The 57,671-nt window shown below is 45.4% G+C and carries 48 protein-coding genes (1 of these 48 running past the window's edge); 28 read left to right on the top strand and 20 right to left on the bottom strand.

What is annotated here, in order from left to right; all coding sequences use genetic code 11:
- Nucleotides 1-1,003: the 5' end (the start) of a tetratricopeptide repeat protein gene (locus QUA77_RS01875; RefSeq protein WP_333038199.1), read on the bottom strand. Its footprint begins 1,316 nt before the window's first position; only the first 1,003 of its 2,319 coding nucleotides appear in the window; the start codon lies at nucleotides 1,001-1,003; the stop codon falls past the left edge of the window.
- Nucleotides 1,004-1,163: 160 nt separating this feature from the next.
- Here QUA77_RS01875 and QUA77_RS01870 point away from each other — a divergent pair, with 160 nt between their 5' ends.
- From QUA77_RS01870 to QUA77_RS01860, 3 genes are all read left to right on the top strand, one after another.
- Entirely contained in the window at nucleotides 1,164-3,710 is a 2,547-nt protein-coding gene (locus QUA77_RS01870) for a glycosyltransferase (protein ID WP_333449082.1), read from the top strand.
- A 136-nt stretch (nucleotides 3,711-3,846) separates the two neighbouring features.
- Nucleotides 3,847-7,350 carry a glycosyltransferase gene (locus QUA77_RS01865; RefSeq protein WP_333449081.1) on the top strand — a complete coding sequence of 1,168 codons (3,504 nt, stop codon included), beginning with the start codon at nucleotides 3,847-3,849 and terminating at the stop codon, nucleotides 7,348-7,350.
- Between the two features lie 71 nt (nucleotides 7,351-7,421).
- Entirely contained in the window at nucleotides 7,422-8,750 is a 1,329-nt protein-coding gene (locus QUA77_RS01860) for a GH39 family glycosyl hydrolase (protein WP_333449080.1), read from the top strand.
- Nucleotides 8,751-8,823: 73 nt separating this feature from the next.
- On the opposite strand, the gene QUA77_RS01855 is transcribed toward QUA77_RS01860, so the two are convergent.
- Both QUA77_RS01855 and QUA77_RS01850 read right to left on the bottom strand, forming a co-directional pair.
- Nucleotides 8,824-9,123, bottom strand: a complete 300-nt coding sequence (locus QUA77_RS01855; RefSeq protein WP_333038192.1) for a contact-dependent growth inhibition system immunity protein — start codon at nucleotides 9,121-9,123, stop codon at nucleotides 8,824-8,826.
- Nucleotides 9,120-9,659, bottom strand: coding sequence for an RNase A-like domain-containing protein (locus QUA77_RS01850; protein ID WP_333038188.1), 540 nt, complete (start codon nucleotides 9,657-9,659; stop codon nucleotides 9,120-9,122). Before QUA77_RS01850 ends, QUA77_RS01855 begins: the two co-directional genes overlap by 4 nt.
- A 318-nt stretch (nucleotides 9,660-9,977) precedes the next feature.
- Here QUA77_RS01850 and rfbF point away from each other — a divergent pair, with 318 nt between their 5' ends.
- From rfbF to QUA77_RS01825, 5 genes are all read left to right on the top strand, one after another.
- Nucleotides 9,978-10,754: a glucose-1-phosphate cytidylyltransferase gene (gene rfbF / locus QUA77_RS01845; protein WP_333038185.1), complete on the top strand. Its 777-nt coding sequence runs from the start codon at nucleotides 9,978-9,980 to the stop codon at nucleotides 10,752-10,754.
- A 214-nt stretch (nucleotides 10,755-10,968) separates the two neighbouring features.
- Nucleotides 10,969-12,033 (top strand): acyl-CoA dehydrogenase family protein, encoded by a 1,065-nt coding sequence (locus QUA77_RS01840; RefSeq protein ID WP_333449079.1) that lies wholly within the window; start codon nucleotides 10,969-10,971, stop codon nucleotides 12,031-12,033.
- 77 nt (nucleotides 12,034-12,110) lie between these two features.
- A complete protein-coding gene (locus tag QUA77_RS01835) occupies nucleotides 12,111-12,842 on the top strand; it encodes a cyclase family protein (RefSeq protein ID WP_333449078.1) in 732 nt (243 codons plus the stop codon).
- 176 nt (nucleotides 12,843-13,018) lie between these two features.
- Nucleotides 13,019-13,765, top strand: coding sequence for a DUF1995 family protein (locus QUA77_RS01830; protein ID WP_333449077.1), 747 nt, complete (start codon nucleotides 13,019-13,021; stop codon nucleotides 13,763-13,765).
- 374 nt (nucleotides 13,766-14,139) lie between these two features.
- Entirely contained in the window at nucleotides 14,140-14,910 is a 771-nt protein-coding gene (locus tag QUA77_RS01825; RefSeq protein WP_333449076.1) for a metallophosphoesterase family protein, read from the top strand.
- Nucleotides 14,911-15,089: 179 nt separating this feature from the next.
- Here QUA77_RS01825 and QUA77_RS01820 read toward each other — a convergent pair whose 3' ends face one another.
- The gene (locus QUA77_RS01820) at nucleotides 15,090-15,941 is read right to left on the bottom strand and encodes a M48 family metallopeptidase (RefSeq protein WP_333449075.1); all 852 of its coding nucleotides are present in this window, start codon (nucleotides 15,939-15,941) and stop codon (nucleotides 15,090-15,092) included.
- A gap of 370 nt (nucleotides 15,942-16,311) precedes the next feature.
- On the opposite strand from QUA77_RS01820, the gene QUA77_RS01815 reads away from it, so the two are divergent.
- The gene (locus QUA77_RS01815; RefSeq protein WP_333042459.1) at nucleotides 16,312-16,836 is read left to right on the top strand and encodes a DUF4330 domain-containing protein; all 525 of its coding nucleotides are present in this window, start codon (nucleotides 16,312-16,314) and stop codon (nucleotides 16,834-16,836) included.
- Nucleotides 16,837-17,175: 339 nt separating this feature from the next.
- Here QUA77_RS01815 and QUA77_RS01810 read toward each other — a convergent pair whose 3' ends face one another.
- Complete coding sequence (locus QUA77_RS01810; RefSeq protein ID WP_333135907.1) at nucleotides 17,176-18,081, bottom strand: alpha/beta hydrolase; 906 nt, start codon at nucleotides 18,079-18,081, stop codon at nucleotides 17,176-17,178.
- Between the two features lie 529 nt (nucleotides 18,082-18,610).
- On the opposite strand from QUA77_RS01810, the gene QUA77_RS01805 reads away from it, so the two are divergent.
- Nucleotides 18,611-19,225 (top strand): hypothetical protein, encoded by a 615-nt coding sequence (locus QUA77_RS01805; RefSeq protein WP_333042455.1) that lies wholly within the window; start codon nucleotides 18,611-18,613, stop codon nucleotides 19,223-19,225.
- On the opposite strand, the gene QUA77_RS01800 is transcribed toward QUA77_RS01805, so the two are convergent.
- Nucleotides 19,193-20,128, bottom strand: coding sequence for a hypothetical protein (locus QUA77_RS01800; RefSeq protein ID WP_333449074.1), 936 nt, complete (start codon nucleotides 20,126-20,128; stop codon nucleotides 19,193-19,195). The genes QUA77_RS01805 and QUA77_RS01800 overlap by 33 nt on opposite strands.
- Nucleotides 20,129-20,429: 301 nt before the next feature.
- Between QUA77_RS01800 and QUA77_RS01795 the strand changes: the two genes are divergently transcribed.
- The 4 genes from QUA77_RS01795 to QUA77_RS01780 all read left to right on the top strand — a co-directional run bounded on the left by QUA77_RS01795 (nucleotide 20,430) and on the right by QUA77_RS01780 (nucleotide 24,469).
- On the top strand, nucleotides 20,430-20,645 hold the full coding sequence (locus tag QUA77_RS01795; RefSeq protein ID WP_333042452.1) for a hypothetical protein: 216 nt from the start codon (nucleotides 20,430-20,432) through the stop codon (nucleotides 20,643-20,645).
- Nucleotides 20,646-21,036: 391 nt separating this feature from the next.
- Nucleotides 21,037-21,939 carry an MBL fold metallo-hydrolase gene (locus tag QUA77_RS01790; protein WP_333042449.1) on the top strand — a complete coding sequence of 301 codons (903 nt, stop codon included), beginning with the start codon at nucleotides 21,037-21,039 and terminating at the stop codon, nucleotides 21,937-21,939.
- A gap of 240 nt (nucleotides 21,940-22,179) precedes the next feature.
- Nucleotides 22,180-23,397, top strand: a complete 1,218-nt coding sequence (locus QUA77_RS01785; RefSeq protein ID WP_333449073.1) for a bifunctional riboflavin kinase/FAD synthetase — start codon at nucleotides 22,180-22,182, stop codon at nucleotides 23,395-23,397.
- A 163-nt stretch (nucleotides 23,398-23,560) separates the two neighbouring features.
- Entirely contained in the window at nucleotides 23,561-24,469 is a 909-nt protein-coding gene (locus tag QUA77_RS01780) for a MoxR family ATPase (RefSeq protein ID WP_333449072.1), read from the top strand.
- A gap of 253 nt (nucleotides 24,470-24,722) precedes the next feature.
- On the opposite strand, the gene QUA77_RS01775 is transcribed toward QUA77_RS01780, so the two are convergent.
- Together QUA77_RS01775 and QUA77_RS01770 are read right to left on the bottom strand one after the other, a co-directional pair.
- On the bottom strand, nucleotides 24,723-25,931 hold the full coding sequence (locus QUA77_RS01775; RefSeq protein WP_333449071.1) for a glycosyltransferase: 1,209 nt from the start codon (nucleotides 25,929-25,931) through the stop codon (nucleotides 24,723-24,725).
- A gap of 384 nt (nucleotides 25,932-26,315) precedes the next feature.
- On the bottom strand, nucleotides 26,316-26,522 hold the full coding sequence (locus QUA77_RS01770) for a hypothetical protein (RefSeq protein ID WP_333449070.1): 207 nt from the start codon (nucleotides 26,520-26,522) through the stop codon (nucleotides 26,316-26,318).
- A 114-nt stretch (nucleotides 26,523-26,636) separates the two neighbouring features.
- On the opposite strand from QUA77_RS01770, the gene QUA77_RS01765 reads away from it, so the two are divergent.
- Nucleotides 26,637-26,963 (top strand): MgPME-cyclase complex family protein, encoded by a 327-nt coding sequence (locus tag QUA77_RS01765; protein WP_333449069.1) that lies wholly within the window; start codon nucleotides 26,637-26,639, stop codon nucleotides 26,961-26,963.
- Entirely contained in the window at nucleotides 26,960-27,700 is a 741-nt protein-coding gene (locus tag QUA77_RS01760; RefSeq protein ID WP_333449068.1) for a hypothetical protein, read from the top strand. The genes QUA77_RS01765 and QUA77_RS01760 overlap by 4 nt, the downstream gene beginning before the upstream one ends.
- Before the next feature lie 80 nt (nucleotides 27,701-27,780).
- Here the strand turns inward: QUA77_RS01760 and QUA77_RS01755 are convergent, their stop codons facing one another.
- Nucleotides 27,781-29,874 carry a tetratricopeptide repeat protein gene (locus QUA77_RS01755; RefSeq protein WP_333449067.1) on the bottom strand — a complete coding sequence of 698 codons (2,094 nt, stop codon included), beginning with the start codon at nucleotides 29,872-29,874 and terminating at the stop codon, nucleotides 27,781-27,783.
- A 462-nt stretch (nucleotides 29,875-30,336) separates the two neighbouring features.
- Complete coding sequence (locus tag QUA77_RS01750; RefSeq protein ID WP_333449066.1) at nucleotides 30,337-31,278, bottom strand: NAD-dependent epimerase/dehydratase family protein; 942 nt, start codon at nucleotides 31,276-31,278, stop codon at nucleotides 30,337-30,339.
- Between the two features lie 261 nt (nucleotides 31,279-31,539).
- Between QUA77_RS01750 and dnaG the strand changes: the two genes are divergently transcribed.
- On the top strand, nucleotides 31,540-33,558 hold the full coding sequence (dnaG, locus tag QUA77_RS01745) for a DNA primase (protein ID WP_333449065.1): 2,019 nt from the start codon (nucleotides 31,540-31,542) through the stop codon (nucleotides 33,556-33,558).
- Between the two features lie 157 nt (nucleotides 33,559-33,715).
- Here dnaG and QUA77_RS01740 read toward each other — a convergent pair whose 3' ends face one another.
- Nucleotides 33,716-34,240: a pentapeptide repeat-containing protein gene (locus tag QUA77_RS01740; RefSeq protein ID WP_333449064.1), complete on the bottom strand. Its 525-nt coding sequence runs from the start codon at nucleotides 34,238-34,240 to the stop codon at nucleotides 33,716-33,718.
- A gap of 14 nt (nucleotides 34,241-34,254) precedes the next feature.
- Here QUA77_RS01740 and QUA77_RS01735 point away from each other — a divergent pair, with 14 nt between their 5' ends.
- Nucleotides 34,255-34,860, top strand: a complete 606-nt coding sequence (locus tag QUA77_RS01735; RefSeq protein ID WP_333449063.1) for a YraN family protein — start codon at nucleotides 34,255-34,257, stop codon at nucleotides 34,858-34,860.
- A gap of 199 nt (nucleotides 34,861-35,059) precedes the next feature.
- Here QUA77_RS01735 and QUA77_RS01730 read toward each other — a convergent pair whose 3' ends face one another.
- Complete coding sequence (locus QUA77_RS01730) at nucleotides 35,060-35,449, bottom strand: hypothetical protein (RefSeq protein ID WP_006632408.1); 390 nt, start codon at nucleotides 35,447-35,449, stop codon at nucleotides 35,060-35,062.
- A 148-nt stretch (nucleotides 35,450-35,597) separates the two neighbouring features.
- Here QUA77_RS01730 and queA point away from each other — a divergent pair, with 148 nt between their 5' ends.
- Nucleotides 35,598-36,737, top strand: a complete 1,140-nt coding sequence (gene queA / locus QUA77_RS01725) for a tRNA preQ1(34) S-adenosylmethionine ribosyltransferase-isomerase QueA (RefSeq protein ID WP_333449062.1) — start codon at nucleotides 35,598-35,600, stop codon at nucleotides 36,735-36,737.
- Between the two features lie 42 nt (nucleotides 36,738-36,779).
- Here the strand turns inward: queA and rpmF are convergent, their stop codons facing one another.
- The 3 genes from rpmF to QUA77_RS01710 all read right to left on the bottom strand — a co-directional run bounded on the left by rpmF (nucleotide 36,780) and on the right by QUA77_RS01710 (nucleotide 37,999).
- Nucleotides 36,780-36,953: a 50S ribosomal protein L32 gene (gene rpmF / locus QUA77_RS01720; protein WP_006632406.1), complete on the bottom strand. Its 174-nt coding sequence runs from the start codon at nucleotides 36,951-36,953 to the stop codon at nucleotides 36,780-36,782.
- 176 nt (nucleotides 36,954-37,129) lie between these two features.
- Entirely contained in the window at nucleotides 37,130-37,606 is a 477-nt protein-coding gene (locus QUA77_RS01715) for a TM2 domain-containing protein (RefSeq protein ID WP_333042421.1), read from the bottom strand.
- A 249-nt stretch (nucleotides 37,607-37,855) separates the two neighbouring features.
- Entirely contained in the window at nucleotides 37,856-37,999 is a 144-nt protein-coding gene (locus tag QUA77_RS01710; protein WP_333042419.1) for a hypothetical protein, read from the bottom strand.
- Here QUA77_RS01710 and acsF point away from each other — a divergent pair, their 5' ends adjacent.
- The 3 genes from acsF (at nucleotide 38,000) to QUA77_RS01695 (ending at nucleotide 41,514) form a co-directional block, all read left to right on the top strand.
- Nucleotides 38,000-39,076, top strand: a complete 1,077-nt coding sequence (gene acsF / locus QUA77_RS01705) for a magnesium-protoporphyrin IX monomethyl ester (oxidative) cyclase (protein ID WP_333182559.1) — start codon at nucleotides 38,000-38,002, stop codon at nucleotides 39,074-39,076.
- A gap of 162 nt (nucleotides 39,077-39,238) precedes the next feature.
- The gene (locus QUA77_RS01700; RefSeq protein WP_333290837.1) at nucleotides 39,239-40,120 is read left to right on the top strand and encodes a hypothetical protein; all 882 of its coding nucleotides are present in this window, start codon (nucleotides 39,239-39,241) and stop codon (nucleotides 40,118-40,120) included.
- A gap of 14 nt (nucleotides 40,121-40,134) precedes the next feature.
- Nucleotides 40,135-41,514: a site-specific DNA-methyltransferase gene (locus QUA77_RS01695; protein WP_333449061.1), complete on the top strand. Its 1,380-nt coding sequence runs from the start codon at nucleotides 40,135-40,137 to the stop codon at nucleotides 41,512-41,514.
- 121 nt (nucleotides 41,515-41,635) lie between these two features.
- Here the strand turns inward: QUA77_RS01695 and QUA77_RS01690 are convergent, their stop codons facing one another.
- Nucleotides 41,636-44,827 carry a tetratricopeptide repeat protein gene (locus QUA77_RS01690; RefSeq protein ID WP_333449060.1) on the bottom strand — a complete coding sequence of 1,064 codons (3,192 nt, stop codon included), beginning with the start codon at nucleotides 44,825-44,827 and terminating at the stop codon, nucleotides 41,636-41,638.
- A 276-nt stretch (nucleotides 44,828-45,103) separates the two neighbouring features.
- Between QUA77_RS01690 and QUA77_RS01685 the strand changes: the two genes are divergently transcribed.
- Nucleotides 45,104-45,259: a hypothetical protein gene (locus QUA77_RS01685; RefSeq protein ID WP_333449059.1), complete on the top strand. Its 156-nt coding sequence runs from the start codon at nucleotides 45,104-45,106 to the stop codon at nucleotides 45,257-45,259.
- A gap of 98 nt (nucleotides 45,260-45,357) precedes the next feature.
- Here QUA77_RS01685 and QUA77_RS01680 read toward each other — a convergent pair whose 3' ends face one another.
- On the bottom strand, nucleotides 45,358-48,720 hold the full coding sequence (locus QUA77_RS01680; protein ID WP_333449058.1) for a CHAT domain-containing protein: 3,363 nt from the start codon (nucleotides 48,718-48,720) through the stop codon (nucleotides 45,358-45,360).
- Nucleotides 48,721-49,028: 308 nt separating this feature from the next.
- On the opposite strand from QUA77_RS01680, the gene QUA77_RS01675 reads away from it, so the two are divergent.
- Nucleotides 49,029-50,543: a phospholipid carrier-dependent glycosyltransferase gene (locus tag QUA77_RS01675; protein WP_333449057.1), complete on the top strand. Its 1,515-nt coding sequence runs from the start codon at nucleotides 49,029-49,031 to the stop codon at nucleotides 50,541-50,543.
- 148 nt (nucleotides 50,544-50,691) lie between these two features.
- On the opposite strand, the gene trmB is transcribed toward QUA77_RS01675, so the two are convergent.
- The 3 genes from trmB to csaB all read right to left on the bottom strand — a co-directional run bounded on the left by trmB (nucleotide 50,692) and on the right by csaB (nucleotide 53,275).
- On the bottom strand, nucleotides 50,692-51,324 hold the full coding sequence (trmB, locus tag QUA77_RS01670) for a tRNA (guanosine(46)-N7)-methyltransferase TrmB (protein WP_333037211.1): 633 nt from the start codon (nucleotides 51,322-51,324) through the stop codon (nucleotides 50,692-50,694).
- Between the two features lie 159 nt (nucleotides 51,325-51,483).
- Complete coding sequence (locus tag QUA77_RS01665; RefSeq protein WP_333449056.1) at nucleotides 51,484-52,215, bottom strand: Uma2 family endonuclease; 732 nt, start codon at nucleotides 52,213-52,215, stop codon at nucleotides 51,484-51,486.
- Nucleotides 52,216-52,237: 22 nt separating this feature from the next.
- A complete protein-coding gene (csaB, locus tag QUA77_RS01660) occupies nucleotides 52,238-53,275 on the bottom strand; it encodes a polysaccharide pyruvyl transferase CsaB (RefSeq protein WP_333449055.1) in 1,038 nt (345 codons plus the stop codon).
- A 278-nt stretch (nucleotides 53,276-53,553) separates the two neighbouring features.
- Between csaB and QUA77_RS01655 the strand changes: the two genes are divergently transcribed.
- The 4 genes from QUA77_RS01655 to QUA77_RS01640 all read left to right on the top strand — a co-directional run bounded on the left by QUA77_RS01655 (nucleotide 53,554) and on the right by QUA77_RS01640 (nucleotide 57,662).
- Nucleotides 53,554-53,865, top strand: coding sequence for a DUF2499 domain-containing protein (locus QUA77_RS01655; protein ID WP_333044371.1), 312 nt, complete (start codon nucleotides 53,554-53,556; stop codon nucleotides 53,863-53,865).
- Between the two features lie 16 nt (nucleotides 53,866-53,881).
- Nucleotides 53,882-54,301 (top strand): lysozyme inhibitor LprI family protein, encoded by a 420-nt coding sequence (locus QUA77_RS01650; protein WP_333449054.1) that lies wholly within the window; start codon nucleotides 53,882-53,884, stop codon nucleotides 54,299-54,301.
- A gap of 189 nt (nucleotides 54,302-54,490) precedes the next feature.
- Complete coding sequence (locus tag QUA77_RS01645) at nucleotides 54,491-57,151, top strand: DNA polymerase III subunit alpha (RefSeq protein ID WP_333449053.1); 2,661 nt, start codon at nucleotides 54,491-54,493, stop codon at nucleotides 57,149-57,151.
- A gap of 1 nt (nucleotide 57,152) precedes the next feature.
- The gene (locus QUA77_RS01640; RefSeq protein WP_333449052.1) at nucleotides 57,153-57,662 is read left to right on the top strand and encodes an LAGLIDADG family homing endonuclease; all 510 of its coding nucleotides are present in this window, start codon (nucleotides 57,153-57,155) and stop codon (nucleotides 57,660-57,662) included.
- Nucleotides 57,663-57,671: the final 9 nt, after the last annotated feature.

Genomic DNA, 57,671 nt, shown 5'->3' with positions numbered 1-57,671 from the left:
CCTCAGCTTCTGACCATTTTTCTAGTTTAAAAAGAGCATCTCCCAACTTGTGAAAAGCTGCGAAAAAATTCTGGTCTACTTCAGTCGCGCGCTGGTAAGCTGCAGCGGATTCAGACCATTCTTCTAATCGATCGCAAGCTGCACCGATGCTGTAGTAAGACCAAGAATAATCCGGGTTGATTTCAACAGCCGTGCGGTAGGCGATCGCAGCTTCTTGCCATTTTTCTAAATTGAGCAGCACGCTGCCTAAGTTGTAGTAGGACAAAAAAGAATTGGGATTTAAATCAATACTTTTTCGGTAGGCCGCCTCCGCTTCGCGCCAGAGTTCCTTAGCTTGCAAAACATTGCCTAATTTGTAATGAAACTCCGAAATATCCGGCTGGAGTTGAATAGCTTTGCGGTAGTGAACAATAGCTTCGTCCCACTGTTTCAGCTCGCTAGCAGCTTCGGATATTTTGCAATAAGCTTCGCAACAACTCGGGTTTAAAAAAATGGTGCGATGGTAACAAACTAGCGCTTTTTCGGGTTTATTTTGGGTCAGCAAAGTATTACCTAAGTCGAGATATTCTTCTGCTATTTCTATCGGTTCCACTATCAGTGCTTGATACCAACAGTCTGCTGCTTCCTCAGCTTGGCCGACTTGGGTAAATATCCGGCTCAAATTTCGGTAAAATCCTGCAAAGTTTGGTTGCAGGGAGATGGCTTTTTGGTAACAGGCGATCGCCTCTTGCCACTGTTCCAATGTAGCGCAGAGAGTGCCGAGGTTAGCAAAAGCTTCGGCAAAATCGGGTTGCAGGGCGATCGCAACTTTATACCAATACCTTGCGTCTTCTAGTTTACCCTGAGCTTGCAGCGCCTTTCCTAGGGTTTTGCAAGTCTCTGCAGAGTTGGGTTCCGATGCCAAAACTTGTTGGCAAAGTGCGATCGCCCGATCGAAGTTGCCTGTAGCTAAATAAAGTTCTGCCTGTTGCTGAAAATTCACCTGCGCTGTTTCTGAATTCATTTTTTCTTTTCCTTTTGAGTTATCATTCCATGTAAAATTATATGCTACACTTTGCCAAAGTTCAAGTTTTTGTAAGTAGAGCAACCGAACACACAATAATGATGAATGTCCGGCACATTAATATAAACTATATAATCATAGGTTAACAGCGAGCTAAATAATGTCAACAGCTACTCAGACACCGCAATTAAGCGTAATTATACCTGTATATAATGGCGATCGCTACATCGTACAAGCGGTGGAGAGCGCCCTAGGTCAAACTTTTACTAATTTGGAGATTATAGTTGTAGATGACGGTTCGACCGATCGCACGCAGCAAGTATTGCAGCCTTATTTTGACAGAATTCGCTACATATATCAGGAAAATCAAGGAGTAGCAGCCGCCAGAAATCTTGCTTGCCAACTAGCGCAAGGCGAGTTTTTAGCCTTTCTAGATGCCGATGACTATTTCCTACCATCCAAGCTAGAGAAACAACTAGCTTGCTTTGACGCTGACCCCACCTTAGATATGGTGCAAACAGGTTGGCTGATCGTCGATGAAACCGGGCGAGAGATTTCTGCTGTCAAGCCTTGGCAGCAAGCGTCTAAATTAGATTTAGAAAGCTTTATTCTCTATAAATGCGTGCGACCGAGTGCGATGATGCTGCGCCGAAAGTGGTGGGAAAAATTGGACGGTTTCGATTCTCAGTTTCCACTAGCAGAAGATTTAGACTTTGCCTTACGTTTAGCTTTAAAGGGGTGCAAAGCAGTTTGGTTAGAAGAAACACTTACCTGTTATCGCCAGCACAATTCTAACCTCATGTCAATCGGTTTTCGCGTAATGAAGAATATAGAAATTGTAATGAAGAAATTCTTCGCTAGACCCGATTTGCCTCAGCCAATCCGGCAGTTAAAAAACCCGGAACGCTATCAATGCTTAAAGTGGCTGGCATGGCGGATGTATCGCGACGGTCATCTAGCAGAGATGGCACAGTGTTTAGAAGAGTCATTGCAATATACGCCTTTTTCGCCCACAAAAACAGTTTTGAATTGGCTAGAAAGTTTTCAGATGGCTTCGGAAGAATATGGTGAAAATTTTGACGCTTATTCGCTGAGTAAGTTAGCGGAATGGCAAGAGATTATTATGATGGTGATGACTAATCCACCCCAATCTCAACAAAGTTCTATTCCCATACATTCAAAAGCGCAAGCGCACATTTTACTCTACAACACGGACGATCCGGGCGTAGGAGGATTAGCGCAGTACAATCATGCCATTCTTTGTCAGTTAGCCATGTTGGGCTATCGAGTCACGTGCGTGCAAACCAAACATTCTAGCCCCTTGCTTGAGCGAGAACGAGAGTTAGGTATAGAACACTTGTGGCTGGATTTTAGCGGGCATAAAGATTTACAGCGGGTGTTAAGAAATACTCAGGATGCACGAGAGCTTTTTGCTAGCAATCAACCGGATATGATTATTTTTAGCGATGGTTGGCCATTTTCCAATTTTGCCGCTAAACAGGTAGTTATTGAAATGGGAATACCATACATGATGGTGATTGGGTTAGTTATGCCAGAACACGCAACTTTTGCCTGCGGGGATGTAGTGCCTTATGTAGAAGGAGTGCTCTACCACTGCCTGCAAGCTAGAGCCTTGATTGTTGGCGCTTACGAACATTTGAATTTATTATGCCAAGATTTCAAGTTGCCAAAAGAGCGAGGACAAGTGATTTACTTGGGGCGTTCTCCCAAATATTTTGCACCTCCTAATGCTGCGGCTCGTCAACGCCTGCGACAAGAAATAGACATTCCTGAAGATGCGATTGTTTGTTTCACATCGGCTCGATTGGCATCGATTAAAGGGCATCGATATCAAATCGAAGCAATCAAGCAGTTGCAGCAGTCTCCTGTGTGGTATAAACTGTATTTTGTGTGGGCAGGAACTGGTGAGGGAAGCGCTGACAATGTAGAAATAGAATTGAGGGAAACTATTAAAGAGTTAGGGGTGAGCGATCGCGTGAAGTTGATCGGACAGCGCTGGGATATCCTAGATTGGCTCGATGCTAGCGACATATTCATTTTGACTTCTGTGGCAGATGCAGCGCCTTCCCTTGCAGTCATGGAAGCGATGGCTAAGGGATTGCCCGTAGTTGCAACGGCTGTGGGCGGCATTCCTGAAGGGCTTGGTGATACTGGGAAATTGTTGCCAGATCCGAATACCGATCCAGAGGGAACCGCGAGGGAATTGGCGGAAACTGTAGAAGCTTGGGCAATGAATTCAGAATTGCGACATCAAATCGGTCAAGCTTGCAAGCAGCGGGCCGAGAAAGTGTTTAAAGAGGAACGGATGTTGGCAGAGTCGATGGAGGCGATCGAAAAAGCTTTAGTTTGCGATGATAACCAAACAGATCAATTTGTTACTCAAAAAGAGGTTCAGAGGTCAATAACGAAGATAGAAAGCCGGGTGCATTACAGCTCTTTAGTGTGGAATGCTTGGCAGGCTTACTGTCAAGAAGATCTAAGCAGAATGCAGAAGTCGCTTCAAGAATCTTTGAAGTACACACCTTTTTTGACTACAGAAACGCTATTAAACTGGGTCGAATATTTTGGCAATTTCTCGTCAGCTAAAGGGCATAATTTAGATACATATTCTCTAATTAATTCAGCAGAATGGCAACAATTAGTCGAGGAAGTACAGGGAATTGAATCTGTTTTTTATGCACGCTAAAACACCAGATTTACATTGAAAATTCGGATTGTTGTCAGCAGTAAAATTGCATCTGCCTTCTGCCTGACATCCTTTACATCCGTTATATCCCTTACAGAACCCGTTGCCGAACCCTTCCTTATCACCGATAAAACTCATGTCAATGCCTAATTCGACACCGCGAGTAAGTGTAATTATTCCAGCATATAATGGCGATCGCTACATCGCGCAAGCGGTAGAAAGCGTCATCAGCCAAACCTATAAAAACTGGGAAATTATCATCGTAGACGACGGCTCAACCGACGACACCCGCCAAGCGTTGCAGCCTTATGTTGAAAAAATTCGCTATGTTTATCAGGAAAACCAAGGAGTAGCTGCCGCCCGCAACCGAGGAATTCAGGAATCCCGAGGCGAATTAATTGCTTTTTTAGATCAAGATGACTTTTTATTGTCCGATAAGTTAGCTGGACAAGTTGCGTTATTTGACGCTCAGCCATCATTAGGAATTGTTAATAGTGGCTGGCGAATGGTTAAAGAGCAAGGCGAAAGTATTTTCGATGTCAAACCCTGGGAATACTTGCCTCAGCTAGACTTAAAAACCTGGATTGTTTATCTGCCACTACTTCCCAGTGCGATGATGTTTTCGCGGCAGTGGCTGGAACGAGTCGGTGGCTTTGATTCTCAGTATGATTCAGTAGATGATGCCGACTTAATCTTGCGTTTAGCACTATCTGGTTGTGAAGCTGCTTGGTTGCATCAAGTGACAGTATGCTACCGCCAGCACGGGCAAAATGTGTCCATCCAGAGAGCGCTAAAACAGGCCAACCTTTGTATTAAATTAAAGCAAAGTTTCTTCAGTCGAGCCGACTTGCCAGAGGACATCCGCCAATTAGAAAAGCAGGCGTTGTATGAAGCTCTGACATGGATGGCGTGGCAACTTTACTACAGCGGCTATCCGGCAGAAATGACTGACTATTTGCAAAAATCTTTGGATTATACCCCGTACTCCCTGACAGCAACTATAGCAGATTGGGTAAAGCGCATCACTGAAATTGCTAAGACCTACGGTTGCAATATTGATGCCATTTCTCTCAGACAATTACCCGAATGGAAACAGTTAATGGCTAGTATTATTACTCCCAAAAAAGTGCGCGTCAGTGTCATCATCCCGGCTTACAACTGCGAGCGCTACATTGTCAGAGCCGTAAAGAGTGTTCTGGGCCAGACTTATCAAAACTGGGAAATTATCGTCGTAGACGACGGCTCAACTGACAACACTCGCCAAGTTTTATCACCTTACCTCGATTTAATTCAATACATCTATCAAGATAACCAAGGAGCAGCAATTGCTCGAAATCGTGCTTGCAAGTTAGCACAAGGGGAATTTTTAGCTTTTCTAGATGCTGACGACTTCTTCTTACCTGAAAAACTCGAAAAACAAGTAGCTTGTTTTGACGCTGACCCCACATTAGATATGGTGCAAACAGGTTGGGTTATCGTTGGCAAAAACGACGAAGGCATCTATGGAGTCAAGCCTTGGGAAGAAGAACCAAAATTAGATTTAGAAGCCTTTGTTTTTTACAAATCAGTGCGTCCCAGCGCCATGATGCTCCGGCGAGAGTGGTGGGAACGATTGGGCGGTTTCGATCATCGCTTGCCGCCAACCGAAGATTTAGATTTTGTGCTACGTTTAGCTTTAAAAGGCTGCAAGTCAGTTTGGTTAAAAGAGATATTAACCTGCTATCGTCAGCACGACAGCAATATCATGTCTAACGGCTCCAAATTAATGAAAAATACGGAAATTTTGATGGAGCAATTTTTTGCTCGGCCAGATTTACCTCAGCACATCCGCGACTTGAAACGCGCGGAACGTTACAAGTGTTTCGTATGGATAGCATGGCGGATGTATCGCGACGGATATTTGGCAGAAATGGTCGAATGTCTGGAAAAATCTCTGTATTACACTCATTTGACAGGCACTGAAACTGTTTTTAATTGGCTGGAAACTTTTAAGGGGGTTTCGGAACAGTACGGCTACCACTTTGATGCCTATGCTTTAACCAATTTACAGGAATGGCAAGACATAGTGGCGATCGCAGCGAACAATCCTTATCAGTTTCAATCGGCTCCCAGTTTGACTTCTCGGCAGCCAACAAAGCACGTACTCCTGTACACAGAAGACTCAGGAGTCGGCGGTTTGGCTCAGTTTAACCACTCGCTGATGTGTAAATTAGCTGCCGATGGCTACCGAGTTACCAGCGTTCAAAGTCAAGCTTCTAATCCTTTAATTACCGAACAAAAACAGCTAGGTATCGAACATCTTTGGCTAGAGTTCGACACGATGAAAGAGTTTTTGCGAATAGCTTACAATTTGGATGATGCTAAAAAGATTTACGCCCAGGCTCAACCGGATTTAATTATATTTAGTGACGGCTGGCCGATGGCTAACTTTGCAGCTAAACAAGTTGCGATCGAGCAAAATATACCGTACATAATCAGTCTGGGTTATATCAATCGCAATTATGAAACCTTCGATCGCGGCGATCAAATTCCCTATTTCGATGCAGTTGCCTACCAGTACATGGTAGCCAAAGCAGCAGTAGCAGTTTCCCACGAGAATTTAAACTTGTTCCAAAGTCTATTTAAAGCGCGTCTAGAACAGGGAAAAGTAATCTATTATGGCAGACCAAATAGTTATTTTGAACCCCCGAATCTTTCCACTCGCCAACGCCTGCGTCAAGAACAACGAATCCCCGAAAATGCTGTTGTTTGTTTTACGGCGGCGAGATTGACTCCCATTAAAGGATATCAGTATCAATTGCAGGCGATCGCCCAATTGAAAAATCGTCCAATTTGGTCCCAAATTTACTTTGTTTGGGCCGGGCCTGGGTCTACTACTCACGACAATATGGAACCTGAATTAAGAGCAACTGTGAGCCAATTGGGAGTAGAAGAACAGGTTAAATTCTTAGGACAGCGCTGGGATATTGCCGATTGGCTAGACGCCAGCGACATCTTTATTTTATCTTCCCAAGCAGAAGGAATGCCACTAGCAATTATGGAAGCAATGGCGAAAGGATTGCCCATAATTGCCACAGCAGTCAGCGGGATTCCTGAAGAATTGGGAGACACGGGAAAGTTACTGCCCGATCCTACAATCGATCCAGCAGGAACAGTAAAAGAGTTGGTAGAAACGGTCGAAATATGGGCAGAAAATCCCGAAGCGCGCAGGCTTGCAGGACAAGCTTGCAAAGCGCGAGCTCAAGAACTATTCAAAGAAGAACGAATGCTTCGGGAATATGGAGAAATAATTGAACAGGCATTTGTAAGTGATGAGAGCGACAGTTTCTCTATAAGTCCGAAACTCCAAAAGCAGGTACAGCAAGTGGATAGCCTGCTGAAATACTATTATTTAGTGTGGAAAGCTTGGGAGGCTTACGAGCGGGGAGATATGTCCGAGATGGTGAATAATTTGCAATCTGCTTGGGCTTGCACACCTTATTTTACCACAGAAACTATCTTTGATTGGGTGAAAAATTTTGGTATTTTAGCTGCGGAAAAAGGAGTTCCATTCGATACCAACGAGCTGATTAACTCCCGCTCCTGGCAACAAGTGATAGAATCAATACAGGGTTTTGAAGTGTTGTCATCTGTTCGTTAAAACTGAGTTTTAGCAGCATTCTCAGGAACGGGCAAGATGCCCATTCCACCAAACACCAACCAAAGAAAAATATGCAACTTAAATTCAAGTTCCCACGTATTCATAGACTGCTGCCAATTGGTTTAGCTATTGTCACTGTTCTGTTAATAGCCTATTTGGGACAGCCAAGAGCGATCGCCCAACTGCGATCGAACGTGACAGTAGATTTTGGACAGCCAGCCACCGGTACAATTTCCATGAGTGGCATCCTGCACGGAATCGACACTGCCAAACCCCCGGATAGCTCGATCAAACCATTGCAGCCCAAACTTTGGCGGGCAGGGAGACTCGATATTTACGATCGAGTAATCGCCAGCGGAGCCGAGTTTCAGTTAGTAGTTAGCGACTTGTGGGGCTACGGTAGCAATCCCAATGGCTGGCCATATCAAAATTACCCCGCGTGGGAAGCATTCATCAGACAGTTAGCCCAGCAAAATAAAGGCAAAAAAATTATTTGGGATGTATGGAATGAACCAGATTGGAAAGATCCATTTTGGAAGGGAAGCAGAGAACAATTCTTTGAAACTTACAAAAGAGCTTACAAAATCTTGCGGGAAGAGTTGGGGCCGTCAGCAATGATTGGCGGGCCAAGCCTCGGCCGCTACAGCAAAGAATATCTCGCCGCTTTTTTGGATTACTGCAAGGCTAACAAACTTGAAGTAAACTTCCTCTCATGGCACGAACTTAACGACGCGATGATTTTATTTGTTGACGATCACGTAATTGAGGCTAAACGCAATTTTCAGCAAAGTCCTTCTTACAAGGAACTGAAATTGCAAAAAATTTACGTCAACGAAATTGTCGGGAACTTAGCGCAGTACCAGCCGGGGGAAATCTTAGGTTATTTGTATAACTTAGAGTATGCAAAAGCTGACGGTGCTTGCAGAGCTTGTTGGGAGAGCAAAGGGCCAAATAAAGTTAGCAATTGCTTCAACAATACGCTGAGTGGGATGGTCACGCCTAATACTTTTGAGCCGAGAGCAGCTTGGTGGACATACAAAGCTTATGCTGAGGGAGTTAATTCGCGGGTGCGGAGCTGGTCAAATAACAATCGCCTTGTCGCTTTAGCCAGCAAATCAAATTCTGAAGGTAAAGCACAGATACTTTTAGGTTATTTCGATCCCAATTTTTCCTCAGCAACAACGGTAACATTAACCCTCGGCAATTTGGAGCAGCTAGGTATTCAAAGGGGTCAGAAAATCAATCTAAAATTAGAAAAAATTCCCAACAATCAAGAAGGAGCCGTGCCACAGCTTGTCACAGTTAAAGAAGAAAATCTTTTGGTGGGTAGCGGCAGCTTGGCTTATGTTATCCCTAATTTCAACGTCCACGAAGGCTACTTATTGACGGTTAGCAAGTGAGCTACCTATCCTATTAAATTGTGAACAATTTGTAAGGACACGGCAGTGCCGTGTCCCTACAAATATATAGATTTTATCTAGGATAATTCAAAGATTTTTGCACCGATTCCAACCACTCTCGGACTGTTTGATTTTCGGATTGTGGGTCGTAGTAACACCCTAATTCATCGAGGATGAATGCTTGTAAATCGGCTGGGGCGATCGGCATTTCTAACAGTTTGCTGAGTTCTTGCGATGCAGCTTCAACACTTGCGGGCGGTTCGCTGCTGCGGTAGTTGTTCACTACCTCGCTGGGAGTGTCAGCTTCTAATGGCCAGTCTTGGTGAAAGTAGGAACTGAAAAATTGGGTTAAATGAGGAAATTGATTGATCATTGGGGATAAGCTGTGAGAATAAAGTATCCGGGAGGTAATTTGGCGCTGCGCTGGAGGACGATTCTCAGGCGAGATGTCGAAGTGGCTTTGGATGCGCGGCGACGCAGAGTAATGCCAATTATTCTGTTGGCGTTGTAGTCGATCGTATAACGATTGCCTCGACTTTTCAGCCAGGAGTCGATCGCACTTTGATTTCTGTTCATTGCTTCTCCAATAGCCGCTTCAGCGACGGAACGGTCAGTAAAAGAAGATGCTGCAGAAATTCTCGTTTCGCTTGCGAGTCGCTGTGCTAGTTCTGCTTCTGTTTTGCCAACGTGTCTCTCTAAAGTGTGTCCTCCTGCTGATTCGTGAAAGTCTAATCCGCCGCCCGGTATGTTGGGCACAAAAGCTAGGGTGGTTTGTGGTATAGTTGATCCTTCCGGTGCAACAACCGTGGCGTAAACACCAGGTATAGCCGATTGGAATAATATAATTATTGAGGCGATCGCACAGAGGATACCTAAAAACTTTTTTAGGCGATCGAGTTGATTTTTCATTGCTGTTGAATCTATTTTTTATATTTAGTATAGGTACTTGTTGTTTTTTTGTCTATTTTTTAATCGACTCTTAGTAAGTTAGAAAATGCGCTGTATTCAAATATACGGTTCGCAGTACCCACCCTACTGCTAGTTAGAAATTGCGCGCAGCATTCAAATACACGCTGCGGTTGCGCGCACCCTAAAATTATTTATAATAGTTCGTGATTTCTGCGGTTTACAAAGCTTCACTCACTATGAGAAAATGTTAATAATTCTTTGAAAAAAATCCTGATGATTGATGATAAGTTACTTTATTATCTTTAAAAATGTGAAAAAATGCAAGTAGTTATCCTAGCAGGTGGCCTCGGTACTCGTCTCAGAGAAGAAACAGAATTTCGTCCCAAACCCTTAGTTGAGGTGGGGGGGCATCCAATTATTTGGCACATCATGAAAATCTATGCACACTACGGTTTCCAAAACTTTATTGTGTGCTTGGGCTATCGCGGCAACATGATTAAAGAGTATTTCCTTAATTATGAAGCCATGAACAATGACTTTACTATCTGTCTGGGACGCCAAAATATCATCACTTATCATGAGGAACATCTCGAACAAGATTTTAAGGTGACTCTGGCTGAAACTGGCGCGGCAAGCATGACGGGAGGGCGGGTAAAACGGATCGAAAAATATATCGATCGCGAGAATTTCATGGTGACATACGGCGATGGAGTAGCTGATGTCGATATTGAAGCCTTGATGGATTTTCACAAATCTCACGGGAAGCTGGCAACTGTCACTACATTTCGCCCGATTTCTCGCTTTGGAATTTTGGAGGTAGACAGCGATAGCCGCGTAGTTCAATTTACTGAAAAACCTCAAATCGACGGCTGGATCAGTGTTGGATATATGATATTTAACCGCCGGGTATTTGAGTATTTGGGGGGAGATGATTGTATTTTAGAACAAGAGCCGATGCAGCGTTTGGCGGCAGACGGACAGTTGATGGCTTACCGTCATGAGGGCTTCTTCTTTGCGATGGATACTTTTCGAGAGTACAAGTATTTAAACGAACTTTGGGATGAAGGGAAGGCTCCTTGGAAAGTGTGGAAATAAATTAGTTTGGGGGCGAAATTTAATTTCCGCCCCACACAAGTTTGAATAAAAATTACTATAAAATCACCTCATAAATCCGGTTGCTTCGTAGATATTTCGTGAGTTGTCGCAAAAGTCGCAAAAATCGTAGTAACTGGGTTTTTAGAGATCCCTATCCGTGGGAAGTGAAACTTTTCCAAATAAGGTAAAACTCACTATAAAATAATTATAAAAAATGGATTCGCAAGAAATTCTCAACAGCACAGAAACTTACCTACAAAAGTGCGTTGCACCCCACGCGGAAATTATCGACAGCGACTCGGAAGCGATAAAAACAGCAGTTGTGGGATTGGAAGATCGATCGCTCTTAGCCTTGCGAGTTCCCCAAAAATGGGGCGGTGTAGAAATTACACCGGAGATTTTTTACCAATATCAGGAATTGACGGCTCGATATTCCGGCGCTTTGTCTTTCCTGCAAACTCAGCACCACAGCGCAACTGCGATGATTGCCAACAGCGACAATGAAATGCTAAAAAGCAGATACTTGCCCGCGATCACCCAAAAAGAGTTACGCTTGGGTATTGGGTTTTCGCATTTGAGGCGATCGGGCAATCCTACCGTCACCGCAACTCCCACAAGAGCGGGTTATTTACTGTCAGGAAAAGTTCCTTGGGTAACAGGTTTTGGATTGTTTCAAAAGTTTATTGTAGCGGCGGTACTTCCTGACAAACGCGCTGTTTTCGGTTTAGTGCCTTTTGCCAATATTGAAGGCGAATCGGGTAAAATAGCTTGTAGCGAAATCATGCAGTTAATCGCCATGAACTCGACTAATACTGTGACAGCCACTCTCGATAATTGGTTGCTGCATGAATCGGAAATAATTTCGGTTAAACCTGTCGGCTGGATTTCGGAAAACGACAGCAAAAATATACTGAATTTTGTCCCCGGTACTTTTGGCTGTATTCGAGCGGGATTGGATGTAATTGCAGCAGCGGCGGCTGCTAAGAATTCACCTTTTATAACGACAGCTTACCAAAAACTAGAGCAAAAGCTCGATCGGCTAAAACAGAATTTCCAACAATCTCAACATAGCTCGAAAGCAGAACAATTAGCGCTGCGAGCTCAAGCCATTGATTTAGCGGTGCGTTGCGGGCACGCTGCGGTTGCAGTTTCTAGCGGTGCTGCTAACGGTGCGGTACACCCAGCCGGGAGAGTTTATCGAGAAGCTTTGGTGTATACTGTTTCCGGGCAAACAAATGATGTGATGGAAGCAACGCTCGATCGACTAATCGAATTTTAGATTTTATATTTTATATTGAGATCGCCGAAGGTCAAAAACTTAACTGTGTTTAATAAATAATAGATATATTTAACCTGATGACAAACAACTTCAACTCAAACAACTTAAAAACTATCGCCTACAGCCAAATTATAGACTTAACCCATGCAATTCATCCCAACATTCCCATCTGGCCCGGAGATCCAGCGACAGAAATTGCTACAGTATCTCAAATAGAAACAGACGGGTATTTCCTGCGAAAATTCTCAATGGGAGAACACAGCGGCACTCACATCAACGCACCCAACAGCTTTTATGCAGGAGGCGCCAGCATTGATAATTATTCCCCGCAGTCGCTCGTTGTGCCGGCAATTGCGATCGACATCCGAGAGCAAAGTCTTGCCAATCCCGACTACACTTTAACAATTGATGATATATTGACTTGGGAACGGCAGCACAAACTTATAGAACCGGGAAATCTAGTTTTATTGTATACTGGCTGGCAAGAAAAATGGGATAATCAGGGAGCATTTTTTAACCGAGACGAGCGCGGAATTTGCCACTTTCCCGGATTTGGCAAAGCAGCAACTCAATTTTTGCTAGAAGAACGCTCTATCGCGGGCATTGGAACCGACACCCACGGAGTCGATACTGGGCGAGATGAAAGTTTTGTGGTGAATAAATTGGTATTGGAAAAGCAGCGAATAGTGCTGGAAAATCTAGCAAATCTCGACTTGTTACCTGCGGCTGACATCACTTTAGTTATCGGAATATTGCGTCTTTTGGAAGGTTCCGGCTCGCCTGTGTCGGTGTTAGCTTTTGTCGCTTAGTGCGGTAAAACTTACATCTTGTACTATTCTCAAGAACAGGCATCTTGCCTGTTCCACAAAGAGTGAATTTTCTTGTGGAACAGGCAAGATGCCTGTTCCTAAATAGGTAATTGAGAATGGTGCAATATCTCAGGTAAAATTAGATTGAGAGAAGTCGAGTAAAAACAATAAGATTAATGACAGAACTGCCCAAGGATCTCAACGAGGCGATCGCCCAATCCCGCATTGCCACCGCCGCCGCCCTCTCGGACGGCAAAAATCTAGTGCAAGTCGAATTAGTATTTCCAGAAATCGCCCTGCAAGCACAGTCTATCACCCTACAATTTCTCCCAGAATTTGAGGAAATCTACCCCGGAGTAAAAGTCTTTTTTCCCGACACTGGTGCGGCAGCCCTCGCGCGCCGCGACTGGGGAGAAACACCGTTTAAAGTCACTGATTTGGGTAGCAGTCGCACCCCTGTTGAAGATAAAATATCACCGGAAGATCAACTTTTCATTTTGATCAATCCAGCAGCCGTAGAAGTGGCCCAAGTTGAAAAAATTTATATCGCTGCGGCCGGTCGCCCAGTAATTCTACTCAACCCGCGCCTGGAAGATGTTGCCACCATAGGTATAGGCTATGCGGGCCGACAATTGCGCGATCGATTCCTCAGCAAAATTGAATCCTGCTACTACATCAGACCCCTAGATACTGCTGCTTTATTCCGCTGCTACCCCCAATCGTGGCAAGTGTGGCTGGAAACAAACGACGAATACGAACTAATTTCTGAAACCGCCCAAAAACCTGTCGGAGACGATTTAGAGCGGATTTTAGCCGCTTCTCTCCCAAGCGCCGATCCTGACTCCACCACACCTGCCAAACCTGTAAAAAAGAAAGGTTTTTTGGCAGAACTCCAGACATTCCTCAAAGCTTTGACTCAGTGACCGCAGTTTTCAATTCTCTGAAATACGCCCAGGACACGGCCAGGCGCCGTGCCCCTACCGGATATTTCTACTTCGCTCAAATTAAAACTGCCATAATATCGTTTCCGGTTGCATCGGTATTGTTCAAATGTCTAAACAGTCAACAGTCAACAGTCAACACTCATATCGAGGAGTGCAACCGGAATTGATATAACTTGCCTGTGTTTCTATCAGTAGGTACGCAAACAGCTACTGGTGAGCTTTACAGAATCTTTATAAAAAGCAGTATAATGGGTGACACCCCTCCACCGTAAAAGAGTGGAGGCAAATAACAGCAAAATCAGATGCTATAAGCTAGAGATGGGGCTTTTGAGTCAGGGAAGCGGATAAACACAATGGAGCACCGGCGCATTGTTATCGGGGACGTACACGGGCATTATGACGGGTTAATGACCCTGCTAGAGGCACTTGCCCCCGGCTTGGACGATCGCGTCTATTTTTTGGGAGACTTAATTGATCGTGGCCCCAAAAGCGCTCAGGTATTAGATTTTGTGCAGCAAAGCCCCTACCAAACTCTGTTGGGCAACCATGAACAACTGATGCTGGAGGCTTTGTCGGGGACGCCGATGGATATGCGAGCGTGGCAATCTTGGCTCTACAGTGGCGGCGATGCGACAGTAGCGAGCTACAGAGATACAGGGATGATGCCGTACAAACACTTAGAGTGGCTGCGCTCGCTCCCCACGCACCTGGACTTAGGGGACATCTGGCTGGTTCACGCCGGCGTTGACCCCCATCTGTCCCTCGATGAACAGTCGATAGAACAACTGTGTTGGATTCGCAGGGAATTTCACACCATGTCGAAACCCTATTTTCCTAATAAATTAATTATCACCGGTCACACGATCACCTTTACCTTTCATGGGGTCAGACCGGGCGAATTAGTCAGGGGCGAAGGGTGGTTGGATATTGACACGGGTGCTTATCATCCCAAAAGCGGATGGCTGACAGGATTTGACCTCAGTTACCGCAGAGTTTATCAAGTAAATGTATTTAACCATCAAGTCCGAATTTTGCCGTTTGACGAAGTTGTCAGGCAATTGAAGCCGCAGCCGATTGCACCGCCGGAACCTGCGATGGATTCTGTTGTTCAACAGCAGTGTTAAATCAAGTTTTAGTTGTAGGGTGCGTCAGTTTAAGTTTGATCAATTAAATCCAAATTGACCCGATCGCTGACGCACTCTAAGAACTAGATTGATTTTGTAACGAACCGCTTTCGATGCGAACATCGCGAAGTAAGAAAAGAGAAGATAAAACAAGAGAGCGCCTGACAGATTTAGAATTGCTACGAACCTAAAAGTCTGCGGATTTCTAGCTTGTAATCCTCATTATTCAAACCTTCACCGCTAGCAAGATCCGGATCTATAGCCTGTGAAATAGCAGCAATACGATCGCCAGTTGCCGGGTGAGTGCTCAAAATGCTAGGAGGAGAAGGCTTGTTGAGCAACTTTTTCATAAAATCAACCATCCCAGATTGAGCGTAGCCCGCTCGCCCCATAGTTTGCAATCCCAACTGATCGGCTTCATACTCAGCTTGGCGGCTGTGGGGACGGCGCAAAGCCAATTCCACCCCAATCTGAACCGCCTGAGATCGATCGAGTCCTGTCGCCGAAGCTACGCCTGAAGCTATGGCCATTTGACGCATTTGTTTAAGCGCGTGGCGAGCATTAATGTGAGCGATTTCGTGGGCGATCACACTTGCCAATTCTGCCTCATTGTCCGCCGCTGCCATCAAACCTTTATTCACATAAACAAAACCGCCCATTGTCGCAAAAGCATTAATATTGTCGTCGTCAATCACTTGAAAAGTATAAGGAATATCGGGGCGAGTGCTTTCTTGAGCGAGCCGCTGACCTATGCGGTTGATATATTCTGTAGTATCCCGATCGCGGTCAATCTTAAACTCGCTGTTCGTTAACTGCTGATTAATTTGTTGGCCAATAGCCACCTCTTGTCGATCGGACATATTGGACAATTGAATAACTTGAATGCCCCGAAAAATCAGTTCAGGCAAAGAAAATGCTTGAGTCGGTTCCGGGGAAACCATCCCAATACCCGCAGCCACAATCAGGGACATAAACAGATAAATCCCCCGGCCACAAGTACGCCGGCAAGTCAACCAAAAACTTTTTAACATGAGTGATAGGTGCCAGAAGTTAGATAAAATTGTAGGAAAAACTCGAAAAGTCACTAAATAGGCAGACGTAATTTGAGGCTGCTTAGTTGCTATTCTAGCTTTTTGTCAATTTTTAACGTTGCCACCAGCTTCTGGGCGATCGAGCCAAGGCTAACCAACCCCCGTCAACTGCCTTCTGGGTTAAGTGCCCCAATCATGCGGATTTTGGGCGATCGTTGTGGTAATATCTTTTAGCTTCAGGACTTACGCATCAATAAAGTATGTCATTGCCAGCGGTAGCTCAGCAATAGCAGCATCTGTTTTTCATCGATGTCTGTGTAAGTCCTGAGCTGTAAACATACTCCTGTCGCTATCAGTATAATAGGCGATTATGAAAATTTTGGATTCTCAAGGCCGACTGTTCGGCAAACTCAGCATTCTAGACGTAGCTGCCGCTCTGATCGTACTGCTAGTTGCAGTCGGAATCTTTTTCTTTCCCGGCACTTCTGGCGGTTCCGTCGCCCAAGTCGGCACCAGTGTCAAACCTGTAGAGATTGATGCAATTGCGATCGGTCTCAAAGGAACAAACGTTCAAGATTTGTTCAAACCAGGTGATAAAATCAATGTGGTGATCCGCAATCAACCCTCCGGTCAGATTACCATCAAATCTGTCAAAACCCTCACCAGAACCCTAGCAGTTCCTCAGCCCAACGGCACTCTGAAAGCTCTTCCAGATCCCAGAGAAGAAGAAGCCTTTAGCAAAAATATGATGTTTACCCTAGAGGGAAAAGGTCAACTTACTGAAAATGGCCCGGTTTTAGGTAATACGAAAGTCAAAATTGGCACTACGCTAGAGCTTGAAGGCAACAAGTACATTTTCAACGCCAGCGTTATCGACGTGCGAGTAAAAGAATAATTAGTAGTCAGTTGTCAGTTCATAGTTGACAGTTGACAGTTGTCAGTGGTCATTGGTGTCAAATTCAGACTAAAATTCATGATAAATCTCGCTTCTAGCAGAGTCTAGATCCCCCCTAGCCCCCCTTAAGAAAGGGGGGGACAAGATTGTCAAATTTCCCCTTATTAAGGGGGATTTAGGGGGCTCTAGACTTGCATATAAACGAGAGATACAGCGGTCTTTAGGATTAAGTTGACATCTATGGGTAGTGGGGAATTAATTTTGTTTCTTCCCTCGAACCTGGAACCTCTATCCGTGACATCCGTTTGCATCCGTTAAAAAATCCGTTGCCGAACTTCTTCACCCTTCCGAAAGCAATTTTAAGTATTGCCTAATTAAGCCAATCGTGACAGCGGGAATTTCTAACTGCGGAGTCAAACCTACGTTTTCCAGAGGTTGAAAAACTTTGATTGCTTCGGGGTTGAGATTTGCCAACCGCTGGCCGATATCGGGCCCGGTAAACTGCGATTTTTCTCCCCAAATAATCGCTGTCGGCGTTGTTAGCTGAGTGATGTACAGCGACAAATCAAAGCACAAATCTCCCCGCACAAAAGAGAGGGCGGCATATTCTGCATTTGGTTCCAAAGCAGATGCGAGGTAAGCATCAACAATTTCTTGATAAACGCGGCGGGAATCGGCAAATTGGCGTTGTTCTAGGAAACTACGGATGCCGCCGTCTGTGGCGATGCCGGTACTGTAGAGTAATTTGTCTAAAATCGGCGTGTTGACTAGCTTAGCGAAGAAACTGCTGCCGTAATCTTGTCCGAAGTCCGACAAACCGCTGGGTATGGTCAAAATTAGGGATTTGAAGAGATCCGGCCGTGCGATCGCAGCTCGAATCGCGATCGCCCCTGTCAGCGAAGAAGCAATCACCTCTGTCGGACTGCCGCAAGTTTTTTCTAGAAATTCGATCAACGTTGTGATATAATCTTCAACCTGATAATTTCTTGCCGGATGTTCCGATCGCCCCCAACCGATTAAATCAGGTGCTAAAATTCGATATTCTGCCGCAAAAGCCGGATAAACTTTCGACCATTCGTAGGCACTCGACCCGCCGCCAAAACCGTGAAAAAATACTAAGTTCGGCTTATTTTCCGAAGTTGAGGTCGGCAACCCCATCCAAGGCATTTTTTCAGCAGTGTAGTAGACCATTCTGCCGAGAGAAGTAACTATTGATCGCTGACCGAAGCCGAGGGGTACAAGCATAAACTAACCTCAATCGCTGTTATATTTTAGATTCTTTTCCGTCGCCCCGTCTCTGTTTAAAAAACTTGCAAAGCTGGTGGCGTTTTTGTAAAGATTGAGTAATGATTTAAATCTATTTTAGTACAGGTGAAGCGTGAAACTACAGACAGCAAGTAAGTTTTGCGATTTGGGCAATTCGGCTGTGTAGTTATCCTTACCCTTGCAAACTACCCCCGATCGGAGATAATAGCAAAATGATGGGTAAGACCCCTCAACAAAATAGAGTCTGTTCGCCAACCCCGAAAGCAGGCGCTCGGAAAGGAGGACTATTAGAACTCGCTTTCAGGCAGGCGGCAGGTTTGCCGACGCTCGCCAATCACAAATCATTAATCACGATATTTTGCGGAGCAGTGGCTTTTGAGGTCGAAAGTCTTTGTTGGAGGGCGGGCGATGGGGTTTCGATTCCTAATTGCAGGTTTGGCAATCACGGGCCTCGCCGTTATCAATTCCAAAACAGAAGAAACAACTAATCTCAGGGAGGTCTACTAAAATGCAACTGCTCAGAAAAAGGGATCGCGAGGGTTTTATGGTTGATGCGAAAAGTCTTCAATCTGACGGGTTAGCAGAATTTGACACAGCCTGTCGAAGCATGGATTTAAACGGCAAAAAGTCTGTTGTCGCCACTCCAGAACGCTCAGGCGCAGGGTCAGAGGTGCGATCGCGCGCCACGGTACCTGCAATCGTCCGCGTAGCTTTAGAAGACTTGAAATGCTTTGAAGTAGTAGAACACCAGTTTGCACATTGGGGGGTGACTTTTAGCAATGCCGTCGCCATCCAACCTTCAAACCCAGCCTTTTTCACGGGTTCTGGAGCAACAGTGTTAATGGGGGCCCCCAAAAGCGGACTGATAGAAGTAACTTTTAAGTATCCAGTTCGGTGGGTGTCAGGACTTGTCACCAGTTCGCGACGAACTGTTTTATCTGCTTGTGACATTGACGGCAACCCAATTGTTCAGGATGAAATGCCGGCGCCCAATCTGGTGGGGTCTAATTCTCCGATCGCCCCTAGGGCTCCCCTGCGCGTAAAAGCTCCGAATATTCATAAAATTACTTTTTACGCTTTTGACGGTCAGCTAATAGTCGATGACTTGATTTTTGGATTTTAAAGCCATGCCATAAGTAGCGTCCCAAGTCTGCAAACCTTCGAGAAGGGCATTGCGGACTAAAGCTTCTGGTTCCCGACTCAGCATCAGGCGAAAGCACTCGGCAGCGCGGGAACGGGCGATCGAACTTTTGACTGAACTCACAGGACCAAACCCACCCTGATTCACCAAATCGGTCATTTGTCGCACTGCAATCAAACGCTTCACGGGGTCAGCATCAGTCAAATCCGCCAAGATGCGATCGAGCGCCACTTCATCTTTTGCGGCCCCCAGACTCAACCCTTGCCGCAGCAACAGTCCTGCAATCGCGAGCGTGCCCAAATTCTGCAAAATTAGGCTCAAAGCCATCCAGGGGCTCTCGGAGTCCGCCCAAATTGCCAAACTCATGTAAGCGCCCAAGGTAGCAATGCCGCCGGTGCCGACGGCTAAAACAAATCGGCGGTTCGGGCCCTCCCAAAATTGCTCGCCTTTTGCTCGCAGCAATTGCCAGTCCCACGACTGCCCTCGGTAAACCAGCATCATCGCTGCTATCCCCAGGCCGGTGGAAAACAGTAACTCACTGTTCCACAACCCCCAAACTCCTGCCAGCGTGACAACTGCCAGCCAACCTTTCGATCGAGTCAAATGCTCTAGCAGCCACTTGAGAAGAGCAGTAGAAACCACAGGCGATCGGGCCCAGGAGGTCTTACCATCTGCCCTCCTACGCCTTGTTTCGGCAGTCCGGCCTGTGGCTGTTGGGGTTCCCGGCGGGCGATGAGCGTCCGAACTAAATTCCCTCAAAGCTTGACCATCAGTTATTTCTAAAGACAGGTCGCTCAAGGGGAGATTGCCGAGTTCTAAAGTGCGATCGGACACTTTTACAGGCGATCTATTCAGCTTGGTTGTAGTTTTTTTAACTTGATTCATACTGACTTTTTTGAAAAATAACTTAAAGTTATCCAGGCTTTTTTAGCACTGATTTAGATTCTTGGCAAATAAGACTCTAAGCTTCTATGATACCGGAAATTCAACCCCGTGGCGAGTACCGCAAATGCGCTGAATTCCTAGAAATCCTTACCAAAAATAGAGCAATTGAAGATGGTTGAGAAAATCACGATAGGTTAACAGCGAATATTTCTGCATCACTCTTGAGACAGAATGGCGATCGGAGTTGGCATGATGGCCAAAAATCGAAATTTTTTAATTTCCAAAAATAGGGGAATTTTGAGTGATTCAATTCGTCCGCCAAGAAATGCACGACGAAAATTTAGCCTTTTGCCCGCAGGCCCGGACTCTCGCTGCTATCCCGGTGTCAGATGAGGCTGGGATTAGCTTGACCAGCGGGACGAACCGCAGCCTCCGGGCGGGCCGAGAATCCAGACACAGACAGTATTGTTGGATAATTAGCAGGAGCATTCCTAAACTGCTAAGATTTTTGAATTAATGGGAGTTGAGGAAGCCCATCATCCGGGTTCAAACCGGTAAAGCAGCAAGGCAAACAACCGATAGATCGTGTTCGGCAATTGCGGAGGCTGGAAAAACAGCGGCTTTTGACCAAACTCAGACAGAACTGCGGCCCCAAAGTGTGTCTGCGGAGGTTAGGCTAGTGAAGAGAGGAAAAGAATAGTTACGATCGAGACTTGATTAGTCTACCTTGTAACTTATTGCTCAGTTGTCAAGCCCAACAGTTTTGCATTCTCTGGCAAGCGAGACTCTTGGCACTTCCAACAAGTGGGGAACTCGACCGTCAAAGAACTTGGGTTTGATGGTAAAGCCCTTAGTAATATGTAAACACCTTACCGATAACTCGCCGGAACAATCTTGCAAGAAAACCCATGTCTAGTATGCAAAACCAATTCACGGTTCACTTCTGGGGCGTTAGAGGTAGCATAGCGTCTCCCGGGGCAGAAACAGTACGTTACGGGGGCAACACGCCCTGTGTAGAAATGCGAGTGGGTGACAGCCGCCTAATTTTCGATGGCGGTACTGGATTGCGGGTTTTGGGACAAACTCTCCTGTCCCAGATGCCCGTAAAAGCTCATATGTTTTTTACTCACTCTCACTGGGATCACATTCAAGGATTCCCATTTTTTGTCCCAGCTTTTATTCCTGGGAACTGCTTTCACATCTATGGGGCTATTGCTCCTAATAAGGCTACTATCCAGCAGCGCCTCCACGACCAGATGCTGCACCCCAATTTTCCGGTGCCCCTGCAAATTATGGGGGCAGACCTGAAATTTAACGATATAGAAGTGGGCAAACCGCTGGAACTCGGAGAGATTAAGGTAGAAACTGCTTTGTTGAACCATCCAGGGGAAGCTATAGGCTACCGCGTCAACTGGCGGGGGTATGCGGCTGCTTACGTGACTGATACCGAACATTTTCCCGATCGTTTAGACGAAAATGTGCTGTATTTGGCTCAGGATGCTGAGGTGCTGATCTACGACGCTACTTATACCGATGAGGAGTATTATGCCGAGAAGAGCAGCAAGGTCGGCTGGGGACATTCGACTTGGCAGGAAGCGGTGAAGGTGGCAAAGGCTGCTAATGTCAAAAAGTTGGTGATTTTTCACCACGACCCCCTGCACAATGATGAGTTTTTAGACAGGGTGGGAGAACAAGTTGCTCAAAGGTTCCCGAATAGTTTGATGGCGCGGGAAGGTTTGTCGTTACAATTGCTGCCTCCTGATAACGATTTGTCTGAAGCGTCGGTGCAAGCGCCTCAAGTGTCTGTCTGAGGGATTTGAGCTTGTCAAATGCTTCTGAAATCTCGATCGGTGAAATCTGAAATTTAAGCGAGGGCTGACCTCACTCAAAGACGGATACCGTGCCACGTACTCCTGTCGTGGAAAACCAAAAAGTTTAGACCAAAGTTCAAACTTCCAGATTTATCTGTGGAGTCAATTCTAAAATCTAAAATCTAAAATCTAAAATCGACTGGCGATCGCAATCTGGCTAAGTATGTCAAAATTTTAAGCGTGTGGGTAACTTCTTCTTGTACCGCTGCTCTGACTCCAACTTCTGTTGCCTTGGGAAACTTTGATGGTTTGCACCTAGGGCATCAACAAGTCGTGCAGCCAATTTTAAATAAATCGCCGGGACCAAATTCTGCGACGGTTTTTGCGTCGGCAGAAAACTTGCGTTCAAACGCTGGCACAGCTCAAAATTGGGAAAGCGAACCTCCGGCGACCTGCTACAAAGACTCAGCAGCACCACCCGATGGAGCCGACAGCGGCCGTAATTATGATGGTTTGATAGGCCAGACGAAGGCAGAGGGGAACAGCCTCTCTGGTCGCGATTCTGATGGAGTCGATCGGCTTTACGGCACTGTGGTGACATTCGATCCGCACCCGCAAGAATTTTTTACGGGTCAACCGAAAAAACTGCTGACGCCTCTGGCAGAAAAGGTAGAATTGCTCGCAGCAATGGGCGTCGAGCAACTTGTGCTGCTGCCGTTCGATCGAGAATTGGCGGCTTTGACTGCTTGTGAGTTTGTCGAGGAAATTTTGGTGCGACAACTAAAAGCGAGTCGAATTAGTGTGGGGGTTGATTTTCGGTTTGGGCGGGGACGCGCTGGGACGGCTGTGGATTTGCAGTCGATCGCCTCGGGTTACGGTATTGATGTTGCTCTTGTACCCCTCCACAATTGCGGTGAGGGCGATCGGATCAGCAGTTCTGCAATCCGCGAAGGTCTGGCATCCGGCGACCTCCCAAGAGCGAATCAGTTGCTGGGGCGACCCTACAGTTTAGTTGGGACTGTGGTTGGCGGACAGCGGCTGGGCAGGACGATCGGATTTCCCACTGCTAATATCGAACTGCCGCCGGAAAAATTTTTGCCACGTTTTGGCGTGTATGCGGTGCGAGTTTCGGTGAAGCATGGATGGGAAAAGATGAAAGAGGAAAGTTCTTCCTATCAGCGGGAAAATCCAAAATCTCTAATTCCCGGCGCTGCATCAAATTTATCTTTTGTCAATGGGGTGATGAATGTTGGCTGCCGCCCGACAGTAGACGGGCTGCAACCCACTGTGGAAGTTCACCTGTTAGATTGGTCGGGGGATTTGTACGGTCAAACCTTGAGCGCGAGTTTGGTAGAGTTTTTGCGACCAGAACAAAAATTCGCTTCTCTGGATGATCTCAAAACTCAAATTCAGGCAGATTGCGATATTGCTAGAAGCCTCTTAACTGCTAAAGTCTAATAATTATGTGATCTAGAACGGGCGATCGGTTTTAAAAATGGTGCAAGATGAGTCAGACTAAATTCTAGTTGTACAAATTCGCAGTCCGCAAGGCAAAGACTCAAGATTTTGGCAATTTGATGTTTGATCCACAATTAGCAATTAGCAATTAGCAATCAGGGATATGAGACAACATATTGAGCGGCTCAAACAAAATCTAAGCAAAACTATGGTCGGCAAAGCGGATGCTATTCGCTTGGTGCTGGTAGCCGTGTTTTCGGGTGGGCACGCGCTGCTGGAAGACGTGCCCGGTGTGGGAAAAACGCTGCTGGCGAAGTCTTTGGCGCGATCGATCGATGGGAAATTTCAGCGGATTCAGTGCACTCCCGATTTGTTACCGACGGATATCACCGGTACTAATATTTGGAATCCGCGCAGCGGAGAGTTTGAGTTTTTGCCAGGGCCAGTTTTTGCTAATGTTTTGCTTGCCGATGAAATTAATCGGGCGACACCGCGAACTCAGTCAGCTTTGCTGGAAGTGATGGAAGAAAAGCAGGTGACAGTAGATGGAGTTTCTCGGAATGTTCCGGCGCCGTTTTTTGTGATTGCGACTCAGAACCCGATCGAATATCAAGGCACTTTTCCGCTACCGGAAGCGCAGATGGATCGGTTTACTTTGTCTTTGACTTTGGGCTATCCCGCTGCGGTGGAAGAGTTGCAAATGTTGGAACGGCTTTCTGATAGTTTTGCAGTGGAAGATTTGCAGCCTTGTATTTCTTTGGAACAGGTGCAGGAATTGCGGCGTTTGTGCGCTGCTGTGAAGGTGGAAGGCTCTTTGAAACAGTATATGGTAGATTTGGTGCGATCGACGCGGGAAGATGAGGAGATTACTCTGGGGGTGAGTCCCCGGGGTGCGGTGGCTTTGCACCGGGCGTCCCAGGCTTTGGCATTTATTGAGGGCCGGGATTTTGCTACTGATGATGATGTTAAGTATGTGGCGCCGCACGTACTATCTCACCGTTTAATTCCGGCGGGGGGAAGGAGGGCTAAGGCAATTGTTGATCGATTGTTGCGCTCTGTTCCTATTCCTTAAAAAGTTTGTAAGTAGGTCGTTCTAATTAAATAAACAGGCAAAATGCCTGTTCCACAAAGAATGATTTTTATTATGGGATAGGCATGATGCTCGCCCTTGTTATATCAAATCCGGTGGCATCGGAATTAATATTACCCACCGTCAGGAAACGGCACTGCCGTTTCCCTACCATTAATAGGGCGAGAGTTAGATCCGAGGGGGGCTAATGATTATTTTGGGGTAGGGAAACAGCATTGCCTTACTACTTTTTTAATCACGGCTTAATAGCACTATCAAACAGCGCGACTAATTTTTTGGCCTCTAAATCAACATTGTGTTGTTGAGCAACTCTCTCGGCTCCTGTTTTCCCCATTTGTTCTAGCTTTTCTAAAGGTGCTTCCAATACCGCGCGCATTGCTACGGCTAATGCTTCTGCGGAACCGGGAGGAACTAACCAACCGCAAACACCGGGTTCTACGAGCTCCGGGATGCCAGCAACATAGGTGCTAATTACGGGCCGATTGAGAGCGAGGGCTTCCATAATTACGACGGGCAAACCTTCCGCAAAACTCGGCAATACCATTGCCCGTGAAGCTAAAATCTCTTGTTGAACTCGATCGCCACTGGCCCAGCCGGTAATTTCTATATGATTTTGCAGGCCGAGTTGCAGAATCTGCTTTTCAATATCCGATCGCAGCGGCCCGTCTCCTACCAGTACCAACTTAAACTCTAAGCCTTGAACAGCTAGCAAGTTAGCAGCTTCTAGCAATAATAAATGACCTTTTTGTTCGCTGAGACGCCCAACGCAAGCTAAGCGGGGTGCTGCGGGTATGGGAACGTAGGGTGCAGCTAAAAATGCGGCATCTACGCCGCAGTGTATGACGTGAATTTTTGACCAAAAAGTGCGATCGCACCACCTAAAAAGCTGACTTTTACCGAAGGAACTAACCGCCGCTACAAAGGTCGATCGCTTAATTTTTTCGTCTAAGGAAAGAAGAGTCGCTTTATCAAATTCTTCAGGGCCGTGAACCGTGAAACTGTAAGGGGGGCCGCCAAGCACGCGGCACAGCATTGCGACTGTTGTGGAATTTGTCCCGAAGTGAGCGTGAACGTGTGCTGTACCGGATTCTGCAAACCAATTTAAAAGAATGCAAGCTTCTGCTAAATAAGCTAGATGCAGCAAAATCCCCCGTTCCGAGTGCCAGCCAACTTTGAACATTAACCGCACAGCTTCGATGAATCGAATTGGTCTAGTTGCGGCAACGCGAAGCAAACCCCACGCTAACCCCTTTACACCAACTCCTAAGATTACTTTAGTCAATTCTTGCTCTAGTTTGTCGGCCCCATCAACGAGTTCTGACTCGCACGATCGGATGGAAAAACGTGCGACTTTCATGCCGCAATTTTCAACGGCTAGCACTTCTCTGCGGACAAAGCTGTGGCTGACTTTGGGATATTGGTTGACTAAATAAGCGATGTTCATGAACGGGGAGAAAATTTTATGGTAAAGCTTAGATTAGTTTAGCCTTTGGTTGCAGTACGTGGGCAACAAATTTAGCGGATTTGTTGAGCTTATTTGAGCAGCGGCGAAGGGCGATCGCTTTTGGTGGGGTGGGGGAAGTGACAGCGGGGCGATGGCTATTCCGGCGAGAGGAAATCAATCCACACATTTTACATTTTTAATACAATAATTAGGACTGTTTTTAGGTAGTAATCACAAACCCTTGATTTTCCCGCGAGCACATCGATCACCATCAAAGCCTTTTTTTATGGTTCCCAATCAAAAACTGTCTGAAGTATTTTCATATGCAAACCACTCCCAATCAGGTTTAACAGCGGCCAGATTGCCTCAATAATTGGTAATTATTCAATGTGCAATTCCATCTAATTTCCTATTGTCACCTAAATTTCCCCGAAAATCACCAGCCCGAAAAATAATCGCCCAAATCCCCAAAAAACCAGCAACTCTCGCAACTCTCACAACTCCCCCGACTCTCACCACCAAAGATTTTTCTGAGGCGACTTGCTCTGCATCTACCCAAGATGACAGCAAATAAGGTAAAGTAAACGGCACAAGAGTCTAGGACTCTCCAACAACCGCAACTCGGCAAACCAGCCCCTGGCCAGCAAAACTGGCAGATACAGGCGGCATTAACCGCTAACCGTCAACCCCTAACAACCCAGAAAAATGCAAACCTACTACTACGTTTTAGCCAGCCAACGCTTTTTGCTAGAAGAAGAAGCCCTAGATGAAGTGTTTAAAGAAAGAACTCGCAACTACAACGAACAAGAAAAACAAATAGACTTCTGGTTGATTAAACAGCCGGCTTTCCTAGAAGCGCCGACAATGGCAGAAGTTAAAGCAAAATGCCCTCAGCCAGCCGCCGCTATTATTTCTACCGATCCCGTCTTCATCACCTGGTTGAAACTGCGATTAGAATATGTACTGACAGGTGAATTTCAAGCACCATCAGCAACTATTCCCGATGCCCTTGCATCCCTACAGACAGCATGAACAAAATAGCAAAATATCAGACAAAACAACTAACAATAATTAGGGGTAAATTGTACAAATTTATTTTGTCTCTCCCCCTATTTTCTGCTACTTCGATCGCCCTTTTGGTATTGACAAGTTTATCGAGTTCTGTTAAAGCTCAGTCGAGTTGCGAACCGCCGCAGTCCGACGAATATCTACTGTTAATTGTCACCCCAACACCCGAACAGCAAGAAAGAGCAAAACGCTCTTTCCCTGGAAATACTAACAACACAGTTTGTCGGTACATCAATGACACGGTGACGCGAGTTGGTGGCTTTCGCGACTCGCAAATCGCCAGCGATTGGGTTAAATACATCGAAGATGTTGTCGGATTGCAAGCTTACGTAGTACGATCATCGCCCGCAGCCGCGCTACCCCAAAATTTGCCAGTCTACAACCCTCAGCCAGCACCAGGTTCTGAACCAATCACCAATCCTTCAACCGGCAATCTTGCCTTCAATCCCCAACCCCTCGGCCCTGGTTATGCAGTGTTAGTAGATTACTTCAACCAACCGGAATTAGCCGCCCAAGTCAGGGAAGCATTAGGCACGCAAGTAGGTTTAGCTTCCTACGGCCAGCGTCCCTTTTTATTCGTCGCTTATACAGCGGATCAAAACGCCGCTACTGCTGCGGTAAAAGCATTGAGCGATCGAGGTTTTTGGCCGATGTTAGTAGACAGCCGCCGAGTTACCGTAATTGCTCCCGCTGTTCGCTAAAAGATAACCTACCCCACGATTATTGGGATCGTGAAATTACTACTACACCCAAAGTCCTAGCAGAGGGGGACTAATAACAATTATTGTTGTTGGGATTCTAGCGGGCTGCTTCCTAGCTGACTTTCGGCCCGCTTTTTTGCTTCCATTGCGGCTCGGTAATCGGGGTTGTAGCGAATTGCTTTGTCATAAGAGGCGATCGCATCTTCGTATCTTTTTACCGCTACCAGTGCATTGCCGCGGCTGTACCAGGCTTCGGAGTAGTCTTGCTTGACATAAACGGCTTCGTTGTAAGACACTAGCGCATCTTCGTACCGATTCAAATTGTACTGAGCATTTCCTCTATTGTACCACGCCTGATATTCTTTCGGATTTAAATCTAAGGCTCTGTTATAACACTCAATTGCTTGTTCATACTTGCGTAATTCGTGGTACGACCAACCTAAATTGTACCACGCTTGATAATAATCCGGTTTTAATTTAACAGCTTTTTCGTAAGCTTCTACCGCTTCTTCATGTCGGCGCATTTTTAGCAAAGCGATGCCTTTACTGTACCAGGCTTGATAAAAATTCGGCTGAAACCGCACGGCTTTTTCGTAGGCTTCAAAAGCTTCTTTATTTTTGTTTAATTCTAGGAAAAGATTGCCTAAGTTATACCAAGCTTCAAAATTATCGAATTTAATTTCAACTGCTTTTTGATAGGATTCTACGGCTCGATCGTACTGTTTTAATTTTTGGTAAGCTTGTCCCCGATTGTACCAAGCACCGTACAAATTTGGCTGAAACTGTACCGCTTTTTCGTAGGAAGCGATCGCTTCTTCGTACCGCTGCGAATCTAACAGAGTATCGCCTCTGCCTTCCCAGGCGGTGGCATAGTCGGGCTGGATTTTCAAAGCGTTATCAAAAGATGCGATCGCCTCTTGAGACTGTTGCAACTTCTCCAAAGCATAACCGCGTCCCGTCCAAGCTTCCAGGTATTCCGGCTTTAATTCTATGGCTTTATCATAAGCTGACTGCGATTCTCGATATTTTTTCAATTCATATAAAGTTTTGGCTTTTTCCTGCCAAACTTCCGCGTAGTCCGGCCTGAGAGTTATTGCTCGCTCGTAAGCTGCCAGAGCTTCTTCAAATCGGCTTAAATTGTAAAGAGTATTGCCTCGGTTGTACAGGTCCGTTGCATTGGCAGAATTAAAAGTATTTACACCATAAATTGATGCTAAGATAGTGACGCCTATTAAACTAGCGATCGACAATATTTTTAAATAGAGTTTTTTTCGGGATTTTACAGGCTTATTCGCAGCAGCAACCGGAGGCAATACAGGGATTGTACCGCTGAAAGAATTTTTCAATTCTTTAATAGCTTGCAGCGTTTCACCGGCACTAGAATAACGTTGCCGAAAATCGTACTTTACCATCTTATCTAAAATCTTCGCAAATTCAGGACTGACTGATGTTTTGTCCTGCCAAATAATTTCCTCTGTATCGGCGTTTCTGGGCATTTGGTGAGGATTGATGCCCGTGAGGAACTGAATTGCGATCGCACCGACGGCATAGATATCGCTGCTGAGTTTCGGGTTGCCGTGAGCTTGTTCGCTGGGCATATAACCGGGAGTACCGATGCTGACACTCAAGCTATTCTTGGGCTGAGAATTGGTGATTTGAGTAGTAATTTCTTTGACGGCGCCGAAGTCAATTAAAACTAATTTTCCGTCTCGCTCTCTGCGGAGGATATTGCGGGGATTGACATCGCGGTGAATCACATTTTGTTGGTGTACAAAGTCTAAAATTTCGAGCAGTTCCTCCAATATACAAAGGACTTGATCTTCCTGCATGACTCCCGCATTTCCTGGAGAAGCGGGCGTAATTTCTTGGCTTAAATCGTGACCTTCTATAAATTCTTGAACTAAATAAAACTCTTGATTCTCTTCAAAAAAAGCAAAAAGTCGGGGAATGCGATCGTGATTTCCCAACTTGTACAAAACTTGTGCTTCGGTATCGAATAAACGTCTTGCTACCTTTAAAGTTTCCGGATCGGTTGCGTGAGGTTTAAGCTGCTTGACGACGCAGAGATGATTGCCTGGTAGCTGCTTATCTTCAGCTAAATAAGTTTGAGCAAATCCGCCGCCTCCCAAGTGACGGATAATACTGTAGCGATTGCCGAGTGTTATTCCAAGCATGAAATTCACCTAATATTTCCTAGTCGTTTGGAGAATTAGCTTCCAACCAAGCTGTCACATCTTCCGCATTTGAAAATTCTAACATGGCCTCTCTAAATTTTTTAATTTGTCGCACCGCAACTGGGGAGTTTGAATTTTAATAAAATCAATTTTAGGGTGAAATCCCTTGTGCAGTTATTCAATCAGTAATTTAGTTCCATCAGTTTTTGCTGTATTGTACAAAGCTAGCTGGTCTAATGCCTGCCGATTTAGAAGTTAAATTTTAATAATTACAACAGAGGTGTCATTGTTGAGTTTTGCTATCACCCCTAAGTAGCTATCTTTGGTTTTGATGTAAGGTGCGCGGTGCGAACTTTACTGTGACAGTATGTTGGCTTTCTTTCTTGTTCCCTCCCCTTAGTAAGGGGAGGGTTAGGGTGGGGTTCTAGATTGTGGCTGGCATTGGGATGCTCCCACTCTAACTTAACTTTGAACCGATTTCAAAATTTCATCATCGACTGAAAAATCTATCTCAGCTTTGTCCCGCCCCGAAACTACATAATCATGCTGAAAAGAATCTTTCAATCCAGAAACTAAGTCAAATTCTGGCTGCCAGTTAAGATCGGTGACAGCTTTATTAACTGAAGCAAAAAAGTGCTGCAATCGCATCGGAAAAGCTTTCTTTTTGCCGAAGTCAAATTGTTTCGGATCGTAGTGTACAATCTTAATAGCATCAGGAGATTTGCCTGCGGCTTGAATGCAGGCGCGTGCTAAACCGTCAAAGGTGACAAATCGATCGCCCGAAACGTTGTAAATTTGCCCGATCGCCCTTTCGTTGCCCAAAACCGCCGCCATTGCTTTAGCTAAATCCTGACAGTGCCCCAACTGCGTGAAGTGCATTCCGTTACCGGGAATCGGAATCGGTCGATCGCGCGCAATGCGATCGAAAAACCAAGCCTCTAAATCGTTATAATTTTGGGGGCCGTAAATGTAAGTCGGGCGAATCGAAGTCCAAGGCAAACCCGATGCGGCCAAGTAATTTTCGGTATCGCATTTACCCAAGTGCCGGCTTTTAGGATCGGTAGCGTCCCCTTCAATATGAGGCATTTGATCCGATTTCAAATAAACCCCCGCAGAGCTCATGTAAACAAAGTGCTGCACCCGCCCTTTAAATATTTCAGCTAAAGGCTTTGTATCGCTGAGTTCGCGGCCGTTGTTGTCAAAAACCGCGTCAAACTCGACCGTCGATAACTTTTCTTGCAGTTGTTCAACATTTGTGCGATCGCCCTGAATCTGTTTTACGCCCGCAACCGGTACAGGCTTGTTGCCCCGGTTAAACAACACCACTTCATGCCCTTGTGCTGCTAAAATCTTAGTAAGATAAACCCCAATAAACCGAGTACCGCCCATCATTAAAATTCGCATTATTTTCGATGCTCCTTACAGTTAGTGTAAACATCTTACAATAAATTTATGCCCTAGGGCGTGTTTTCTATCCCCGGAGTTCCCCCTAAATCCCCCTTAAAAAGGGGGACTTTGACACTGATTCTTTCACCTTTTTAAGGGGGCTGGGATTGTGAATCTCATGAGAAATCACTCAGAGTAGATAATTCATCCGTATATCCGTGTCCTCATCCGTGTAGTGCTTTCCTTCTCCAATACTTTCAATTTGCCTAAAATAGCCCTATGCAAGTTCCTCGGCTGCATCCAGAAACAATCGAAGAAGTCAAACAAAGAGCCGACATAGTAGACGTTATTTCCGGTCGCGTCGTCTTGCGTAAACGCGGCAAAGAATTTGTAGGTTTGTGTCCTTTTCACGATGAAAAATCTCCCAGCTTTACAGTCAGTCCCGGCAAACAAATGTATTATTGTTTCGGCTGCGGTGCAGGCGGCAATGCTTTTAAGTTTCTCATGGAATTGGAGAAACGCCCTTTCAGCGAAGTAGTATTAGAATTAGCTAAAAATTATCAAGTACCCGTCAAAACAGTCGAACCGGAACACCGACAAGAATTGCAGCGCCAAATTTCTCTGAGGGAACAACTCTATGAAATCTCAGCACTAACAGCCAACTTTTACGAGCACGCTTTGCGGCAAACCCAAGGAGAAGAACCCTTAGCATATCTCAAATCAGAGCGCCAGCTCAGCGAAGAGACTATCCAACAATTTCAATTAGGTTATGCACCCCAAGGTTGGGAAGCACTTTACAGTTATTTAGTAGAACAGAAAAACTATCCAGCGCAATTAGTAGAACAAGCTGGATTAATTGTACCCCGAAAAAATGGCGGCAGCGGTTATTACGATCGCTTCCGCAATCGGATTATGATTCCCATTCGCGACACCCAAGGCAGAGTCATCGGTTTCGGCGGCAGAGCTCTCGGCGACGAACAGCCGAAATACCTCAATTCTCCCGAAACAGAACTGTTCGACAAAGGCAAAACTTTATTCGCCTTAGATACAGCGAAAACAGCCATTAGCAAAGCCGATCGCGCAGTGGTTGTAGAGGGGTACTTTGATGCGATCGCACTTCACGCCGCCGGCATCTCCAACGCCGTCGCTTCCCTCGGCACAGCCTTAAGTTTAAACCAAGTGCGGCAGTTATTGCGGTACACTGACTCCAAACAAATTATCCTCAACTTCGACGCCGACAAAGCAGGAACTCAAGCAGCAGAACGCGCAATTGGAGAAATAGAAAAACTCGCTTATCAAGGAGAAGTGCAACTGCGGGTGCTCAACATTCCCGACGGCAAAGATGCCGACGAATACCTCAAAACATACTCCCCAGAACAATATCGAGAATTGCTCGAAAATGCTCCGTTGTGGCTCGACTGGCAATTGCAACAAATGCTCGTCAATCAAGATTTGAAGCAAGCCGATAGTTCTCAGCAAGTTACAAAAAAAATTATTAATTTATTAACCAATATTACTGACGACAATCAGTTAGCACATTACCTGCAAAAGTGTGCAGAAATTCTCAGCAAAGGAGATTTTAGACTCACCAAAATGATCGCTGAAAACTTGCTCAATCAAGTAGTCAGCGATTGGGCAAAGCGGCAGAGTCAAGACGAATCTTTAACAATGCCCCTGTTAATTAGAAACAAGCTAAAGCCGAACAAACAATATAAAAAGCAGCGTGCAAGCGGCGAAAACAAAAACTCAAAATCCAGCTTATCTGCCGTAGCCCGCAGTCTTTTAGAAGAAGCAGAAGCGCAATTATTGCAGATTTATTTGCACTGTCCCGAATATCGCCAAGATGTCAGAGAAGCAATAGAAGCTAGAGACGTGCAGTTCAGCCTTTCTCACCACAGATTTTTGTGGCACCAGATTGTGAATGCTGAAATATTGCACAAAATGTCTTTACAAGTAGCGCCTTCAGAGTTAATATTGAAATTGCAAGATAGCTTCATTGAATATCCGAATCAACTAAATCAAATCTCGCATTTATTTCACTTAAATGAGTTCTCAGAAAGAAACGTTTATCGCGCACCTCTAGTCATTAGATCTGCCCTCGCCTGTATCGAGCAAATTATCAGCATGAAGCGCCGCCGAATTGCACTGAATATGTGGGAAAAAGCCAAAGCAGCTAGCAGTGGCGAAGAGGCTATAGAATATCACCAACTCTTCTGTGCCGAACAAGAATGGCTCAAGGAATTAGAGCGGCTGCGTCAAGTTAATTTTTACGATTTAACTTCTGTGCCTTGGGGCTAATACCCTTTTAAATTTTAGATTTTAGATTGGGGATGACTCGTTCGATATAGGTTGGAAGCTTGCCTGCGGTTACATTTTTTTAACTGATATAAGTAATAAAGTCCTTACTAGAAGCCTGTTTGTACTAAGGACTTTATTCCTTTATTCAACGAGCCTTTTAATAATCGCAAAAAAGAGTTTCGCGAGTATCTCTACCTGTCACTGGATTAGTACCTTTTGCCACTTTACAAAGTTTTTCTATCATATCGTCTCGCAGCAGTGTCTCAGTAAAATCTGCACCGTCAATGATAGCTCCTTCCAGCCTGGTATTGTAAGCGAAAGCACCCTCAAGGATAGCATTAGTTAAATTTGCTTTCATCATGCGAGCCAAATCTAAAGTCGCACCCGTGAAATTCGCGCCTTCTAAATTTGCTTCTTCCATATTGGCAGCAAAAAAGCTGACGCCCCGCAAATCTGCATTAGTAAAATTGCTGTTGCGAAGATTGGCTTTATTAAAGCTGTCGTCAGTCAGAACTTGCCCAGTAAAATCAGCGCCGACTAGGATTTCTTTGTCGTGATCCAAAGCGAAAGCAGGTGCGGGATTAATACCGATCGCCCCAGAGGCAATTACTGCTAAAATAACAAAACTCAGCAAGAAAGTATAAATATTTTTGCGATGTTGGCGAATTCGAGAAATCATCATACAAGTTCAAGCTAATGGGCAGTCGTGACAGTTCAGAATTGAATTCTACCAGAAAGAGCGATCGCCCGCTCGCGACGGCTGACTCCAATTCCCCCCAATCCCCAAACTCTCGGGATATCGGCACATTGGGAGAAAACTTAGTCGCCGACTGGTTGCAGCAGCAAGGTTGGGAAATCCTGCACCGCCAGTGGCACTGTCGCTGGGGAGAGATTGACATCATCGCACTCGGAAGAGATGAAGAAAGCGAAATCAACAGAGGTAACGAAAATTCCCCATTCCCCATTCCCCATTCCCCATTCCCCATTCCCCATTCCCAAACATTAGCATTTGTAGAGGTAAAAACTCGCCGCCGGGGAAATTGGGATGCTGGTGGAATGCTGGCTGTTACCACCACAAAACAAGCCAAACTTTGGCAAACAGCCGAAATATTTTTAAGCACTCATCCAGATTTAGCCAATAATTATTGTCGCTTTGATGTCGCCTTAGTCAGGTGCGAACCTTCACAACAAAACAGTAAGCGAATATTACCACCATTAACAGCAGCGCACTCTCAATCCGCCGTTACAGGAAACTACCGACTCACCCTGGAAGAATACATTCGCTCGGCTTTTAGCAATTAAAAATATATAATTAAAATTTAGAGGGTAAAATCTCAAAGCAATGCCACTAGGTAATTTTTAATGGTTAACTTGCCTAGGCTGTCGCCCATTTCTCTCTTGAGCTTTAACGGAGCTGAAAAAAGCGTTAAATCTTCTCCCGCTTTTCCCTTCTCTCCCTCTCCTGTTCTTTCATCACAGTTATATTTATATGCGTAGCAATCTAGGCGAGAGTTTCCGGGCAATATCCCAGACCCTTGACAAACTGCTGGCGAAACGCTTCAATTTCCTTACGGTCAGGGCTGCCGTGACAAACCACTGCCACCTGGTAGCGGCGCATCACGCTCAGCGGGGACTGTCCGGTTTCCAAACTCCACAGCGCCATTTGCAAGCGAATTTCAGGATCGTAAGGAATCCCGAGTTCGTTCATAAAAGCCCGAAAATCCCCGTGCATTTCGGGTGTTAAATATTGGCTCATTTTCACCTTTACCACCCAGCCGTCAATTTGGTGAATAACAGTGATAAATTGCAAGGGAAGATGATGAGCCGTGCGTAGGTAATCCACGACTCTCAGAGTAAGGCTAGTATTGGCGATGTAGTAGAGGTATTCCATAACGATCCTTATGAGCAAAGCTGATGCTACACCTCTATCCTCGCGGGCTATACCCGCGACCACAAGGGGAAAAGCACCCGACTTTGGATGGGGGTTTTTACCCAATTTGTTACCCAGTTGACAGATCGATCGCACAGGAATTCACTCGATGACAGAGATGGACTGGTCTTTGGACGGCTACGACTACGAACTTCCGCCCTCACGCATTGCCCAAAATCCCGTAGTGCCGAGGGACAGTTCTCGCTTGCTGGCTGTAGATTCTCCTAGCAGCCACCAACACCGGATTTTTAGGGATTTACCCGATTTGCTGCAACCGGGCGACTTGCTGGTACTGAACAACACCCGCGTGCTGCCAGCGAGGCTCTACGGGCACAAACCCAACGGCCCGGCTGTGGAGATATTGTTGATGGAAGAACGGCAGCACAACTGCTGGCTGGCTTTGGTTAAACCGGGGAAACGCTTAAAGTTGGGAGCAAAAATTGAGTTTGATCCCATCGCCCCTGCCTGTGAGGACTCGACCACAGCTCCTTGCTGTTGCCTTCCCGATGCCACGATGCCCGATCGTCGTCGATTGACTGCAACAGTTATAGAGAGGGACGACGCAACAGGGGGACGGCTGTTGGAGTTTGACATCCCCACAGATGAGAATCTGGCGAAGTTTTTGGACGAATACGGCCACATACCCCTGCCGCCCTACATCGAAAATTCCCAAGCTTCAGCGGAACAGTACCAGACTGTTTATGCCGAGAGGCTTGGGGCGGTGGCGGCCCCCACAGCAGGCCTGCACTTCACCGAAGAATTGTTCAGCCGCTTGGAACAGCGGGGAATAGAAAAAACTTTTGTCACCCTGCACGTCGGAGTAGGGACGTTTCGCCCGGTGGAGGTGACAGACGTGACGGCTCACAAAATGCACGGCGAATGGGTGGAAGTACCCCCCGCCACCGTCGAGAAAATCCGGGAAACTCAAGCCCGAGGCGGGCGGATCATTGCCGTGGGTACAACAGCCGTCCGAGCTTTAGAGGGAGCCGCCGCCGCGAGTGGCGATTTTTCCTTGCAACCTTTTTGCGGCCCGACCAATTTGTTTATCTACCCTGGTTACAAGTGGCGGGTTGTAGAGGGGATGATTACCAATTTTCACTTGCCCCGCTCTACTTTGATGATGATGGTAAGTGCGATGATTGGAAGGCCTCGGCTGTTGGATTTGTACCGAGAAGCGATCGAGCAACAGTACCGCTTTTATTCCTTTGGCGATGCCATGCTGATTTTACCAACAGCAAAAAAGGATTGATCGATCGGGCATCGGGTTCGCCCCATGCCCGGTATTCCGTTTCTATTCTTCCTCCTCTTCTTCATTGCCGGGATACACGAAGCTGTTGGAACGCCCAGTCAGAACAGATTTGCCCAGAGACAAAGCTTTCTGAGCTGCCACTACAGCTTTGCGCTTCCATGTGGCCTTACGCATATTCTTCTTGGATTTGGAGGTTTTCTTCTTAGGGACTGCCATGACGCTAAATACTTTCTGCTTATATAGACAAACAAACATTCTAGCCGATTTTGTCGGCAATGCTTACTCAAAAAACGGCAATAACTGCTCACCAACCAATATCAAGTAGTAGGGTGCGTCAGCGATTAGCTTCTGGAAAAATAGACAAAATCCCCTAGATCACGCACCCGCAGCAGCTAAAGTTCGTGAAAGTGGTAGATCACGACGCCCGTTACCGCATCGTTCTCGATACTCACATAACCCGTTTTGAGCATTGCCGTGAAAGCCTCTTCCACTTCGGCAAAAGTAGCGCCGGTTGCCATCACCCCTTGGGTGACAGATAATCTTCCGTTCTTGGTATAAGCTGCCTTCAGGAGTTTAACCCCTAACTGGTCTGGAGTTGGCTTGGGATATGTCGCGGCGATCGCCCCGCTGACTGGATATAGCGGTATACCTTCGCGAGATACGCCGAGTTTGCCCCTGAGACTGGCATTGCGTTCGTCCACCATGTTCGGCAGCAGCAGCAAGTCAAACAATTGCCCAAACCCAAACAAGCCAAAGGTAAACAGCCACAGCAAACCACTACCAATCTTGCCGTTGTAGAGGCGGTGGAGTCCGAAGGGGCCGAAAAAACAAGCTGCCCATAAAAGGTAACTAACACCTAAATTGCTCATTTTCTGACCGTCCTGCCTGATTATTCTAGAATTGGAGTCCCTATATACATTTTGTACTTTCTATCTGCTGTTTAAACAGCTTGACATGGGAATTTATTTGTGTGGTAGCCTAATAAACTGAGCAAAAGGCAGAATTTGGTTTCCCAATAGCTTCTGTCTGGAAGCCCATGAGTAATTTTGCGTAGCAATTCTTAACGCCATCAACATATTTGCGCGGGCGAGAGCTTGGTAAACTGGAGGGCGTGGAAATTACAGCAGCTTAGAACTGGATTCCACACGGAGCGCCAAAGCAAGCGCGCCGCCAGCGCTGGCCGGACATACACGAGCGCGATCGCCCGCAGTACCCGACAATGGAAACAAGCGAGTAGTTATAAGCAGAAATCCAATAAACATATGGTAGATTCCCTCAAAAAACCCACTTTTGAAGAACTGCGGCCGGGAGTGAAAGCCCCAGCCAAAGAAACTATTCTCACGCCGAGATTTTACACAACAGATTTTGACGAGATGGCCAAAATGGACATCTCGGTAAATGAAGCCGAACTAAAAGCAATTATTGAAGAGTTCCGCGTTGACTACAACCGCAACCACTTCGTGCGTGATGCCGAGTTCGATCAATCTTGGGAACACATCGACGGCGAAAAGCGCCAGTTGTTCATTGAATTCCTGGAACGCTCTTGCACCGCAGAGTTTTCTGGATTCTTGCTTTACAAAGAATTGGCACGCAAGCTCAAGGACAAAAATCCAGTGCTGGCCGAAGGTTTCTTGCTGATGTCGCGGGACGAAGCGCGGCACGCCGGATTCCTCAACAAAGCCCTGTCCGACTTTAATTTGTCCCTAGATTTGGGTTTCTTGACAAAGAGCCGCAGTTACACATTCTTTAAGCCCAAGTTTATTTTCTACGCGACTTACTTGTCTGAAAAGATCGGTTATTGGCGCTACATCACGATTTATCAGCACTTAAAAGCCCATCCTGAAGACCAGATTTATCCGATTTTCCGATTCTTTGAAAATTGGTGTCAGGATGAAAACCGCCACGGAGATTTCTTCGATGCGGTGATGAGAGCTCAGCCTCAGATGTTGAACGATTGGCGTGCTAAGCTTTGGTGCCGTTTCTTCTTGCTGTCAGTGTTCGCGACAATGTATCTCAATGATATCCAGCGCGCCGGTTTTTATCGATCGCTCGGTCTCGATGCTCGCGAATACGACATCGAAGTGATTAAAAAGACCAACGAAACAGCAGGCCGCGTATTCCCCGTCATGCTGGACGTGAACAATCCCGAGTTTTATGAAAGGCTGGATGTTTGCCTCAAGAACAATCAGAAGTTGACTGCAATTGTTGCTTCTAATACTCCGAAATTCTTGCAGTTCTTCCAAAAATTGCCTTTGTATCTGTCGAACGGCTGGCAGTTGTTGAAGCTGTACTTCATGAAAACAATTGAATCACCTTCAGTACAGGGCGCTGTGCGTTAAGTTTTGATTTTTCATCCTCTGTGACGGCGGTTCTGCGACAAGCGGAGCCGCTTTTTTTGGTATGATGTTAGATTAGTTTTCATGGGCGGGCGTGCGATATGGTTTCAAATTCAATTAAGGAACTTTATGAAGGAGTTAATTGTGAGATGAGGAATGAGTGATATGAGTTCGGGAAGACGCAACTCTTTTGCAGACTACAAAGCCGATGGACAGAACTGGATCACCTTGACTGCCGGAGAATACTATCCCGATATATTGCAGGAGGCTTGCGAACTTTACGAACCTGTTCTAGTAATGTTTGGGCAATTACTCAGGACTTCTGAATCATCGGTGCGTCTATTTATACAGATTTCAGAGGTTCCCAGCACATGGATGCGAGTTCAACTTTTTAGGGTGTTTCGCAAGTATGTCAGCCCTGAGCTTCCCGTGGAAATGCTCAGAAGGAAAAAAAAGGCAACGGAAATTTGCAATCAGTTCGGAGTACGTTTTAGGTCTGTTCAAGAAGTTCAAGCTGCTTATATGACTCGTCCAATTCCCGATGAGGCACTGTCGGCTTTATTGTGGGAATACAAAAGTCGCGGAAAAAAGGGATACGACTTAACTGAAAGATTTTTCTCCTTATTCCGGTTACACTTTCCCTACTTGGCAATCAGAGGGCCAGAGCGAGCTGGAAAAGATATCCTGATGGGAAATGTCTTCGCCAACTATCCCAACCCGAAACGTCCTGTTGATTTTGTGATTTACGATATTAATGAAAATGACTTGCTGGCAATAGGATTGGCAAGATATGATTCAGATAGAGGCGGTGCACAAGAAGACGACCGAACAGGTGGTTATCGTAGCTGCGCTGATGAAATCCTCAGCTATACACAAAATCATAACTTAAGAACTAAAGTAATTTTCCTGAATGATGGGCCTGGTCTCTTACTCGGATCGATGTGGGATGACTACGCAAATATTGAAAATAGCTGGCAAGACAAGATTATTGTATTGACACTGCGTATGGTTCCAGATCGGATTACAGTGGAATGGCTGCGTTCTTGAAAATAGGAGTGACAATGGCTACGGGTATTTCTAAAAAACAATCGCAGGGTCAAGCTGCATCTAATTTTAGTGAAAGCCAATTAAACAATAGCTTGGATGCGTGCTTTTCCTATCCAGGAAAAGTGCCTGCAAGTGAAGTTTTAGACACTCATCAAGCTGAATGTGTAAAACTGTGGTCTAGCAATGAACAGCTAAGTCTGGCAAATGAAAACCGTCTTTACTATGGTGATAATTTACCAATTTTAGCATCTTTACTTAAAGATAGTTCAGTAAAAGGTAAAGTAAGATTAATTTATATAGATCCGCCTTTTGCAACTAAAAGTGTGTTTCAATCGCGTTCTCAGACTGCGGCTTATTCTGACTTATTAGGAGGGAACAGTTATATTGAATTTATTCGTCAGAGGTTGATACTATTGAGAGAGTTATTAGCTGATGACGGCTCAATATATGTCCATCTTGATGATAAAATGGCATTTTATATCAAGGTGATTATGGATGAAATTTTTGGTCAACGCAATTTTAGAAATTGGATTACTCGCAAAAAATGTAATCCCAAGAACTACACAAAAAAGACTTACGGGAATGTTTCAGATTTTATCCTGTTTTATAGTAAATCAGATACTTATGTCTGGAATCGTCCTGTTGAAGAATGGACTGATAAGCGCGCCAACAAAGAATATGAATATATTGAAAAGGAAACTGGACGGCGATATAAAAAGGTTCCGATTCATGCGCCGGGAGTGCGAAATGGCGAAACTGGAAAGTCTTGGCGAGGGATGAATCCGCCACCGGGAAAGCATTGGCAATTTCCACCTCAAACACTAGATGAAATGGATGCTAGAGGGGAAATATATTGGTCTGCAACAGGAAATCCCCGTCGCAAGATATATTTGGATAGCAGTAGCGGGATTCCCGTACAAGATATTTGGCTAGAGTTTCGCGATGCTCACAATCAGAATATTAAAATTACAGGTTATCCAACAGAGAAAAACCGTGATCTAGTTAGTAGAATTATTCGAGCTTCATCAAATCCTGATGATTTAGTGCTCGATTGCTTTGCCGGTTCGGGTACGACTTTGAGTGTTGCTTCGGAGTTTGGGAGGAGATGGATAGGAATTGATAATAGTTCTGAGGCGATCTCAACTACTTTGCGCCGTTTTGCTAAGGGTTGCGAACGGATGGGCGATTTTGTCAGCCAGCAAACATCCCTACACCAGAATCCATCGGATGACGAGTCTCGCCAATTATCGCTTTTTAACTTAGATGAATCTCTATTTCAAGCTGAGTCTCCCTTAGAAAAAAGCGAGATGATTAATAACTTTGGTCTTTATGCAACTGATTCGTTTGCTGGGGAACTAGAAGATATTGTGAGGCAATGGAGAGAATGGCAGTAGCAGCCTACAAAAAAAATCACAAAAAGCATTCCGCCACATTGCAAAAATTTGCTCGACTATTACCATATAAGATATATCAACTATTAACCTGACTTGATATCATAACGGTTTTTCATAAAATTTATCGCCATTCCCCCTGAAGCGTAAAAGCCGCCCAATAATAAGGAGAACGCCACTCTTCCTGCTTCAACATTTCCAGTTGCGCCGCCCTTAAAGCCGCCGCTGGCTTTAACCCTTTTTGCAGCATTCCCTGATAGAAACTCGACATTAACGTAGCCGTTCCTTCATCGTCCACACTCCACAAACTCACCACCACTCGCTGAGCCCCTGCATACATAAATCCCCGTGTCAATCCTACCAAGCCCTCGCCTTGAATGTTTTGTCCCATTCCGGTTTGACAGGCACTTAACACTACTAAATCTGCTGCTAATTTGAGATTGAAAATATCAGTAAGTCGCAGGAATCCGTTTAAAGGGTTACCATTTTCATCTACCAGCGACAAGATGATTCCCGATAGTTCCGGGTTAGTGCTATTCGCTAAACCGTGAGTGGCAAAATGAATGATTTTATATTGGCTTAAGTTCTGACTGGTTGCTGCGGCGCGGCTGGCTGCAAAATCCAAAGATTCGGTACGAGAATTGGCTGGTACTAATGCTTGAATGATTTGAGCTTCTTGGCGTGTAAATTTTAAACGGCTCAACAGTAAGTTATTGTCGCGACCAGAGCGGCTTAAACCCAGATTGACTGATTCTATTGCTTGCAGATTGGTGGCGGTTGACTGGTTTTTTAATCGTTCATCTTCCGGGCTAAAAACTGGATCTGCGAGAATCGCTAAAGTCCGAGTAGGAGGTTGTCTGTCACTGTAGTTTTGTCTTAAGATTCCCAAGGTGGAAGCTGAAGGCAGCAGCACGATTTCATGGTCTACAATTAAAGGCGGATTCCCATTTTCACCTGATTTTCCGGGGAGGGAAAGGGCAGCAAAGGGGAGGTAATTGAGAATGCCATCGCCAACAATCAGCAGGCGCTTTTGACCGAGTTGGGCCGCAACGGGCTGTAAGAGCATTTGACTGATAGCATCGTTGGCTTGGGCGATTTGATTGGGGCTGTTTCGGGAACTTGGAGCTGTGACAGCATCGCGGAATTTTCTGGCATTTGTCTCGATGTCGGCAGCTTTTGGTAATTCATAAGTGGTGATGCTGGTTTTGGTTACAGCCCAGAGATAGCTGCGCTCTTTCCCTAGAGAATACTGGAGTAAAATTGTCTGATCATCGAGGATTTGTTGTTGAATTTGTGCAAGCGTTAGAGGTTGCGGTTGGGTGAGGGCTGCGTACCGGGGGCTAGTAGCGCGGATTTGTGTTTGAATGTCCTGATATTGTGCGATTAAAGTTTGCCGTTGTTGTTCTAATTCTGCTTCTTGGGTGGGAGTGTAGTTGGGGCGATTGAAAACTTCGACGCGCCGTTTTTCTAGGGCATCGAGTTGCTGTTGCACACTGCGTTCTCGCTGCAATAATTCAGGGGCGACACTTTGGCGAATATCGGCATTTGCTTCTTGCAGAAGTTCGAGGAGACTGCGGGCGCGGGAACGTTCGCTGGCTTCAAAGGCTTTGGTATCATAACCAGATTTGGGTTGCGTTTTGTGCAGTTGCATTAACAGATCAATGTAGAACTGGTAATAGTTTTGTACGGTGGCAAAGTATGAGGTGCGGAGTTCTGGGCTGGCAATTTTGGTGCGGAGGCTTTCAATAATTTTGAGGGAGGCTTCAATCTCAGTGAGAGCTTGGTTAAGATTACCATAGTCACGTTTGATAGTAGCAATACTATAGAGGGTAAGAGCTTCTAAGGAGCGATCGAGGGTGGCTTGACTCAGAGGAAGGGATTGATTGAAATACTCTAATGCTTTCTCTTTGTTTCCTAATTCTGCGTAGCTCCTGCCGATACCTATAAGGCTGTAGGCTTCTCTTTGGCGATCGCTTGCTTCCCGGCTCAAAGAAAGAGACTGATTGTAATAGTTTAGGGCTTTTTGTTGGTCTTCTAATTCTGCGTATATGTTACCAATGCCAGTGAGGGTGCGAGCTTCTCCAGAGCGATCGCCTACTATGCGCTTGAGGATAAGGGATTGGTTAAAATATTCTAAGGCTTTCTCTTTTTCTCCTAATTCTGAGTAGGCAATGCCAATGCTGGTGAGAGTGGTTGCTGCTGAGGAGCGATCGCCTAGAGTCTGGAAAATTGGAAGGGACTGGCTGTAATACTCTAAAGCTTTCTGTTGGTCTCCCAATTCTGAGTAGACATGGCCAATGCTGATTAGAGTAACAGCTTGCCCAGAGCGATCGCCCACAGCTTGGTTGATGGGAAGAGACTGGCCGTAATGCTCTAGGGCTTTCTGTTTTTCTCCCACTTCTGAATAGACAATACCTATGTAGTTAAGGGTACGAGCTTCTTGTTCGCGTTCACCTATAGCCCGGAACAATTTAAGGGACTGGTTGTAAGAGTCTAAGGCTGTTTGTTTCTCTCCCAATTCTGAGTAGACTCTACCAGCAGAAATCAGGGCGAAGGCTTCAACAGAGCGCTCGCCTATTTCTCGACTGAGGGGAAGAGATTGGTTGTAATAATCTAGGGCTTTCTGTTTTTCTCCCAAACCTGAATAGACATTGCCAACGACGATCAAGGTGAAAGCTTGCCAACGGCGATCGCCTATTTCCTGGCTCAAAGAAAAGGACTGATTGTAATACTCTAGCGCTTTCTGCTGTTCTCCAAATTCTGCGTAGATCATGCCAATACCTAGAAGGTTGTAGGCTTCTTTTTGGCGATCACCTATTACCCGGCTCAAAGAAAGGGACTGATTGTAATAGTCTAGGGCTTTCTGTTTTTCTCCTAAAACTGAGTAGACTCTGCCGATGTTGGTGAGGGTGACAGCTTCCCCTGAACGATCACCTATTGCCCGACTCAGGGGAAGGGACTGGCTGTAATACTCTAGCGCTTTCTGTTTTTCTCCCAAATCTGAGTATACTTTGCCGATGCTGTGGAGGGTGGTAGCCTCCCCAGCGCGACCGCCCCCGGCGCGAAACAGCTTTAACGCTTCTTCATATTTGGCGAGTGCTTTTCTTAAAGATTCCGCCGTCCCCTCCTGGTAAACTTGATCCCCTTCTTTCAAAGCTCTTTCAGCAGCAGCAGCCGCAGGATTGCCCTCGGACTGCTGCGATACCCCTTGACTAATTTTTATCGCACTGGGTGCAGCTACCGCCGGGACTCCTAGCAAAATCAGAGCACTTACAGCGAGTCCGTAACGCCCCCAAACCCACAGCCTGAGATTCATAAACACCTGCTCAAAGAAGACCTTGTTAACCGGTATCATAGTCGATCGCAGCTTATCAGGTGCGATTTCCCGGACTGCGTGCCGATTGCATCGGGGGCATATTGTGCCAGTCCACCGCTGCACGTAGCGCCGCATCCTCTAAGGGCGATCGACCGCATCGGATTTGCCTCCGCGAAGGTTAAAAGTCATAATTGTAATTTTTACGCTATTCTCTACTCAGTATTTTTAAATTAGCGAGCGCTCCCAAACCTAGCCTCTACTATTTTTTGATGTTTTATGAACGCCAACAAAAAACAATCCCACAAATCAATGTTTGTTTTTGCCCTGGGAATGCTCGGTGTGTTCCTCCTATCCTTAACTCTCCGCTTTTGGGAACTAGAGCGATTTAACACTTTAGTAGAAGAAGGAAGAAGGAAGACAGTTGACTGTTGACTGTTGGCTGTTGTTCATGGCCAGCCCGATGCCCGATGCCAGTATAGGTTTTATCAGCAATTAATCAAACTTGATATCATAACGGTTTTTCATGAAATTTATCGCCATTCCCCCTGAAGCGTAAAAGCCGCCCAATAATAGGGAGATTTCCACTCTTCCTGCTTCCACATTTCCAGTTGTGCCGCCCTCAATGCTGCTGCTGGCGTTAACCCTTTTTGCAGCATTCCCTGATAGAAACTCGACATTAACTTAGCCGTTCCTTCATCGTCCACACTCCACAAACTCACCACGACTCGCTGAGCCCCTGCATACATAAATCCCCGTGTCAATCCTACCATGCCCTCGCCTTGAACGATCGGCCCCATTCCGGTTTGACAGGCACTTAACACTACTAACTCTGCTGCTAATTTGAGATTGAAAATATCAGTAAGCCGTAGGAATCCGTTTAAAGGATTGCCCTTGTCATCTACCAGTGACAAGATGATTCCCGATAGTTCCGGGTTAGTGCTATTCGCTAAACCGTGAGTGGCAAAATGAATGATTTTATATTGGCTTAAGTTCTGACTGGTTGCTGCAGCGCGGCTGGCTTCAAAATCCAAAGCTTCGGTACGAGAATTGGCTGGTACTAATGCTTGAATGATTTGAGCTTCTTGGCGTGTAAATTTTAAACGGCTCAACTGTATGTTATTGGCGCGGCTAGAGCGGCTTAAACCGAGATTTACTGATTCTATTGCTTGGGGATTGCCGCTATTAGACTGGGTTCTGACTCGTTCATCGTCACCGCTAAAAACTGGATCGGCGAGCATTGCTAAAGTCCGAGTTGGGGGTTGTCTGTCATTGTAGTTTTGTCTTAAGATTCCCAAGGTGGAAGCTGAAGGCAGCAGCACAATTTCATGGTCTACAATTAAAGGCGGATTCGGATTTCTACCGGGTGTTTCGGGGAGCGAGAGGGCGGCAAAGGGGAGGTAATTGAGAATGCCATCGCCAACAATCAGCAGGCGTTTTTGAGCGAGTTGTGCTGCTACAGGCTGTAAAATAATTTGACTGAGCGTGTTGTTAGCTTCAGCAACTCGATCGGCAATGTTTCGGTAGCGCGGGTTAGTCACAGCATCGCGGAAATTGCGAGCCACTTTTTCGATGTCGGTACGTTTAGGCAATTCATAACTGGTGATACTGGTTTTAGTCACAGCCCACAGATAGCTACGTTCTTTCCCTAGAGAATACTGGAGTAAAATTGTCTGATCATCGAGGATTTGTTGTTGAATCTGGGCCAGGGTTAAAGGTTGCGGTTGGGTGAGGGCTGCGTACCGGGGACTGGTGGAGCGGATTTGGGCTTGAATGTCCTGATATTGTCCTAGTAAAGTTTGCCGTTTTTGCTCTAATTCTACTTTTTCTGCGGGGGTATGATTGGGGCGGCTTATAGTTTCGATTCGGCGTGTTTCTAAGGCATCGAGTTGCTGTTGTAAATTGCGTTCTTGCTGCAACAATTCCGGGGCGACACCTTGGCGAATATCGGCGTTTGCTTCTTGAAGAAGTTCGAGGAGGCTGCGGGCGCGGGAACTTTCGCTAGCTTGAAAGGCTTTGCGATCGTAACCAGAGTTGGGATTGGTTTTGTGCAGTTCCATTAACAGGTAAATGTAGAACTGGTAATAGTCTTGTACCGTGGCAAAGTATGATATGCGGAGTTCGTGGTTGGTAATTTTGGTGCGGAGGTTTTCGATTATTTTGATGGAGGTTTCAATGTCAGTGAGGGCTGCGATTAAATTGCCTCGATCGCCTTTGATATTAGCCATATTGTAGAGAGTGAGAGCTTCCCCAGGACGATCGCCCACAGCGCGAAACAGCGGCAGGGCTTGTTTTAAATATTCTTCTGCTTCCTGCTGTTTTCCCAATTCTGAGTAAGTAGTACCTGTATTGTTGAGGGTGAGGGCTTCTCCACGCCGATCGCCCGCTTTTTGTCTCAAATCGAGGGCTTGTTTGTAGTAGTCGAGGGCTGCTTGTTTTTCTCCCAAATCTGAATAGACTAAGCCAATATTGGTGAGGGTAGTGGCTTCCTTAGCCCGATCGCCCATAGCGCGGAATAAGGGAAGGGCTTGGTTGAAATACTCTTTTGCTTTGTGTTTTTCTCCCAAATCGTTGTAGGCTAAGCCGATGTTGTTGAGTGTGGTGGCTTCCCCAGTGCGATCGCCCAAAGATGTGTCGCTGTTTGCGGGTAGGTTCGAGATGTTGCTGAGGTTGATACTTGCTTCAGGGCGATCGCCCATTTCCCGAATTAGGGAAAGGACTTGGTTATAGTAGTCGATGGCTTGCTGTTTCTCTCCCAAAGCATAGTAGACGGCGCCTATATTGTTGAGGATGACGGCTTGTTTAGGGCGATCGGCTACAGTCTGATTCCAAGAAAGGGCTTGCTTGTAGTAGTTCAGGGCTTGCTGTCTGTCTCCTAATCTATTAGTAATGAAGCCCATTTGATGCAGCGTGTAAGCTTCCTTCTCCCGATTTCTAAGCATTTGATAAAGCGAACGCGCTGCATCAAACTTTTGCAAGGCCTCCTGATAAGATGCTGCTGTTTCGCGAGCGAATAGTCGCCTAGCTTCCTGAACCAATCGCTCGGCTTCATCTGTTTTTAGATTTAATAGTTCTTTGTTTTTCTGTATTAATCGCTCGGCTTCCCCATCCGGGATTTGATTTCTACTGAGATCGAGGGTTGTCAAATTTACCAATCCCGCTAAAGGTTTGGCATCTGCGATTTGATTTCTACTGAGGTCTAGGGCGGTCAGATTTGTCAATCCCGCTAAAGGTTTGACATCTGCGATTTGATTTGATGCGAGAAAAAGCAGTATCAGATTTGTCAATCCCGATAATGGTTTTACATCTGCGATTTTATTCCCACTCAAATAAAGAAAATTTAACTCAGTCATTCTCGATAAAGGTGTCACATCTACAATTTGATTTGATGCGAGGGACAGCCCTGTTATATTAGTCAATCCAGCTAAAGGTTTTACATCTACGATTTGATTGGCTTCCAGGAAAAGCTCTGTCAGATGAGTCAGCCCCGATAAGGGTTTCACGTCTGAGATTTGATTGAAATTGAGGACGAGAAATCTCAGATTAGTCAGTCCCGATAAGGGTTGCACATCTGTTATTTGATTTAAACTGAGGTTGAGCTTTCTCAGATTGGTGAATTTTGATAATGGTTTGATATCGACTATTTGATTGCGAATTAGGGAAAGTTCTGTGAGATTAGTCAGCGTTTTTTGAGCGCGGTCGCACTCTTGTGTTTTTGCTTTTGATAGCAACACCTCCACCGTATGCCTGGTTTCAGGGGTCAAATTCTCTTTGTTGGTACAGAAATCAGCAAAACTTTCAAATGTCTGGGGATTTGGCGCGGCGGCAGATCCCATCAGGATAGTCGCACCTACAGCTAAGCCCCAACGCCCCCAAATCGAAAGTATGGGATTCATAAGCACTCGCTCAAAAAAGACATGATTAGCTGCTATCATAATCTATCGCACCTTGTGATGCACCCTTTTCCTTCCTGCTTGCCAATTAGATCGGGAGCATTTGGTGAAACAATAGTCGCTACTGCTTCTCGCTGCACACTCCAAGCATTATGAGAAACCGGGTTTAAGAAACCGAGTTGTTCCAAAAAACCAGGTTTCTCCTAAAAAATTAGGTTTCGGCACAAGTCCTATTTTACGTTAGTCTCAACTCAGGAATTTTAAATTAGCGATCGCCCTCAAATCTAGCATTTACTATTTGCTGCTGTTTTATGAAAATCAACAAAAAACAATTCAACAGATATACTTTAGTTTTTTGCTTAGGAATGTTCGCTGTGTTCCTATTTTCCTTAATTCTGCGATTTTGGGAACTGGAGCGATTTAATACCTTAGTATTTGACGAAGTTTACTACGCTAAATTTGCCAACAATTATCTCACAAAAACTCCCTTTTTCAACGCTCACCCGCCTCTGAGCCAGTACATAATTGCGATCGGCATTTGGATCGGTACTCATCTTCCTTTCGGCAAAACAGCCGTCAACAGTATGGCTGGCTCCCTGCTTTCCCCTTGGGATTACCGCTGGCTGAATGCTCTCACAGGTTCCTTTACTCCCCTAGTTGTGGGAGCACTAGCTTATCAGCTAGTTCCGCGCCGCACCTTTGCTTTTATTGCTGCTTTATTTATCGCCTTCGACGGTTTGTTTTTAGTGGAGTCTCGCTACGCGCTGAACAACATTTATCTGGTTTTATTTGGAATTTTAGGTCAGTTATTTATTTTAAAAGCCGTAGAAGCAGAAGGCAAAAAGCGCTGGCTTTGGCTGGTACTCGCCGGAATAGGTTTCGGCGCATCTGCTGCTATCAAATGGAACGGATTGTGGTTTCTTTTCGGTACTTATCTAATTTTAATCTGTGCTTGGGCAGTTCGTTTTATCCAGGGTAACAGAGGAAATGAAGAACAAAGCCGCGAGGTAGATTCACCTCTAATTCCTGCCGAAAGTCCAGTACAAAAACTGACTAAACTCAATTTTCTAGAACTCTGCTTGAGTCTAGCTATTATTCCTATTCTAGTTTACAGCATCTCTTGGATTCCTCACCTGTACTTTAATCCAACTCCCAATTTCTGGCAGATGCAAACGGAGATTTTGACTTATCACCAGCGGATTAAAAGCGGGCCTGACGTGCATCCTTACTGTTCCACGTGGTACAGTTGGCCTTTGATGCTGCGCCCCATAGTTTACTTCTACAAAACTGCTAGCAGCAATGCCCAACCAGATCCGGTTTTGCCACCTTTACCTGAAGGTGCAACTCAGGCAATTTTTGACGTTCACGCAATGGGAAACCCATTGCTTTGGTGGCTGTCAACCTTAGCTTTACTGCTAGTAATAGGAGTTTTAGTTCACCGGATATTGGTGTGGCTGCAAACGCGCAGCGAGGCTTCGGTTGACACGATAGAACAGCAGCGGCCGATTTTGTTTCCGCCGACTGCTGAAATGTGGCTGGGGTTATATTTAATAGTTAATTGGTCCGCTAATTTGGTGCCTTGGGTGAAGGTGACTCGCTGCATATTTTTGTACCATTATATGGGCTGTTCTGTGTTTGCAGCCTTAGCACTTGCTTGGTGGGTTGACAGGTGGCTGCACAGCCCTCAAACTCGACTCCGAGGGATGGGGGTAACAATTATTTTTCTGATTTTCGGTGCTTTTACTTTCTGGATGCCTATCTATTTGGGACTGCCTTTGTCGCAAATGGAATGGAAAATTCGGATGTGGCTGCCGTCTTGGGTTTAAGTTAGAAATAATTCATTTATTAACCGGCAAGATGCCCGTTAAACAAAAAAATTAAGTTTTGTGGAACAGGCATCTTGCCTGTTCCTAACCAAGGTGCAAGATGTAAGTTATAACATTTATAACAAAGGTGAGTTGGCAAAAGCGAGAATTATTTTTGATAGAGTGATCGATAAACTGGTTCGCCCCGTTTCAGAGTAGCAATTTCTCTTTCAGTAGGAACAGGTAGGGGATTTTCTGCTAGCCAGTTGTCGCCGTTTTGACGTTTAAAACTAGGGTGAGATGAAAAGCGATCGCACATTTCCCTTTCTACTTCCTCAATATCTGACTGGATAAAAACTTCGCCGCCAATTGCCAGATAAGTTGCCAATTCGTTGACTAATTCCTGCTGCACCACCCGCCGTTTATGGTGCTTTTTCTTGAACCAGGGATCTGGAAACTGAATGCTAACTCGCTGCAAAATACCTGCGGGTAAAGTTTCTAAAATTGGTTTCAGGGAACTATTCGCATTGCAAAACAAATAGTGCAAATTTGTCAAGCCTTTTTCGTCCCGCCAAAGATTCGCCTCTTCTACCAAAGGTTCCCGAATTTCTAATCCGAGAAAGTTCCAGTCTGTTTGGATTTGCGCCATGTGCCACAAAAACCGTCCTCTGCCGCAGCCGATATCTAAATGCAGCGGTAAATTTAAGTCTGCATAGATTTTAGTCCAATCCGGGGGATTTGCAGATGCTTGATATCTAATTGATAGGGGATTGACGTGTTCCCGCACTCTTACTCTTGCCAATTTTGCTGTCTCCTGAATGTAATTTTAATCCGCTGATGAAGGCAGATTAACGTGGATTAACGCAGATAAATATTGATTTTTACGAGGTTATTCAATACTTTTTAATTAATGAGCAATATTAAATTGCAGAGGGACAAATTTAAACTTCTCATTATTGCATTAGGCTTCGGGTTCGATGCCTGCTGCTCTTAATTGGGCGGATAGTCGATCGGCCCGCTGTTGAACATTTGCTTTTTCCTGCCGTTCCCTTTCTACCATCTCTGCTCCCCACAATAACATCTCTCCGCTCTCATCCCACCACCGCAACCAATATCCGGTTCTTTCGGCTTTTGTTCCCTGCCAAACACCCAGAAATAACCCAACTCCTGAAATCCAATAACGGCCGAAAGCATCGGGTGGTTGTACTTCATACTTTCCTGATGAATCCAAGTGGTAGACTTCTAACACTCCGGCGGCCGGTTCAAAAAGTGCATAGACTGGAACGCGCAATATTTGCTCGTAAAAATACCATTTTCCAGGCGGATAAGTTTGTTTACTAGAATATTCATCGTTGGGACTAGCTGACAAAAATTCCATCACGATCGCCGGAATGTCTCCTTCTAAGTTGGGAGTGTAACTGCGGCGAATTTCTTGACTAGAAAGCGGTTGTACGTTGCGGGCATAAAACCAATCTGGAGCTTTGATTACTAGCTTGCCGTTTAATGTAGCGCAAATTCCCATGTTTGGGGCAACTAATATTCCTGCTAAAATTAGCCCTGCGATTTCTAAGATTTCCCGCAAGGCTGCAGCTAGCAAGGGTTGGTCGATATTTTCCACAGGTTCCTCGTCTAAAATGAAATCGTCTGGCAATTTTTCCCAGGTAATTTTTAATTCGGCTGTACTGATTGTCATTGTATTTCACCTCTAAATGAGATTACTGGAGTGCAGTTTGCAATACTTCGCGGTGAAAGAGCGATCGCCCTACTATAAATTTTATCCTTTCCGGCGATAATGCGTCGCCGTTGGCATAGTGTTCGATCCAGGTTTTGCTGATTAAATAAGGATCGTCTGGCAATTCTGATAATAAGTATCCCGGCATTTCTAGCTCTTCCATTAACTGGCTGACTTTGGGGTCGTAGCTGAGGGCAAAACAGCGGCATTCTTCGGATGCTGCCATAATTAAACTGTGGTAGCGCATCCCGATCGCCATTTCGACTCCCCGGAATACTCCTTTCAATTTTCTCGGATCGTCTAAACTGAGGATGCGGCTCGTTTTGGGCAGGGCTTCGTGCAAATATTTCGCAATTTCTAAGTCGTGAGACGCTTGAAAAGGCAGCAGCAAAATTAAGGTGCGAGTTGCTTTTTGAAAGTCAACTAAAGCTTGAGTTAAGATCGACAAACGCGCAGGAGTTAGTGTAGAATGAGAACGCAAACAAACAGCAACTCTGGGCGCAGGTAAATCCCACAAACCCGACACGGGAGAATTCTCCAAAGCCCACACGGGATCGGGCGCTAAAGTAAAGGGAATTTGCCAATCTGCAAGTAAAGTAGCTGAACCTTTATCGCGCACGCTGACGGCGGTGCATCCAGCAAAACAGCGCTGAGATAACTTGCGAGTCATTTCGCGCTTCAAAGGCCCAATTCCCTGGGCCCAGGCAACTGTTTTTAAGCCCATCCGCTGCGCTAATCCCATCAAACCCCCATAATAGAAAGGGCTCGCAATGCTAGTAGCGTCTTGGATTAAACTACCGCCGCCCCAAATTAGCGCGTCGGATGTGCGGAGTGCTTCGAGAACTTGGAACGCATTCATGCGATCGCGCGCAGCTACCCCGTACCGCTGATTTGTCTCGACAGGATTGCCAGATAGGACGATCGGCGTCACGCCATCTGGTAACATTTGCAGTAGCGATGCCAACAGCGCCTCGTCGCCGCCGTTGCCTTTACCGTAATAGCCGCACAAAATTGCTCGCATTTCTACTCTTTTCTTTGTTTGTGATGGGGAATCTAACTATTTTAGATTTTAGATTGGGGATTTTAGATTTTTTTGAGATTTGAAATTTGATACTACTACTACCAAAAAAATGCTACTGTCATCAAGCTTCAAGGCTTTACGTCATCAGTCAGCTCAAATCACAAATCTAATAAAATCTCAAATCGCTAATCTCAAATTGTATGACGCATCATACTTTAATATGACAGTTGCGTAAGTCGCGATAGATAAATCTTTCATCTTCGTTCGCCATACAAAAAATGCACGCTTTGTCAATTCCCACCTGGATTATTCACATCTCTAGCGTCGTCGAGTGGATTGCCGCCATCTGGTTAATTTGGACTTACGGCGAAGTCACTCAAAACCGAGCTTGGTGGGCCCTTTCCGCCGGAATGCTGCCCGCTCTCGTCAGTGCTATGTGTGCCTGTACATGGCACTATTTTGACAACTCTCCAGCCCTAGAATGGATCGTTACCCTGCAAGCGGCGATGACTCTCTTCGGCAATTTTACTTTGTGGGCGGCGGCTTGGTGGATTTGGCGATCGGCTCAGCCAGAAAAAATTAAAGATTGAAAAAGAGGTAAATATTTTGAAAAAAATCACTATTTGGGTCAAATTAGCCGCGAGTTCGCTGTTGTTAACAGCCGGATTTTTGCTTCCCAGCAAAGCCAGCAACACTTCCTTGCAACTCGCCCAACAGCCTAACTGTAAAATTCCTCAAACTACACAGGAGCAGAATGCGTGCTCCAGTCAAGAGTTTCAGGCAGCAGACAGAAAACTCAATCAAGTATATCAGCAACTTCAGCCCAAACTCAACAGCAAACAAAAGCAAAGATTGATAGTAGCACAGCGTAGTTGGCTCAAGTTTAGAGATGAATCTTGCAATTATGAAATGGGACAGTTTGAAGGTGGAACTTTGGCTGCTTCTACCTACGGTTATTGCAGAGCGAGGGTGACACAAGAACGAGTGAAGGACTTGGAGCGTTATTTGCAACAAGCAAGTTTGTAAAAGTTCGATCGCGATCGAGAATAATTTACCCATTCAATCATCAATAGCGCGACAACCTCATCTTTTGCACTTTTAGAAGCCCCAGCTCAAACCAGCTCAAGATTGATATAAAGCTTTGTTTTTTATTTTACGCTTTGACACGGCAATGGTGTAAAATCTAAATTCTCAAATCTTATATTTTAAATCCCTATGTCCTTCGTTGGTTTGCACATTCACAGCGATTATAGCTTACTAGATGGGGCTTCTCAGCTACAACAGCTCGCAGAACGGGCGGTGGAATTGGGGATGCCCGCGATCGCCCTTACAGACCACGGGGTGATGTACGGCGCGATCGAACTCATCAAAGTTTGCAGAAATAAAAATATCAAGCCGATTATTGGCAACGAAATGTATGTCGTCAACGGCGACATAGAAGTAAAAGTTCGAGGTAGAAGAAAATACCATCAAGTTGTTTTAGCTAAAAATACCCAAGGTTATAAAAACCTCGTCAAGCTAACTACAATTTCCCATTTAAAGGGAATGCCAGAAAGAGGTATTTTTGCCAGACCTTGCATCAACAAGGAACTCCTAAAACAATACTCCGAAGGTTTAATTGTCACCAGTGCTTGTTTGGGCGGCGAAGTTCCCCAAATGATTCTGCAAAACAAGCTAGATACTGCCCGTGAAGTAGCCACCTGGTATAAAGAAGTATTTGGGGAAGATTACTATATAGAAATTCAAGACCACGGTTCTCCGGAAGACCGGATTGTTAATGTTGAAATCGTCAAAATTGCCCGCGAACTCAAGATTAAAATAATTGCCACCAATGATTCTCACTATATTTCCTGCAACGACGTAGAAGCACACGATGCTTTACTCTGCATTAACACCAACAAACTGATTGAAGAAGACAAGCGGATGCGCTACAGCGGCACTGAGTATCTTAAGTCAGCAGACGAGATGGCGCAACTGTTTCGAGATCATTTGGATGATGAAACAATCAAAGAGGCGATAGAAAATACCCTAGAGGTCGCAAATAAAGTATCGAGATACGAGCTCACAGGAGAAGCTCGAATTCCCACAATCCCAATTCCTCCAGAACATACAGCCGATACTTATGTAGAAGAAATATCCTGGCTGGGACTCTTAGAACGCCTCAAAGCCCGCACCAGAAATGAAATCCCCCCAGTCTACAAACAAAGATTAGAATACGAACTGAAAATGCTTCAGCAGATGGGCTTTTCGGAATACTTTTTAGTAGTTTGGGACTACATAAAATATGCTAGAGACAACGATATCCCAGTAGGGCCAGGACGCGGTTCTGCCGCAGGTTCTCTAGTTGCCTACGTCCTCAAAATTACCAATATAGACCCCGTACACCACGGATTACTATTCGAGCGATTTCTCAATCCAGAACGCAAATCCATGCCAGATATTGATAGCGATTTCTGCATAGAAAGGCGGGACGACATGATTAAATACGTTACTGAAAAATATGGTAGCGATCGCGTAGCGCAAATTATTACTTTCAACAGAATGACATCAAAAGCTGTATTGAAAGATGTTGGGAGGGTGTTAGGTATTCCCTACAAAAAAGCCGACGAAATGGCAAAATTAATTCCCGTGTCCAGGGGAAAACCAGAAAAACTTAAAGTGATGATTTCCGATGACACACCTGCACAGGAATTTAAAGACAACTATGAAAATACAATTTGCATCAATGAAGAAACAGGGACAGAAGTCCCTGTGCGTCAGTGGATTGACATGGCAATTCGCATTGAAGGAACTAACAAAACCTATGGCGTTCACGCAGCAGGTGTGGTAATTTCTTCAGAGCCGTTGGATGAACTTGTACCGCTGCAAAAGAATAATGAGGGTGCTGTAATTACCCAATATTTCATGGAAGATTTGGAATTTTTGGGGCTGCTGAAAATGGACTTTTTGGGATTGAAAAATTTAACCACGCTCCAGAAAACAGTTGATTATATTAAGCAAACCCAAAATCTAATTGTCGATCCAGAAATGCTACCTTCTGATATAGAGCGCAGAGCTCAAGAGACTTTTGGCAGAATCAAAAAGTTACCTGATGATGTAGATAAAACTTATAGACTTTTAGAAAGAGGAGATTTAGAAGGTATTTTTCAGCTAGAATCCTCTGGAATGCTGGATGTAGTGAAAAAACTCAAACCTTCCTGTCTCGATGATATTTCTTCTATTTTGGCACTTTACCGACCTGGCCCGCTGGATGCAGGTTTGATTCCTCAGTTTATTGACTGCAAGCACGGTAAAACAGTTGAGTACGATCATCCGCTATTAGAGCCGATTTTAAAAGAGACTTACGGAACGCTTTGCTTTCAAGAGCAAATTATGCGGATGGCTCAAGATTTGGCGGGCTATTCTTTGGGTCAAGCTGACTTGCTGCGGCGCGCAATGGGCAAGAAGAAAGCTGATGAAATGCAGAAGCAAAAAGAAACGTTTATCGACGGCGCAACTAAGAATGGAGTCAGTCAAAGAATTGCTGATAAACTGTTCGCGCAGATGCTGCAATTTGCGGAATATTGCTTGAGCTATGACACGAAGATATTGACGGTGGAATATGGGCCGATGGCTATTGGCAAAATCGTTGAGGAAAAAATTGAATGTACTGTTTATAGTGTTGATAGCAACGGTTATATTTATACACAGTCAATTGCACAGTGGCATCGCCGGGGGCAGCAGGAGGTCTTTGAGTATTGTCTGGAAGATGGCTCGATAATTCGCGCCACAAAAGATCACAAGTTTATGACTGTTGGCGGTCAAATGCTGCCCATTGACGAAATCTTTGAACAAGGATTAGACTTAAAACAAATCAACTCTAGCTCAGATATATAAAATGTATCTCGACTATAGGCAGCTAAAATCGGAACACAAGGAACAAATCATTTCTGCTTTTAATCAGGGCATGGAGTGTCGAGACATTCCTAACTACCTTGGTGTGAGCGAAAGAGCAGTTTCAAGGGTTTTAAAAGAAGCGGACATTAATACTAAGCGGCGAAACCGCTATACTTTAAATGAGAGCTATTTTGATGTAATTGACTCTCAAGCTAAAGCTTATTTATTAGGATTGATAGCTGCTGATGGCTGCGTTACTCAAACTAATTATGTCGCTTTTGAATCTATTGACAAAGAACTTACAGAAATGCTCAGCATAGAGCTACAATACTCGGGTGAAATTAGAGTTATTCAGCCTCAAAATTATGCTCCTCACTACCGAATAAATTTTTCTTCTGAAAAGCTGGCAAGCTCTTTACATGGCTACGGCATCATAACAGGAAGCTGGGGGGGTGACAAAGAGGTCTACGAGATAGACTGTATAAGGGTTGCGGCCCGCATACCTTGTTGATAAAAGCTG

Source organism: Microcoleus sp. K5-D4 (assembly GCF_036704575.1).
Taxonomy (GTDB): Bacteria; Cyanobacteriota; Cyanobacteriia; order Cyanobacteriales; family Microcoleaceae; genus Microcoleus.
Note: the sequence above shows the minus strand (reverse complement) of the source record. Positions and strands in the feature narration are given on the sequence as shown.

What these genes read in the sequence shown, in the direction of transcription:
- QUA77_RS01870 (WP_333449082.1), top strand. Translation starts at nt 1,164, where the DNA reads ATGTCAACAGCTACTCAGACACCGCAATTAAGCGTAATTATACCTGTA.
- QUA77_RS01865 (WP_333449081.1), top strand. Translation starts at nt 3,847, where the DNA reads ATGTCAATGCCTAATTCGACACCGCGAGTAAGTGTAATTATTCCAGCA.
- QUA77_RS01860 (WP_333449080.1), top strand. Translation starts at nt 7,422, where the DNA reads ATGCAACTTAAATTCAAGTTCCCACGTATTCATAGACTGCTGCCAATT.
- QUA77_RS01855 (WP_333038192.1), bottom strand. Translation starts at nt 9,123, where the DNA reads ATGATCAATCAATTTCCTCATTTAACCCAATTTTTCAGTTCCTACTTT.
- QUA77_RS01850 (WP_333038188.1), bottom strand. Translation starts at nt 9,659, where the DNA reads ATGAAAAATCAACTCGATCGCCTAAAAAAGTTTTTAGGTATCCTCTGT.
- rfbF (WP_333038185.1), top strand. Translation starts at nt 9,978, where the DNA reads ATGCAAGTAGTTATCCTAGCAGGTGGCCTCGGTACTCGTCTCAGAGAA.
- QUA77_RS01840 (WP_333449079.1), top strand. Translation starts at nt 10,969, where the DNA reads ATGGATTCGCAAGAAATTCTCAACAGCACAGAAACTTACCTACAAAAG.
- QUA77_RS01835 (WP_333449078.1), top strand. Translation starts at nt 12,111, where the DNA reads ATGACAAACAACTTCAACTCAAACAACTTAAAAACTATCGCCTACAGC.
- QUA77_RS01830 (WP_333449077.1), top strand. Translation starts at nt 13,019, where the DNA reads ATGACAGAACTGCCCAAGGATCTCAACGAGGCGATCGCCCAATCCCGC.
- QUA77_RS01825 (WP_333449076.1), top strand. Translation starts at nt 14,140, where the DNA reads ATGGAGCACCGGCGCATTGTTATCGGGGACGTACACGGGCATTATGAC.
- QUA77_RS01820 (WP_333449075.1), bottom strand. Translation starts at nt 15,941, where the DNA reads ATGTTAAAAAGTTTTTGGTTGACTTGCCGGCGTACTTGTGGCCGGGGG.
- QUA77_RS01815 (WP_333042459.1), top strand. Translation starts at nt 16,312, where the DNA reads ATGAAAATTTTGGATTCTCAAGGCCGACTGTTCGGCAAACTCAGCATT.
- QUA77_RS01810 (WP_333135907.1), bottom strand. Translation starts at nt 18,081, where the DNA reads ATGCTTGTACCCCTCGGCTTCGGTCAGCGATCAATAGTTACTTCTCTC.
- QUA77_RS01805 (WP_333042455.1), top strand. Translation starts at nt 18,611, where the DNA reads ATGCAACTGCTCAGAAAAAGGGATCGCGAGGGTTTTATGGTTGATGCG.
- QUA77_RS01800 (WP_333449074.1), bottom strand. Translation starts at nt 20,128, where the DNA reads ATGAATCAAGTTAAAAAAACTACAACCAAGCTGAATAGATCGCCTGTA.
- QUA77_RS01790 (WP_333042449.1), top strand. Translation starts at nt 21,037, where the DNA reads ATGTCTAGTATGCAAAACCAATTCACGGTTCACTTCTGGGGCGTTAGA.
- QUA77_RS01780 (WP_333449072.1), top strand. Translation starts at nt 23,561, where the DNA reads ATGAGACAACATATTGAGCGGCTCAAACAAAATCTAAGCAAAACTATG.
- QUA77_RS01775 (WP_333449071.1), bottom strand. Translation starts at nt 25,931, where the DNA reads ATGAACATCGCTTATTTAGTCAACCAATATCCCAAAGTCAGCCACAGC.
- QUA77_RS01765 (WP_333449069.1), top strand. Translation starts at nt 26,637, where the DNA reads ATGCAAACCTACTACTACGTTTTAGCCAGCCAACGCTTTTTGCTAGAA.
- QUA77_RS01760 (WP_333449068.1), top strand. Translation starts at nt 26,960, where the DNA reads ATGAACAAAATAGCAAAATATCAGACAAAACAACTAACAATAATTAGG.
- QUA77_RS01755 (WP_333449067.1), bottom strand. Translation starts at nt 29,874, where the DNA reads ATGCTTGGAATAACACTCGGCAATCGCTACAGTATTATCCGTCACTTG.
- QUA77_RS01750 (WP_333449066.1), bottom strand. Translation starts at nt 31,278, where the DNA reads ATGCGAATTTTAATGATGGGCGGTACTCGGTTTATTGGGGTTTATCTT.
- dnaG (WP_333449065.1), top strand. Translation starts at nt 31,540, where the DNA reads ATGCAAGTTCCTCGGCTGCATCCAGAAACAATCGAAGAAGTCAAACAA.
- QUA77_RS01740 (WP_333449064.1), bottom strand. Translation starts at nt 34,240, where the DNA reads ATGATGATTTCTCGAATTCGCCAACATCGCAAAAATATTTATACTTTC.
- QUA77_RS01735 (WP_333449063.1), top strand. Translation starts at nt 34,255, where the DNA reads ATGGGCAGTCGTGACAGTTCAGAATTGAATTCTACCAGAAAGAGCGAT.
- QUA77_RS01730 (WP_006632408.1), bottom strand. Translation starts at nt 35,449, where the DNA reads ATGGAATACCTCTACTACATCGCCAATACTAGCCTTACTCTGAGAGTC.
- queA (WP_333449062.1), top strand. Translation starts at nt 35,598, where the DNA reads ATGACAGAGATGGACTGGTCTTTGGACGGCTACGACTACGAACTTCCG.
- rpmF (WP_006632406.1), bottom strand. Translation starts at nt 36,953, where the DNA reads ATGGCAGTCCCTAAGAAGAAAACCTCCAAATCCAAGAAGAATATGCGT.
- QUA77_RS01715 (WP_333042421.1), bottom strand. Translation starts at nt 37,606, where the DNA reads ATGAGCAATTTAGGTGTTAGTTACCTTTTATGGGCAGCTTGTTTTTTC.
- QUA77_RS01710 (WP_333042419.1), bottom strand. Translation starts at nt 37,999, where the DNA reads ATGTTTATTGGATTTCTGCTTATAACTACTCGCTTGTTTCCATTGTCG.
- acsF (WP_333182559.1), top strand. Translation starts at nt 38,000, where the DNA reads ATGGTAGATTCCCTCAAAAAACCCACTTTTGAAGAACTGCGGCCGGGA.
- QUA77_RS01700 (WP_333290837.1), top strand. Translation starts at nt 39,239, where the DNA reads ATGAGTTCGGGAAGACGCAACTCTTTTGCAGACTACAAAGCCGATGGA.
- QUA77_RS01695 (WP_333449061.1), top strand. Translation starts at nt 40,135, where the DNA reads ATGGCTACGGGTATTTCTAAAAAACAATCGCAGGGTCAAGCTGCATCT.
- QUA77_RS01690 (WP_333449060.1), bottom strand. Translation starts at nt 44,827, where the DNA reads ATGAATCTCAGGCTGTGGGTTTGGGGGCGTTACGGACTCGCTGTAAGT.
- QUA77_RS01685 (WP_333449059.1), top strand. Translation starts at nt 45,104, where the DNA reads ATGAACGCCAACAAAAAACAATCCCACAAATCAATGTTTGTTTTTGCC.
- QUA77_RS01680 (WP_333449058.1), bottom strand. Translation starts at nt 48,720, where the DNA reads ATGAATCCCATACTTTCGATTTGGGGGCGTTGGGGCTTAGCTGTAGGT.
- QUA77_RS01675 (WP_333449057.1), top strand. Translation starts at nt 49,029, where the DNA reads ATGAAAATCAACAAAAAACAATTCAACAGATATACTTTAGTTTTTTGC.
- QUA77_RS01665 (WP_333449056.1), bottom strand. Translation starts at nt 52,215, where the DNA reads ATGACAATCAGTACAGCCGAATTAAAAATTACCTGGGAAAAATTGCCA.
- csaB (WP_333449055.1), bottom strand. Translation starts at nt 53,275, where the DNA reads ATGCGAGCAATTTTGTGCGGCTATTACGGTAAAGGCAACGGCGGCGAC.
- QUA77_RS01655 (WP_333044371.1), top strand. Translation starts at nt 53,554, where the DNA reads ATGCACGCTTTGTCAATTCCCACCTGGATTATTCACATCTCTAGCGTC.
- QUA77_RS01645 (WP_333449053.1), top strand. Translation starts at nt 54,491, where the DNA reads ATGTCCTTCGTTGGTTTGCACATTCACAGCGATTATAGCTTACTAGAT.
- QUA77_RS01640 (WP_333449052.1), top strand. Translation starts at nt 57,153, where the DNA reads ATGTATCTCGACTATAGGCAGCTAAAATCGGAACACAAGGAACAAATC.